Source organism: Streptomyces sp. ISL-99, assembly GCF_018614005.1.
GTDB classification, from domain to species: Bacteria; Actinomycetota; Actinomycetes; order Streptomycetales; family Streptomycetaceae; genus Streptomyces; species Streptomyces flavidovirens.
The window spans coordinates 114,403-170,929 of the sequence record NZ_JAGGPC010000005.1; the positions used below are offsets into that span (position 1 = coordinate 114,403).

Genomic DNA, 56,527 nt, shown 5'->3' on the forward strand with positions numbered 1-56,527 from the left:
GCCCCTCTCCGCCATGGCCGAGACATCCTCGACCGCGCCGCGCGTACGCAGGGAACGGGGCGTGGCGACCGTGCCGAAGACGCGCTCGTACCCGGTGAGCGGCCGGTCCGGATTGGTCAGCCAGGCGCTGTCGTTGGAGTTCTCGGCGTACGGCGCGTCCTTGAGAGCCGGCATCCTCGACGGTCCGAAGATGCCCGGCTGCACCGCGTCCTTGTCCGAGCCGAGCGCGCAGCCGGTGCGCGACCCGTCCAGCACGGCGAGCCCCGAGGCCGGGTACGTCACCTTCCCGAGCGGCGTCGAGCAGCGCCGCGCCAGATCGTCGGTGATCCGCGGCAGGACCTGCGACTGGCTGAAGAACGAGTGCCCGGCGGAGTCGGCGGCGACGGTGTTGACCCAGGGCAGGCCCTGGACGCGGCGCAGGGTCTCCTGGATGCCCTGCGTGGAGTGCGACTTGGCGAAGCCGAGTGCGGTGTCGGACCCCCGCAGGTTGGCGGCGTTCGGGTCGTTGAGGGCGTACGCCGTCGTCGTCGACCAGGGCAGCGGCAGCGAGGCGCCGAGCCCGGTGACGACCGGCCCGTAGCGGGTCCACCACTGGGTGCGGGTCACCGGAGACCCGCCCCTGACCGGCACGGACACGGTCCGCTTCGTCATACGCTGCGGCTTGCCGTCGACGAGGTACGCCGTCGGGTCGGCCGGATCCAGCGTCAGCTGGTGGAGGTTGAGCGTGACGCCCGTCGCGACCGTGTGACTCCAGGCCACCTTGTCGTTGAAGCCGATGCTGACGGTGGTCGTGCCGAGCAACGAGGCGCCGGAGACGTTCAGTTCCCCCGGAATGGTCTGCTGCGACTGCCAGAAACGCCGACCGCCCTGCCAGGGATAGTGCGGATTGCCCAGCAGCAGACCGCGCCCGTTCGCCGTGGTCTTCCCGCTGAACGCCACGGCGTTGGAGCCCATGTCGGCGTTCTGTGGGTGCTTTGCGTGCTCCGACGCGAACATCTCGCGCGCCGCACCCGCCGCCCGGCCGGGGTCGGCCTCGCCGACGGGCGCGGCGGCGGGGGGCGTCGCGGCGGTGATCCCGTCGATGCCCCGGCCCTGGCCGCCGAGGACGGAGATCGCGAAGCCGCGCCTGGCGACGTCCAGGGCCGTCACCGGGCGCACCCAGTCGGCGCCCTTGCACGCAGGGTCGGTGATGCGGTTCTGCTTGAGCCACGCGTTGTATCCGGCGGCCCAGCCCCGCATCGAGTCCTTGATCTGGCGGCTCGGACCGGCGGGGGCGGGAGTGGCCAGCAGCTTCTCGACCGTGCCGGCGTTCCGTACCCCGGTGAAGTACAGGTCGCTGGAGAGGTTCTTGGAGGCGGACGACAGCGAGCGGTCGGGCGCCGCGTCCGGGCCGAAGTGGCGCGAACGCTCGCCGCGCACCGTCACGAATCCGTCGGCGAGCGTGCAGACCTGGTCGGCGGCCTGGGCCCAGCCGGTGCCGAAGCCGAGGTTCGCGTAGTCCTTGGCCACAATGTGCGGAACGCCGTGCTCCGTGTAGCGGATGAGAGCGGACAGCTTGCCGGCCGACGGATGCCGGTCGCGCGAACCGGCGTCGTCCGCCCCGGCGGCGGCCGGTGGCAGCGCGGCCGCGGCCGTGACCAGGGCTATTGAGGTGAGTGCGAGATGCCTCAGGCGGGTGCGGAGGTGCAACGTGCCTCCCAAAGGGACCGTGGCGAACGGGTGTTGGCGAAGTGATTGGTCCATGCACCCAGCCGGGCGCGCTCATGTCAACATCCTGTTCGGTATCCAGCCGCGCCGAGGCGGCGTTCAGGCCCGTTCGGCCCCTTGACCTCCGGTCGCACCGCGCCCCACGATCACGCCATGACGACAGACGTACGCAGCAGCACCGTCGACGGGATCGTGCGCCGCAGCGCGCGCCGGTCCCCGGACCGCATCGCCCTGCGGTACGCGGACCGGTCCTGGACCTACGCCGCGCTGGACACCGCGGTTTCCACCGCTGCCGCCGAACTCGTCGCGCTTGGCCTTGAGGACGGCGACCGGGTGGCGACGTACGGCCACAACTCGGACGCGTACCTCATCGCCTTCCTCGCCTGCGCGCGGGCGGGACTTGTCCATGTGCCGGTCAACCAGCACCTGACCGGTGACGACCTGGCGTACATCCTCGAGGACTCGGGCAGCGCACTGGTCCTCGCCGATCCCGGCCTGGCGGACCGGCTCCCGGCAGGTTCCGCCGTACGCCCGCTGCGTGACGCCGAGGGCTCACTGCTCGACGCGCTGAGCACGCCGCGCCCGTACGACCCGGACCGGGACGCCCGTGACGTCGTGCAGTTCCTCTACACCTCCGGCACGACCGCGCTCCCCAAGGGGGCGATGATGACGCACCGGGCCCTCGTCCACGAGTACGTCAGCGCCATCACCGCACTGGACCTCAAGGAGGGCGACCGGCCGGTGCACTCGCTGCCGCTCTACCACTCCGCGCAGATGCACGTGTTCCTGATGCCGTATCTCGCGGTCGGTGCGGAGAACACCATCATCGACGGTCCGGACCCGGCGAAGATCTTCGACCTGGTGGAGGCGGGCCGGGCGGACAGCCTCTTCGCGCCGCCCACGGTCTGGATCGGCCTCTCCCAGCACCCCGGCTTCGCCACCCGCGACCTGAGCGGTCTGCGCAAGGCGTACTACGGCGCGTCCATCATGCCCGTACCGGTACTGGAGCGGCTGCGCGAGCGACTGCCGGATCTCGCCTTCTACAACTGCTTCGGGCAGAGCGAGATCGGTCCGCTCGCGACGGTCCTCGGGCCGGACGAGCACGAGGGGCGGATGGACTCGTGCGGCAGGTCCGTGCTGTTCGTCGAGGCGAAGGTCGTCGACGAGAACGGCGCCGAGGTACCGGACGGGACGCCCGGCGAAATCGTCTACCGCTCACCGCAGTTGTGCGAGGGGTACTGGCACAAGGCGGCCGAGACCAAGGAGGCGTTCCGCGACGGATGGTTCCGCTCGGGGGACCTCGCGACGCGCGACAGCGAGGGGTACTTCACGATCGTCGACCGCGTGAAGGACGTCATCAACTCCGGTGGCGTACTGGTCGCGTCCCGGCAGGTCGAGGACGCGCTCTACACCCACCCCGGCGTCGCGGAGGCGGCGGTCGTCGGCCTTCCCGACGCGCGGTGGATCGAGGCCGTCACCGCCGTCGTCGTGCCGCGCGGCGAGGTGACCGAGGCCGAGCTTCTCGCGTACGCCCGCGAGAAGCTCGCACACTTCAAGGCCCCGAAGCGGGTGCTCTTCGTGGACGAGCTGCCGCGCAACGCCAGCGGGAAGATCCTCAAGCGCGAGCTGCGGGACCGGTTGGGTTCGCTCACTTCGCCCGCAGATCCTCGATCCGCCTGAGCTTTCCCACCGACCGTTCCAGCGTCCCGGGGTCGACGATCTCGACCCCGGCCGAGACGCCGACACCGTCCTTCACGGCGGCGGCGATCGACGCCGCCGCGGCCGCCCGCTGCTCCCCGGTGGCTTCCGCCCGCGCCTCCGCCCGTACGGTCAGCCGGTCCATCCGGCCCTCGCGGGTCAGCCGGAGCTGGAAGTGCGGAGCGATTCCCGGCGTACGCAGCACGATTTCCTCGATCTGGGTGGGGAAGAGGTTCACACCGCGCACGATGACCATGTCGTCGCTGCGGCCCGTGACCTTCTCCATCCGCCGGAAGCCCGGCCGCGCCGTTCCCGGGAGCAGCCGTGTCAGGTCGCGGGTGCGGTAACGGACGACCGGCATGGCCTCCTTGGTGAGCGAGGTGAAGACCAGTTCGCCCTGCTCGCCGTCCGCCAGCACCTCGCCCGTGACGGGGTCGACGACCTCCGGGTAGAAGTGGTCCTCCCAGATGTGCAGGCCGTCCTTGGTCTCCACGCATTCCTGGGCCACGCCGGGGCCGATGACCTCCGACAGCCCGTATATGTCGACGGCGTCGATCGCGAACCGCTCCTCGATCTCGCGCCGCATCTCCTCGGTCCACGGCTCGGCGCCGAAGATGCCGACCTTGAGGGAGGTGGTACGGGGATCGACGCCCTGGCGCTCGAACTCGTCGAGCAGCGTCAGCATGTAGGACGGCGTCACCATGATGACCTCGGGGCGGAAGTTCTGGATGAGCTGCACCTGGCGGGCGGTCATGCCGCCGGACGCGGGGATGACCGTACAGCCGAGGCGCTCGGCGCCGTAGTGCGCGCCGAGCCCGCCGGTGAACAGGCCGTATCCGTACGCCACATGCACCTTGTGGCCGGGGCGGCCGCCGGCCGCGCGGATCGAGCGCGCGACCACATCCGCCCACATGTCCAGGTCGCGCTCGGTGTAGCCGACGACCGTCGGCCGGCCCGTCGTACCGCTGGAGGCGTGGATGCGGCGGACAGCGGACTGCGGGACGGCGAACATGCCGAAGGGGTAGTTGTCGCGCAGATCGGTCTTGACGGTGAACGGGAAACGGGCGAGGTCGGCGAGCGACCGGCAGTCCTCGGGACGCAGCCCGGCCTTGTCGAACGACTGCCGGTAGAACGGGACGTTCTCGTACGCGCGGCGCAGAGTCGTCCGCAGGCGTTCGAGTTGCAGTGCCCCCAGCTCTTCGCGGCCGAGCTCCTCCGCCGCGTCCAGCAGAACCGTCATAGGTGACTCTCCCGTCCCAACCGGACAACCGATCATTCGGTCGATCTTCTGGGGGTCAGTAATCCAGGAGGCCGGCCGGGCGTCAAGAGAAAAGCATTGCTTTGAAGGGCCGCCAGTTGTGATGATCTTGTACATGAGGGCCATGCGGACATTCAGCGCGCACGACGGGACCACGCTCGCCTACCACCTCGTGGGCGAGGGCGAGCCCCTGATCTGCCTGCCCGGCGGCGCCATGCGCGCCTCCGCCTACCTCGGCGACCTGGGAGGCCTCTCCGCGCACCGGCAGCTCGTCCTCCTCGACCTGCGCGGCACCGGCGACTCCGCGGTCCCGGCCGACCCGGCGACGTACCGCTGCGAGCGGCTAGTCGCCGACGTGGAGGCGCTGCGTGAGCATCTGGGCCTGGAGCGCATGGACGTGCTGGCGCACTCGGCGGCGGGCAGTCTCGGCATGCTGTACGCCGCCGCCCACCCCCACCGCGTCCGCCGCCTGGCGCTCGTCACGCCGACCGCGTGGGCCGCCGGGGTGGCGGTGACGGCCGAGGACCGGCTGTCGGCGGCGCGGCTGCGGAAGGGCGAACCGTGGTTCGAGGAGGCGTACGCCGCCCTCGACGCGCAACTGCGCGGCGTCGACACGACCGGCTCGGCCTATCCGTTCTTCTACGGACGCTGGGACGCGGCCGCACAGGCGCACGCCGCACAGAGCCCGCGGCAGCTGAACCGGGCGGCGGCGCAGGTGTTCGCCACGGAGAGCACCTTCGACCCGCCGGCGACGCGCGCCGCGCTGGCGGCGTTCGAGGCGCCCGTTCTCGTGCTCGCCGGGGAATGCGACGGCGTGCCCACCCCGGAGCGCGCCGCCGAGATCGCCGCGCTCTTCCCCGCCGCCGAGTCGGCCGTACAGCCCGGCGGCGGGCACTTCCCTTGGCTCGACGACCCCGGCTGGTTCGTCCGTACGGTCGGCACCTTCTTCGACGCCGGACTGCGCGGCGTACGGGCGGACGGCATCCATGCGCGGCATGGTCGCTCTGCTGGTGGCGCAGGCGTACCCGGAGCGGACCGGCCGGCTGGTCCTTGAGGACCCGCCCGCACCGTTCTGACGCGATGTCAGCAATGCGGCCCTCCGGCCGGTACCCCGGCGGGTGCTCACCGGCGGTGGGTGCGCGTGGTCCTGCGCCAGCCGAAGGGGCCCGGCAGGTCCATCGAGGTGGTACGGCGGCCCGTGCTGCTGGTGGTGCGCCGGGGGCCGTTCCTGCCGCCGGTGGTGATGGACCAGGAGCGACGGTTGATGTTCAGCCGCACCCCAGGGAGGATCCGGAAGCTCTTGCGGAAGGTGATCGGCATGGTCGACGTCCTTCGGGGGAGAGGGGTGAGAGGCATGCTTCGTACGGGTTACCGCTCCTGCCCGGACCATGCCCCTCCGGCCGCGTCGGCCGCCCGGCCCGGCACGCTGAATCCCGCTGGTGGCGCCGCGATTGACCTGCCTAGTATCCGACCGTGACGACGCCCAGTGACGAACCCGCTTTCCGACGTCTCGTCCGACTGGCGGAGCGACTGGCCTCGGGCCGCACCGCCGACGAGCGGGAGCTGGCCGAACTCGCGGAGCTGCCGCCCGGATCCATGATGGAGCCGGAAGCGGCGCTCGCCCTGGCCGGGCTGTACGAGCGCCTGGGGCCACGGCTCGGCCGATGGCGCCCGCCGTCGTGGCGCACGGCTGAAGGCGCGAACGGGGGGGGGGAAGGGGAGGGCTGTTCAGTCCTCTGCTGCCCGCACCGGCCCCGTCGCGAGGACGGTCGCGATCGTGTCCGCCTCGGTGGCCGGTTTGTCCTCCCGGTAGCGCACCACGCGAGCGAAACGCAGCGTCACGCCCTCCGGATAGCGCGTGGACCGCTGGACCCCGTCGTACGCGATCTCGACGACGAGTTCCGGACGTACGGTCACCACATGGCCGTTGTCGCCGGTCGCCAGCTCCTGAAGCCGCCGCGTCTGCCAGTCCAGCATCGCGTCGGTGAGGCCCTTGAACGTCTTGCCGAGCATGGCGAACGTGCCGTCGGGCCGCCGGGCGCCGAGATGCAGATTGGAGAGTTTGCCGGTACGCCGCCCGTGGCCCCACTCGGCGGCCAGCACCACCAGGTCGAGCGTGTGTACGGGCTTCACCTTGAGCCACGACGTGCCGCGCCGCCCGGCCTGGTACGGCGCGTCCAGAGCCTTGAGCACCACCCCTTCGTGGCCGCGCCCCAGCGTCCGGGCCAGGAACTCCTCGGCCCGCGGCGCTTCGTCGGCGCCGGCCACCTCCGTCCGGCGTACGCGCATCGGCTCGGGCACCAGCCGCGCCAGCCGCTCGTACCTCTCCCGGTAGGGCAGATCCAGGAGGACCTCCCCGTCGAGCGCCAGCACGTCGAAGAAGACCGGGGACAGGGGCAGCGCCTCGCGCGCCGCCGCCACGTCGAGACGGGAGCCGACGCGGCCCGCGATGTCCTGGAAGGGGAGCGGCCTGCCGTCCGGGTCGAAAGCGATGACCTCACCGTCGAGAATGAACCCGTCGCCGGCCAACTCGGCCGCGACGGACGTGAGTTCCGGTACGCGGTCCGTGATGTCGTCCAGGGTGCGCGTAAAGACGCGTACCCGCTCGCCGTCGCGGTGCACCTGCACCCGGATACCGTCCAGCTTCTCCTCCACCGCGCACGGACCGAGTTTGCCGACCGCCGCATCGACGTTCTGCCCGGGATGCGCGAGCATCGGCGGCACGGCGCGGCCCACCTGGAGGCTGAACTCCGCGAGCGCCGCCGGCCCTTCGCTCAGCAGCGCCCGGCCGACCTCGACCAGCGAACCGCCCAGCATCACCGCTCGCCGCACATCGGCGGCAGGCACCGACGCCGCCGCGGCCAGTCCCTCCGCCGCCAGCGCGTCCAGCGCGCCCTGCCGCACCTCGCCCGTGAGCAGCCCGAAGAGGAACTTCTGCTCCTCTACGGTCGCCGCCCCCATCAGCTCCCGCACCAGCCGCGCCCGCTGCGTCTGCGATCCGGCCCCGGCGACCCCCGCGAACGCGGTCAGCACCGCGTCCACCTCGCGCACGGTCAGCGTGGGTGAGTCGGCGGGCGTGACGGGCTCCCGCAGCAGGCTCCAGCCGATACCGATGCGGCCCTGGGGGAGGCGGCCCGCCAGGTACGGAATCACAATCGGTACGTCGTCGGGCCCGGCGCTGCGGAAGAGCTCCGCAAGCAGCGCGGTCTTGCGCGAGCGCGCGGACGTCGAGGCGATCTCCAGCGAGACCCGGGCGAGTGTGGCCAGCAGCATGCCCCCATCCTGCAACGGTGCCTGCTGCCCCGCAGGCCTTTTAAGGTCGGACCGTGGCCCTCTTCCGTATCGAACGCCGAACACCTCTCTCCGCCGACGAGGCATGGCGGCGCCTGACCGTGTGGGAACACCATGCCGCCCAGGCCCCGCTCACCCGTATCACCGTCACCACCCCACCGCCGACGGCCACCGGGACGGTGCTCGTGGCCCGCACAGGCATCGGGCGCGTCGGCTTCGCCGATCCGATGGAGGTCGTGGCCTGGGACCCGCCGGTGGCCGGGGGAGCCGGCCACTGCAGGCTGGAGAAGCGGGGCGGGGTGGTACTGGGATGGGCCGAGATCGGCGTACGTCCGGCTCCTGGTGGGGCCCTGGTCGTCTGGACCGAGGATCTGCGGCTGCGGGGACTCCCCCGGGCGTTCGACAAGGTGATCGAGCGCGCGGGCCGTCTGGTCTTCGGGCGGGCGGTCACGCGCCTGCTCGGTTCCCCGCCCGGCCGGTGAACCGGCTTGCCGGACCGTCATCTGCTCCCTTGCCCGGCAGGAGCGGCGAACGGCCGTGCGATCGGGTGACTCTTGCCGTCGGACGACATGCCGGGGCGGCCGGGAGGTTAATCGTGCGGTCATGAACCTTCAGCCCACTCATGTGTACCGCGCCGTCGTCCCGCAGGCCCGGCGTGTCCGTATTGCCGCCCTCTGCGCTGTAGCCGTCGCCGCGCTCGTCAGCGGCTGCGGGAACAGCGGTGACTCCAAGTCGCCCCGCGCCGCCGCCGGGCAGCCGGAGGTGCGGCAGACCGTCTCGCCGAGCCCCACGGGCTCCCCCCGGCTCACCGAGGACCAGGCCGCGCGCAAGGCCTTGGTCCCGACCGCCAAGGTCACCGCCGCCAAGGTCGCCGCCACGGCCGTGGGTGAGGTGCCGGGCAGCACGCTGCTGTCGATCGAGCTGAAGCGCTCGGCCGGCGGGGCCGCCACCGCGAGCCCCACCGCGAGCCCCGACGGCAGCCCGAGCCCGAGCCCCAGCCCGAGCCCGGGTGCGGGTGGTTCGGTATGGGTGGCTGAGGTCTCCGAGAAGGACGGTACGGAGCACACCGTCCGCATCGACGCCGCGTCCGGCGACGTGATCCGGTCCCGGACGGACCCGGGTCAGGACGCCGACGACAAGCGCGAACGGGCCGAATGGCTCACCAAGGTCAAGCAGACTCCGGAGCAGGTGGCCAAGGCCGCCACCGACCGGAAGAAGGGCACGGTCACCTCCATGGAGCTGGACGACACCGACAGTGGTGACGTCATCTGGTCCGTCGAGGTCGTGACCACCGACGACTGGAACAAGACCACGTTCGACATCGACGCGACGACCGGCGACATCCTGAGCGAGGACGTCGACCGCGACTGACGCGTCGTCGCCACCGGGCGCGGTGGGGGACCGGGCACCGGGACCGCGCCCCGGACCGCTGGGGACCGGCGGCCGGCTAAGGGCCGCCGGTGCCCGCCGCGACCGAACGGGCCCACCGGTAGTCCGCCTTGCCGCTCGGCGAGCGCTGTATCTCCGTGGTGATCACCAGCTGCCGGGGAATCTTGTATCCCGCGAGCCGGGACCGGCAGTGTGCCTGGATCGCGTCGAGGTCCGGCGCTTTCGCGCCCCCGCGCAGCTGCACCACGGCTGCCACCCGGTTGCCCCACTTCTCGTCCGGTACCCCGGCGACCAGCGCGTCGTACACATCCGGATGGGACTTGAGCGCCTGCTCGACCTCCTCCGGGTACACCTTCTCGCCGCCCGTGTTGATGCACTGCGAGCCCCGTCCGAGCACGGTGACGATGCCGGTCTGGTCCACCGTCGCCATGTCGCCCAGCAGCACCCACCGCTCGCCGTCCGCCTCGAAGAAGGTCTCGGCGGTCTTTTCGGGGTCGTTGTAGTAGCCCAGCGGGACATGCCCGCGCTGCGCGATGCGGCCCACCTCGCCGGGCGCGGCCGGTGCGTACGTCGCCGGATCGACCACTGCGGTACGGGAGTTGACCCGCAGCCTGAACCCCTTGCCGGGGCCCGAGTCGTCCGTCGCCGTGCCGTTGAAGCCGGACTCCGACGACCCGAAGTTGTTCAGCAGCATCACATTCGGCACCAGCGCCTGGAACTGCTCGCGCACCGTCTCCGACATGATCGCGCCCGACGAGGAGACGCTGAACAACGACGAGCAGTCGGTGCCCTTCATCGGCCCGTTCAACGCGTCGATCAGCGGCCGCAGCATGGCGTCGCCGACCAGCGACACGCTGGTGACCTTCTCCTTCTCGATCGTACGGAGCACCTCGTGCGGCACGAACTTGCGGTGGACGACGACCCGCTGGCCGAAGAAGAACCCGATGAACGCGGTGAGCGTCGACGTGCCGTGCATCAGCGGGGGAGTGGGGAAGAAGGTGATCCCGTCACCCCCGGCCGCCACCCGCTCCGCCAGCTCCTGCGGGGACTTCACCGGCTCACCGGTCGGCGCCCCGCCGCCGAGGCCGGCGAAGAACAAGTCCTCCTGCCGCCACATCACACCCTTCGGCATGCCGGTCGTACCGCCGGTGTAGATGATGAACTGGTCGTCGGCCGAGCGCGGCCCGAACCCCCGCCCGGCCGCCCCGGACGCCTCGGCCTCCGCGAACGGCACCGGCAGGATCGCGGGCTCCGGCGCGCCGCCGGGCGGCGTACCCACCCGTACGAGATGCCGGAGCTTGTCCGTCCGGGGCAGGGCGGCCGCGACGCGCTCGGTGAACTCGGCGTCGAAGACCAGCGCCACCAGGTCGGCGTCGCGGTAGAGGTGGACCAGCTCCTCCTCCACGTAGCGGTAGTTGACATTGACGGGGACGACGCGCGCCTTGAGGCAGCCCAGCACGGTCTGGAGGTACTCGATGCCGTTGTAGAGGTGCAGCCCCAGGTGCTCGCCCGGCTTCACGCCCGCGTCGACGAGGTGGTGGGCGACGCGGTTGGCCGCCGCGTCCAGCTCGGCGTACGTGAGCCTGCGCTCCACGCCCGTACCGGGATGGTCGACGTACACGAGCGCCTCACGGCCTGGGACCGCGTCGACGACCGACTCGAACAGGTCGGCAAGGTTGTACTCCACCGTTCCTCCTGACCCGGGCTGCGGTTTGCTCGACGGTCACTCGACGGCCATCAGAGCAAAGGCCGTCCCAAGTGGGAAGAGGCCGGACCCAATGAAACTGACTGAGTGTCAGAAAACTATTGAAGTGGGCGCCGCCCTACTGCAACCTGTTCTCGTTCCTGAGACGGGAGGCAGTCAATGCGTGGTACGGAACACCTCACCCTGGAGCGCGAAGGCGCCACGCTGGTACTCACCTTGAACAGGCCGGAGGCGAAGAACGCGCTGTCGCTGCCGATGCTGGTAGGGCTGTACGACGGCTGGCTCGCCGCCGACGCGGACGACGAGATCCGCTCCGTCGTACTGACCGGCGCGGGCGGTGACTTCTGCGCCGGCATGGACCTCAAAGCCCTCGCGGGCGACAACGGAATGGGCGGCGGCGACCAGTACCGCGACCGGATGAAGGCCGACCCCGACCTCCACTGGAAGGCGATGCTCCGCCACCATCGTCCACGCAAGCCGGTCGTCGCCGCCGTCGAGGGGTACTGCGTCGCCGGCGGTACGGAGATGCTCCAGGGCACCGACATCCGTGTCGCGGCCCAGAGCGCGACCTTCGGCCTCTTCGAGGTCAGAAGGGGCCTGTTCCCCATCGGCGGCTCGACCGTACGCCTGCCACGCCAGATCCCGCGTACGCACGCCCTGGAGATGCTGCTCACCGGCCGCCCGTACTCGGCGCCGGAAGCCGAACGCATCGGGCTCGTCGGCCACGTCGTCCCCGACGGCACCGCCCTCGACAAGGCCCTCGCCATCGCCGAGCAGATCAACGCCTGCGGCCCGCTCGCCGTCGAGGCGGTCAAGGCATCGGTGTACGAGACGGCGGAGATGACCGAGACCGAGGGTCTCGCGGCCGAACTTAAGCGCGGCTGGCCCGTTTTCGGCACCGCCGACGCCAAGGAGGGCGCCCGCGCCTTCGCCGAGAAACGCCCGCCCGCCTACCGGCGGGCATGACCGTGCGACCACCGCGCCGGCCAAGCCGCCCGACCTCCACCGGCATCCGCCGGAGACAGCCCCGCGCGCCACGGAGAATGGAGCTTTGCCCATGACTGCCGCCCCCTCCCCGGAGGTGCTGCGTGCCCCGCTCGTTGTCGAATTCCCCTTCACCCGCTCCCTCGGCCCCGTACAGAGCGCCTTCCTCACCGGCCTGCGCGAGCGCACCGTCCTCGGGGTGAAGACCGCCGGCGGCGGAGTACTCGTGCCGCCCGTCGAGTACGACCCGGTCACCGCCGAAGAGATCCGCGACCTCGTCGAGGTCGCCCCGACCGGCACCGTCACCACCTGGGCCTGGAACCCGGCCCCGCGCCGCGACCAGCCGCTGCGCACGCCCTTCGCCTGGGTGCTGGTGAGGCTCGACGGCGCCGACACCGCCCTCCTGCACGTACTGGACGCGCCGGGCCCCGACGCCGTACGCACCGGCATGCGTGTACGTATCCGCTGGGCCGCCGAACCCACGGGCGCCATCACCGACATCGCCTGCTTCGAACCGTACGAGAGCGAAAAGGGCCGCCACACCCCGCACGACGGCCGGTTCGCCGACCCCGTCACCGGCATCACCACCCCCGCCCGCCTCGACTACACGTACAGCCCCGGCCGCGCCCCCACCGACTACATCAACGCGCTCGCCGAGCGGCGCACCGTCGGCGAGCGCTGCCCCTCCTGCCGCAAGGTGTACGTCCCGCCCCGCGGCGCCTGCCCCACCTGCGGCATCGCGACCGCCGAACGCGTCGAGGTCGGCCCCCGAGGCACCGTCACCACGTTCTGCATCGTCAACATCAAGGCGCGCAACCTCGACATCGAAGTCCCGTACGTCTACGCGCACATCGCACTCGACGGCGCCGACCTCGCCCTGCACGGCCGGATCGGCGGCATCCCGTACGACCAGGTGCGCATGGGGCTGCGCGTCGAACCGGTGTGGACCCCGGGCGGCCGCTACCCCGACCACTACCGGCCCACCGGCGAACCGGACGCCGACTACGACGCGTACAAGGAGCTGATCTGATGCGCGAGATCGCGATCGTGGCCTTCGCGCAGACGGATCACCGGCGGCGCAGCGACGAGCTGTCCGAAGTCGAGATGCTGATGCCGGTGCTGCACGACGTCCTCGGGCAGACAGGGCTGAAGACCAGCGACATCGGCTTCACCTGCTCCGGTTCGAGCGACTACCTCGCGGGCCGCGCCTTCTCCTTCACCATGGCCCTCGACGGCGTCGGCGCCTGGCCCCCGATCTCCGAGTCCCATGTGGAGATGGACGGTGCCTGGGCGCTCTACGAGGCCTGGGTCAAGCTCCTGACCGGCGAGGCCGACACCGCGCTCGTCTACGCGTACGGCAAGACCTCACCCGGCGAGATCCGCGACGTCCTCACCCGCCAGCTCGACCCGTACTACGTCGCCCCCCTCTGGCCGGACTCCGTGTCCCTGGCCGCGCTCCAGGCGCAGGCCCTGATCGACGCGGGCGACACCGACGAGCCCGCCCTCGCGGCGGTCGCGGCCCGCAGCCGCGCCGCCGCCGCGGCCAATCCGCACGCCCCGCTCAGCGGGCCCGTCCCCGCCGGCGACTACCTCGTACAGCCGCTGCGTACGGGCGACTGCCCGCCCATCTCGGACGGCGCGGCAGCGGTGATCCTGGCGGCCGGCGACACCGCGCGCGGGCTGTGCGAGCGACCCGCCTGGATCCGCGGCATGGACCACCGCATCGAGGCGCACAGCCTGGGCGTACGCGACCTCACCGACTCCCCGTCGGCCCGGCAGGCAGCCGAGCGGGCCGGGGCCTTCGAAATCCCCCATGGCCTGAAGGGCATGGGAGGTGCCCCCTTCGTGGACACCGCCGAGCTGCACGCGCCCTTCACCTCGCAGGAGGTCGTCCTGCGCAAGGCGCTGCGCCTCGGTGACGACGTGAACGTCAACCCGTCCGGCGGGGCGCTCGCCGCCAACCCCGTCATGGCGGCCGGGCTCATCAGGATCGGCGAGGCGGCGGCCCGTATCCACCGGGGCGCGTCCGACCGCGCGCTCGCGCACGCCACCTCGGGGCCCTGCCTGCAGCAGAACCTCGTCGCCGTCCTGGAAGGGGAGTCATGAGCGGGACAGTCACGGGCAAGGAGCCCGTAGCGGTCGTGGGCATCGGCCAGACCAAGCACGTGGCCGCCCGCAGGGACGTCTCGATCGCCGGGCTCGTGCGCGAAGCGGCCCAGCGCGCCCTCGACGACGCCCAGCTGACCTGGGCCGGCATCGACGCCGTCGTCATCGGCAAGGCCCCCGACTTCTTCGAGGGCGTGATGATGCCGGAGCTCTACCTGGCCGACGCGCTGGGAGCCGTCGGCAAACCCATGCTCCGCGTCCACACGGCGGGCTCCGTCGGCGGATCCACCGCCCTCGTCGCCGCGAACCTGATCGCCGCCCGCGTCCACGGCACGGTCCTCACCCTCGCCTTCGAAAAGCAGTCCGAGTCGAACGCGATGTGGGGCCTGTCCCTGCCCGTCCCGTTCCAGCAGCCCCTGCTCGCCGGGGCCGGCGGATTCTTCGCGCCGCACATACGGGCGTACATGCGCCGCAGCGGCGCACCCGACACCGTGGGCTCCGTCGTCGCGTACAAGGACCGCCGCAACGCACTCAAGAACCCGTACGCCCACCTCCACGAGCACGACATCACCCTGGAGAAGGTCCAGGCGTCGCCCATGCTCTGGGACCCCGTCCGCTACTCCGAGACCTGCCCCTCCTCCGACGGGGCCTGCGCGATGATCCTCACGGGCCGTACGGGCGCCGCCCGCGCGCCGCACCCGCCCGCCTGGGTGCACGGCGGCGCCATGCGAAGCGAACCCACCCTCTTCGCCGGCAAGGACTTCGTCTCCCCGCAGGCGGGCAGGGACTGCGCCGCCGACGTCTACCGGCAGGCGGGCATCACCGATCCGCGCCGGGAGATCGACGCCGTCGAGATGTACGTGCCGTTCTCCTGGTACGAGCCGATGTGGCTGGAGAACCTGGGATTCGCCGCCGAGGGAGAGGGCTGGAAGCTCACCGAGTCCGGCGTCACCGAGCTCGACGGCGACCTGCCCGTCAACCCGTCCGGCGGCGTCCTGTCCACCAACCCCATCGGCGCCTCCGGCATGATCCGCTTCGCCGAGGCCGCCCTCCAGGTGCGCGGCCAGGCCGGGGAGCACCAGGTCGACGGCGCCCGCAGGGCCCTGGGCCATGCCTATGGCGGCGGCGCCCAGTTCTTCTCCATGTGGCTGGTCGGCGCCGAACCGCCGGCTTCCTGAGGGGCCCGGCCCGGCGGACGGGCCACGGCAGTGCTGACGTGGCCTGTCCACTCCCGGAGTCGATGGCTAGGCTGACCGGCGGACGACGAACCGGGAGGAGCAGGGACGTGGCCGAGAGCATCACTGCGCAGCGGGTTACGGGCTGGGACAAGCCGGAGCAGCTGGACCTGAGCAAAGCGGACTGGCAGTCGGGCAGTCAGGGGGCGGGCGACGTTCAGATCGCGTTCGTCGAGGGCTTCATCGCCATGCGCAACGCCACCGCACCCGGCAGCCCACTGATCTTCAACCCGGCCGAGTGGCGCGCCTTCGTCGTGAACGCGCGAAACGGCGCCTTCGACCTGACCTAGAGGCTGACCCAGAGGCGGACTGGGCTTTTCGCCCCGGCGCCCCGACCGTCGTACGGGCTGGAACCGAGCCGTACGGCGACCGGGGACCGGGGCCGGGAGCGGCCCCGCGCACGGGGCCGCCCCTGACGCCGGAAGGCCGCCCGGGCCACGTACCATGGCGGCATGTCCTTCCTCCGCCGCCGCCCCTCCGCCACGCCCGCGGGCCCGGAATTCGATGTCCTGGCCATGGACCCGGGCGACTGGCCGGGCAACCTCGGAGCGGGCCTGCTGCCCGCGCCCGACGGCAGCTGCCAGGGTGTCTTCCTGCGCTATGACCTGTTCGGCGGCCGCGGCCCCGCGATGATCATCGGCAACCTGCCGGAGGGCTCGCCCGCGAGGGAGCTGGAGGAGGGCCAGGTGCCCTTCGAGGTGGCGCAGCTGCTCCTGGCGCTCGAGAACGACGAGCCCGTCACGGTGACCGGCAGCGAGGACATGCCGGTCATGCAGGGCGACAACCTCCTGATCGTGCGCCGTATCAAACTCTCCGAAAGCCGCATCTCCTGCGTACAGTTCGACCGCAGCGACAATGTGCTCGTCACCATCGCCAGCTGGGACCGGCCGATCACCGACGACCTGTACGCGCTGCTGAAGCCCCTGCCCGCGGAGCTGTTCCAGCAGGGCTGAGCAGTCCCTGTGAGGCGAGGAGTGGTTGTGGGAGATGTGGCAGTCGGGGAACCGGAAACGCAGTATCCGAAGGTGAGGAAGCAGCGCCCCTTCTGGCAGGAGCTCCCGCTCCTCGTGTTGATCGCGCTGCTGCTGGCGCTGCTGGTGAAGACGTTCCTGCTGCAGGCGTTCTCCATCCCCTCGGACTCCATGCAGAACACCCTCCAGAAGGGCGACCGGGTCCTCGTCGACAAGCTGACCCCGTGGTTCGGCTCCGAGCCGGAGCGCGGCGAGGTCGTCGTCTTCCACGACCCGGGCGAGTGGCTGAAGAACGAGCCGATCCCGCGGACCAACGCCGTCCAGAAGGCGCTCAGCTTCATCGGACTGATGCCGTCCGCCGAGGAGAAGGACCTGATCAAGCGGGTCGTCGGAGTCGGCGGCGACACCGTGGAGTGCAACGGCGCCGGCCCGCTCAAGGTCAACGGCAAGGCACTCGACGAGCCGTACGTCTTCCCCGGCAACACGGCATGCAGCACGGACCCGGGCGGACAGTTCAAGGTCACGGTGCCCAGCGGTCACCTCTGGGTGATGGGCGACCACCGGCAGGCATCCGGCGACTCCCGCTACCACCAGCACGAGCCCGGCGCGGGCATGGTGCCCGTGGACGAGGTGGTGGGGCGCGCCGTGGTGGTCGCCTGGCCGGTCGGCCGGCTCGACAACCTGCCGGTGCCCGCCACCTTCGGCCAGGCGGGCATCGACGAGCGGCGCTGACCACGTCCCCCGCCGGTGAACAGGCCGTACGCGTCGGCCTGTTCACCCGCGCCGCACAGTGCTACGCGTGCGCCGTGGCCGGCCGGCCCAGCAGGGTGACGACCCGGGCAGCCGAAGTGCCCAGTCCCGTGGGGCCACTCAGGTGCCACGGGGCGCCGCCGGTGCCGCCCCGCAGGTCCTCGTCGCGGTAACGGACGCATTCGCGGTGCCAGTTCAGGATCCCGGCCAGCCAGTTCTGGAGCTCACGCACATAGCCGTCGAGGATCTCCCGCGCCTCGGCGTCCAGCGCGAAGTCCTCGTAGAGGACGGGCAGTTCGGCCTCGATGACATGCTGGAACTGCTCCATCCGCCCCTTCATCAGCTCGTGCACCATGTCGACGCCCGTCGGATAGTCCACCCCGAAGAAGTTCTGCACCACCAGGACGAGATTGTGCACCTCGCCCTCGTACTCGATCTCCTTCTGGTACGAGAAGAGGTCGTTGATCAGCGTGGCGTAATCGACCGCGGAGTTCTCCAGCGAGCGGATCGGCCCGCTCCGGTAGACGTCGTCGGGCACCCGGTCCCCGTGCGAGAGCCGGCACAGCCGCATCGTCATGTCCGCGCCGAAGGTGAACCGCCGCATCTCGATGTAGTCGACCGGGTCGGGCACGCGGTGCTGCGCCTGGTTCGCCAGCTCCCACTCCCAGCTCGCGATCATGTCCTCGACCGACTTGCGGAACGTACGCCGCGAAGCGTCGTCCATCGGCCCGGCCGTCCGTTCCCACAGGTCGGCGAGCCCCCGCTCCATCGCGTCGGACGGCTCCGGCGTGGGCTCACCGTCCAGCGGCATGAACAGCCGCAGCCGCTCGTTCGCCGCGTGCGCCCCGGCCAGGTCGCGGGTGCGCCCGTAGATCACGGGGTAGAGGTCGTCGCCGTACGTCCCCCAGGTCAGCCAGTTCGACGACAGGTCCAGCTCCTGCGGCGTCGCTTCCGGATGCAGGCCCGCCGAGCAGAGCGGCAGGTCGATGTTGCGCGCCCGCCGCTCGTCCCAGACGCCCGACCCCGGCCGCCCCAGCTGCGGCTCCAGCATCCCCATCCGCCGCGCCCACTCGATGTTCCGGTCCCGCGCGCCCGCCAGGTGTGGACTGAGCGTGAGCCCGTACGGCAAGTCCAGGTCGGGCACGATGGACGGACCGACGTGCTGGTACGGCACATGGCTGTGCTTGCGCAGGCGCGCCGCCTCGGCCCGCGGGGTGAAGCGCAGTGTCGCCGCCGTCATCCCCCAGCCGCTCCCGGCGGGCCCGGCCGCCGCCCCGCCCCCGTTCATGTACCGGCTCGATCGCATGTGCCACTCGTGCCCGCCCGACTGCCAGTCCTGGAGACCCTTCGTGTACGCCAGTACGGCGGCGGTCTCGGCGGGGCTCAGCCCCTTCTCGGCGCACAGCGGCCCGACTTCGGTGAGCGCGGTGTTCTCGAACTGCTGGAGCCGCGAAGTCAGCAGATCGTTGACGGCCTCGGCCGCATCCTGCGTCGTACACCCCAGGAAGTGCTCCAGGACCAGTACACCGTTGCTGTTCTCCTGCTCGTCCTCGACCTCGCGCTGGTACGAGAAGAGGTCGTTGCGCAGATGCACCGCGTCCGAGAACGCATCGCGCAGCACGCCGAGCGGGCGGGAGTGGGCCACCGACGCCGGGACCTCCGCGTTCGCGGCGAACTCGACGATCCCCGCCGACCAGGGCGCCCCGCCGACCTTCCGGCGCATCTCGATGTACTCGACGGGGTTGGCGATCCGCCCCTTGTCCATGTTGGAGAGTTCCCACAGGGATTCGCTGAGCAGATTCCTGGTCGACTCGGCGAACCGTTCCCGCCACGCGCCGGTCATGCTCGGCACGGTCCGCGCCCACAGGTCCGCGAGCCCCGCCTCGACCGGATTCTCCGGCTCCGGCGTACCGTCCGCCAGATCCATCGGCATGAACGCCGGCAGCCGGTCGAGGTAGCGCTTCCCGCCCTCCCGGTCCAGCGTCCGCTTGAAGGTCTCCAGGAAGTGGTCGTCGAAGAAGAAGACCCACACGTACCAGTCGGTGACCAGCGCCAGCACTTCGGACGAGCAGTCGGGATGGGTGTACGCGCAGAGCAGTGCGTAGTCATGGGCTTCGAGGTCGCGCTCCTCCCAGATGCCTGAGCCTTCCAGCATCTGCATCCGGCGCGCCCACTCCCTCGTGTGCCGACGCGCCTCGTCGACGTGAGGATTGAGCCGCGCCGGATACGGAACGTAGAAATCCGGCAAGGTGAAGGGCTGCTGTGCCATGTACGTCCGGCCTTTCCAGGACGTCCGCACCCCCACCACGGCGCGGACCGGTCAATTCCGGCCCAGCCCTACCCGTCGCCCGTACGGCCCACGCCACGCGCCGGTCAGTCACACAAAAGGGCGCCATCGCCGGTCGTGGCCGATGGCGCCCCGTTTCCTCCCCTGTCCTTCCTACGAGGTGAGTACGCGCACGTCAGAGGCCTTCACATAGGCCACCCGGTGCCCGAACTGGATCTCGTAGTACGCCTCCTTGCCGCGAATCACCCGATGCCCCGAGGTCTCGAACGTCGGCGCGAAGAAGTACTCCCCCGGTGCGCGGTCGCCCACCACATAGCGCTGTCCGGCGAGCAGCTTGTACGGCAGCGGCGAGAGAGCCTGCACCGGTACGGACGTCCCGGCGTACGCCGCCGCCTCCGGGTACGCCCGCCCGTACACCGGCACGTCGGCGGCGCCGTCCTCCGGCGTCAGCAGCAGCCCCCGGGCGTTCACCGCCGTCGGCTGCGTGCGCGGATTGTGGAACCAGGCCTTCTGCCCGAGATACCAGATCGCGGTCCAGTCGCCGCTGCGCTCGGCGACGGCGTACTGCTGCCCCGTCGAGGCGCGGGCGCCGGTGTCGTTGACGCCGGTCGTCGAGTCCTGGCCGCCGGGGCGCAGCCCGATGTCCTTCACCAGCGGAGCGTCGGCGTCCGGCCCGGTGTGCAGCCGGACCGCGCCCGAGCCGTGCGGGGCGCACGGCTGACCGGCCTTCACGCAGCCCGTGTAGAGCGGCTGGTGCCTGGCGTACTCGGGCCGGATCGTCACCACACCGCTGTCCGGGCCGGCCGTCGGAGTGAAGGGCCGGCCGAGCAGCTTGAAGTAGTGCGCCCAGTCCCAGTACGGGCCCGGGTCGGTGTGCATCCCGCGGATGTTCGCGGTGACCGGGCCGGGGACGTTGTCGTGGCCCAGGATGTGCTGCCGGTCGAGCGGGATGCCGTACCGCTTCGCCAGGTACTTCACCAGCCGCGCCGACGTGCGGTACATCGCCTCGGTGTACCAGGCGTCCGGCGAGGTCAGGAAACCCTCGTGTTCCAGTCCCACGGACTTGGAGTTGATGTACCAGTTGCCCGCGTGCCAGGCCACGTCCTTGAGGGGTACGTGCTGCGCGATGTGCCCGTCCGTGGAACGCAGCGAGTACTGCCAGGACACGTACTCCGGATTCTGGACCAGCTTCAGCGTCGTGTCCCAGGTGGCCTCGGTGTCGTGGACGACGATGTAGTCGATCCCCTGGCTCATGGGCCGGTCGCCCTTGTCGTGGTTGCCATAGTCGCCGTCCCCGAACTCCTCGTACGGGGCGGGAATCCACTCGCACGCCACCGTCCTCGGACACTCGGTCGGCCCGGTGTCGGCGGTGCGCAGGCCCAGGTCCGCGACCTGTGTCCGGTCGGGCACGAGCTCCGGGGCGCCGGGCAGGGTGACCTGCTGGCCGCTGTCGGTGGTACGCCGCTCACCCGCCCGGATCACGTCGTACACATCGTTCGCGTACGTCGTCGCGGTCGCCGTGTCGTCGGCTCCGGAGAAGAGGGCGACCGCGCCGTACCAGTCGGCCGGGTCCGTGCTCAGCGGTCGTCCGAGCTGCTTCTGCGCGGCGGCCAGGAGCGCCGCCCCGCCCCGGACGTTCGCCGAGGGGCTGTGCCGCAACTGCTCGTCCGGCAGCCGGGTGAGGGCGGCGGCCCGCTCCAGGGTCTTCAGCCGGGCGGGGAGTTCGGACGCCTTCGGCAGCTCTGCCTCACCACCGGTCCGCGCGGGCCGGGAGTCGTCACCGCGCGGGTCTTCTCCGGAGTCCGAGTGATGCGGCGCCTCTTCGAGGGCCGTCTCGACGTCGGTGAGGTGCATCGGGCCGTAGCCGCCGGTCACGCTCGGCGCGCCGCCGTGTGCGTCCCAGCGGGACTGCAGATACGACACACCGAGCAGCACACTCTGCGGCACCCGGTACTGTGCGGCGGCCGCCGCGAAATCGCGCTGCAAGCTGCCGGACCCGGGCCGCGCGGGCCGCTCGGCGGTGGCGGAAGGGCCGGCTGACAGCAGCGGCAGCACCAGCGCCGCTGACGCCACGAGACCTCCCGCCTGCCATACGCGTCTGCGCGCGTCGCTCGTGGACGGTGACGTGACGGATCCTCGCACTGCGGCCTCCAGAGACGGGCGGTACGCGAGCGAGTACAGGGGTACCGGGTCCCGGACGATCCGTCAATGAGGCGCGTACCGCCCGGATTCAGCACGTCAGGGCGGGTGGCGGGGAGTTTCGCGGCGGATGGCGAACGGGCCTGCGGAGCGTCAGTGGTGTGAACCAATGACCGCACCCAGAGAACAGAGTCGCCGTCAGGTCACATCGCGGTCCGCGCGCAGCGACCTCAGGGCGAGCACCAGTACGCCGATGTCGTCGAGGTATACCGGGTCCGGTACAAGATCCGTCGGCAGCACGAGGTAGGCGACAGCGGCCCAGAAGACCCAGGGGCGCCCTTCCGGCAGTCCCGCCGCTCGCAGACCCCGGCGGGCGCGCACCAGCCGTACGAGAACGAACACCGCCACGGCGAGCGTCGCCACCACCAGGACGACGGCGACGACGAGCAGCGTCCATGCTTCGGCGCTCATGAGGCCTCCTGGTGGTTCGCGTTCACACACTCTCTCCTCGTCTGCCCCAGCACGCGCCGGTTCAGGCACCGGTTCAGGCACCGGACGGTGACTCGCCCGTACGAGCCCACGCCAGGAGGTCGTCCATGGCCCAGGTGTTCACGACCCGCTCGGGCGGCACCCCGCACTCCTCGGCCCTGGCACACCCGTAGATCTGCCAGTCGAGCTGACCGGGCGCGTGCGCGTCGGTGTCGACCGAGAACAGCACGCCCGCGTCGACGGCCCGGCGCAGCAGCCTCCGGGGCGGATCGAGACGCTCGGGCCGGCAGTTGATCTCCACGGCCGTGCCCGAGGCCGCGCAGGCGGCGAAGACCTCGTCGGCGTCGAACTGCGACTCGGGCCGCCCGCGCCCGGTGAGCAGCCGGCCCGTGCAGTGCCCGAGGATGTCCGCGTGCGGATTGCTCACGGCGGCGACCATGCGGCGGGTCATCGCGGCGGCGTCCATGCGCAGCTTGGAGTGCACGGACACCACCACGATGTCGAGCCGGTCCAGCAGCTCGGGTTCCTGATCCAGCGAACCGTCGAGGAGGATGTCGCACTCGATGCCCGTGAGAAGGCGGAACGGGGCCCAGCGCTCATTGAGTTCGGCCACCACCTCCAGCTGCTCGCGCAGCCGTTCGGGAGACAGTCCGCTGGCGACGGTCAGGTGGGGGGAGTGGTCGGTGAGAACCGCCCACTCGTGGCCCAGGGCGGCCGCCGTACGCCCCATCGCCTCGATGGGGCTTCCGCCGTCCGACCAGTCCGAGTGCAGATGGCAGTCGCCGCGCAGCAGCGCACGCAGGTGCTCACCGCCTTCGGTCCGCGGCCCCGCGCTCTCCTCCTCCAGCCGCTTCAGATAGGCGGGCATCCCGCCCCCCAGCGCCTCGCGCACCACCTGCGCCGTCTTCGGCCCGACGCCCTTGAGCGTCTCCAGCGAGCCGGCGGCCGCGCGGCTCTCCGTCTCCCCCTCGGGGAGCGCGGCAACGGCGGCGGCGGCCGTGCGGAACGCGCGTACGCGATAGGTGGGGGCCTGGGCCCGTTCCAGCAGGAACGCGATCCGTTCCAGCGCCTCGACGGGATCCATCGGCACCTCTCGTACGCACCGGGTCAGCAGGGGCGTCCAGCTTCCCTCGCAGCTGCCGGAGGCGCATGTCCGAGTACGGCAAGTGCGTTTCTTTCCCCACCCCGCCCCTTCCCGGCCGTGACATTTGCGGCTCCGCCGCGGGGGGCAAGCCCCCAGACCCCCGGGCGGGCTGGATATGCCGCGCAGCGGCAACCATTCAGCCCGTCCGGCGTTTGAGGACCGGGGTCTGGGGCGGAGCCCCAGTTCGGGAAGGGGCGGGGTGGGGAAAAGCTCCGCGGGAACCGGCTACGGCCGGCCCGCCGCCGGGACCCGCTCGGCCGCCGGCACCGGCCCCGGCGGCGTACCGTCACCGAACGGACGCCCGCCCAGCTCCTCCCGGTGATGCGGAGCCAGCCACCCGGGCAGATCCGGCCCCAGCGGCACGATCCCGGTCGGATTGATGCCGGTGTGCACCTGGTAGTAATGGCGCTTGATGTGGTCGAAATCGACGGTGTCCCCGAAACCGGGCGTCTGGTAAAGGTCCCGCGCGTACGCCCACAGCACAGGGTCCTCGGTCAGCTTCCACTGGTTGCACTTGAAATGTCCGTGGTAGACCGCGTCGAACCGCACGAGCGTCGTGAACAGCCGGATGTCCGCCTCCGTGATGGTGTCCCCGACGAGATAGCGGCGGTCCGCGAGCCGCTGCGACAGCAGGCCGAGCCGCCGGAACACGTCCCGGCAGGCGCCCTCGTACTCGCCCTGGTCCGTCGCGAAGCCCGCCCGGTACACGCCGTTGTTGACGTCGCGGTAGACGCCCTCCATGACCTCGTCGATCTCCCCGCGCAGCGGCTTCGGGTAGAGATCGGGCGCACCCGGCCGGTGCAGAGCCGTCCACTCGGTGGCGAAGTCCAGCGTGATCCGCTGGTAGTCGTTGGTGACCAGTTTGCCGCTCGGTACGTCCACGAGCGCCGGGACGCTCACCCCTCCGGGGTAGCCCTTCTCCCGCGCGTCGTAGGCCGCGCTGAGGTACCGGATGCCCAGTACGGGGTCGCGGCCCCCGGGATCGAGGGTGAACCGCCAGCTGCGGTCGTCCTGGACCGGATCCGCGACGGCGAGGGAAAGGGCGTCCTCCAGACCGAGCAGCCGGCGCGAGACCACCGCCCGGCTCGCCCAGGGGCAGGCGCGGCTCACCACGAGCCGGTAGCGGCCCGCCTCGACGGGCCAGCCGTCCCTGCCGTCGGCCGTGACGCGGTCCGCGAAGTGGCTCTTCGACCGCTTGAAGGTCTTCTTCCCGTACGCGGTGTTGCCGTCCGTGCTCATCATGACTTCCTTCCCGGCCGGGTACTGCGAGCCTCCGTCGCCGGCGCCCGGTGCCGCGCGCTTCGGCACGCGGGCGGGTGACACCGCCCATTGTGCCGTCGCCCACCCGCCACCGGCCTCAGGACGCCGCCCGCGCCGGCGCCCGGTCCACCTCCGCCGGCGACAGCGCGTGCTCGATCGCGAGGATCCCGGCGCCGGCCGCCGCCGCGTTCTCGCCCGTACGGCTCGGCTCGATCCGCAGCACATGCGTCGCCAGCGGATGCGACCGCCGGTACACCGCCTCCCGTACACCCGCCGGCAGCTGGTCGTGCACGGCGGCCAGCGCCCCGCCCAGCACCACCGTGTCCGGGTTGAAGAAGTTGACCAGGCCCGCCAGCACCTCGCCGACCGCGCGGCCGGCCTCGCGGACCATCCGCACGGCGTCCCGGTTGCCGGACTGCACCAGCCGTACGACGTCGCGCGCCGGCAGCCACGACGCGGACGGCGACAACCTGACCTACGCCTGGGACTTCGACGGCGACGGAACCTACGACTCCACCGCAGCCGACCCCGCCCACACGTACACGGCCAAGGGGCGACTTCAACGCCCAGCTGAAGGTCACCGACTCCACCGGCAAGTCCGGCAACGCCAACATCCCCGTCACCGCCGGCAATACGGCGCCCAAGGTCACCGCCTACCCGGCCCTCGGGCGCAGAGCCCCTGGCCCATGCCATTGGCCCACCCGGTTGACGATCACCGGGTGGGCCAGTGCGTTCCCCTCTTCTGTCCTCTTCGTCAGCGGGTGCCGACAGCCGCACGAACCGCCCGCCGGGCCATCGCGCAGTCGTCGTGCAGCCGCCGGAGCAGCAGCCGCTGCTCCTCACCGGTCGACACGCCACCCGCCGGCACCTGCCCCGTCGCCCCGCCCACGGGTGCGGCCTCGCGCATGGTGCGCTGGACAGCGGTCTCGTACGTACGGATCTCCCGCGTCAGTACGAGCATCAGGTTCACCAGGAACGCGTCCCGCGAGGCCGTGCCCGGCGCCTGCGCCAGCTGACTGATCTGCCGCCGCGCCGCCGGAGCGTCACCCAGCACCGCCCACAGTGTCGCCAGGTCGTACCCCGGCAAGTACCAGCCGGCGTGCTCCCAGTCAACCAGTACGGGACCGGCCGGCGACATGAGGATGTTGGAGAGCAGCGCGTCACCGTGACAGAACTGGCCCATGCTCTGGCGGCCGCCGGCCGCGTGCGCGACCCCGTGGAGGAGCTTCTGCAGGTCCCCCATGTCCCGGTCGGTGAGCAGGCCCAGCGCGTGGTACCGGGAGATCCGCGAGGCGTAGTCGAGCGGCGCCTCGAAGATGCCGGGCGGCGGCCGCCACGCGTTGACCCGCGTGATGGCGCCGAGCACGGCCCGCAGATCGGCGCGCGGCGGAGCCTCCGCCGGATGCCGGGTGAGCGCCGCGGCCCGGCCGGGCATCCGCTCGATGACCAGGGTGCAGTTGTCGGGGTCCGCGGCGATCAGCCGTGGCACGCGCACGGGTGGGCGGTGCCGGACGAAGGCGCGGTAGGCAGCTATTTCGTGCTGGAACCTCTCCGCCCACGCGGGGGAGTGATCCAGTAAGCACTTCGCGACCGCGGTCGCGCGGCCTGTGGTGCCGACGAGCAGTACGGAACGTCCACTGCGGCGCAGAACCTGTACCGGATTGAACTCCGGGCAGATCCGGTGCACCGAGGCAATGGCCTTCCTCAGCTGCGCGCCCTGGGGGCCGGACAAGTCGAGTCTCCCGCTGAGCGGTTGGGAACCCGGCCCTGCCGCCGCGCGCCGGGCCCGGCCCGTGCCGAGTGACGCTCCGCCGGCGTGGTTGGGGTCGAGGTACGGTCCGCTGCCCGTCGCCACTGGACGGTACGGCCGAGGCGGGGCGGACACGGAGGACGATGCTGTGTACATGGGACAGATCCCTTCGCGCGCCGACGAGTTACGTAGTACGTGTCACGTGCGCCACCCGCCCCGGCAACCGGTCAACACCCTGGGGAATGCCGGCCGGTCGCCGGAACGGGGTGGCGCTTTCTTACCTGACACCCGTCTGCGGGTGGCACACCATCTGGCGGACCCTGGCGAACCCTGGCGAATATCCCCGACGCATCTGACACGGGGTTACTGTCGAAATCAGCCGAGAACCTGGGGGCTTGAAGTGACCGGAGAACCCAACACCCGCCTGGCAGACCTGTTCGGCCTCGCCGGCTGGTCCAAGGGCGAACTCGCGAGGCTGGTGAACCGGCAGGCGGCGGCCATGGGCCATCCGCAGCTGGCCACCGACACCTCGCGCGTACGACGCTGGATCGACATGGGGGAAGCCCCACGCGATCCCGTGCCCAAGGTGCTGGCAGCTCTGTTCACCGAGCGACTCGGCCGTGTCGTGACCATCGAGGACCTCGGGTTCGACCGGCACGGGCGCACGGGGAAACGGCGAGACGTCAGGAACGTGAAGAATCCCGACGGTCTTCCGTGGGCGCCCGAACGGACGGCAGCGGTCCTCACCGAATTCACGGGAATGGACCTCATGCTCAACCGACGCGGCCTGGTGGGCGCGGGCGCCGCGCTCGCCGCAGGCTCCGCACTCAGCAGCGCCATGCACGACTGGCTGCACACCGACCCCGCTCTGACGGCCGACGCTCCACGCACCGACGATCCCCTGCACGCCGACCCCGCTGGGTACGACCGCTACGAGGCCGCCCCCATCGGGTCGCAGGAGATCGAAGAGCTCGAGCGATCCGTCGAAGTCTTCCGCGCCTGGGACGCCGCCCGCGGTGGCGGCCTCCAGCGCAAGGCCGTAGTGGGCCAGCTCAACGAGGTGGGCGGCATGCTCGCCTACCACCACCCCGACCACCTCCAGCGACGGCTGTGGGGCGTAGCCGCCAACCTGGCGGTTCTCGCAGGCTGGATGTCGCACGACGTCGGCCTCGAACCCACCGCCCAGAAGTACTTCGTCATCGCCGCCCACGCGGCCCGCGAAGGCGGCGACCGCCCCCGGGCGGGTGAGGCCCTCTCCCGGGCCGCCCGCCAGATGGTGCACCTCGGAAAGCCCGACGACGCCCTCGACCTGATGAAGCTCGCCAAGTCCGGATCCGGCGACGAGATGCTCCCCCGCACCCGCGCCATGCTGCACACCATCGAGGCCTGGGCGCAGGCCGCCATGGGCCGCGGCCAGGCGATGCGGCGCACGCTGGGGGAGGCGGAGGAACTGTTCGTATCGGACAAGGGCGATGTGCCGCCGCCGAGTTGGATGCAGATGTTCGACGAGGCGGACATGCACGGTATGCAGGCCCTCGCCTTCCGGACGCTCGCGGAGCACGACCCCTCGGCGGCGATCACCGCACAGCGGCACGCCAAGCAGGCGCTCGATCTCCGGGCGGGCGGCAGGCAGCGGTCGAAGATCTTCGACTACCTCTCGCTGGCCTCCGCGTGCTTCATCGCGGACGACCCGGAACAGGCCGACCGGTACGCACGCCTCGCACTGGTGTCGATGGGGGAGACGTCGTCGCACCGCACATGGGACCGGCTGCGCCAGATGTACCGGCTCACCGGTGAGTACGCCGGCTACCCGAAGATCGAGGACCTGCGCGAGGAGATCAAGCTCGCGCTGCCCGCCAAGAAGACGAACAGGAGCGCCGGCATCTAGACCCGCTGCCTCACAACCACAGCCACGACTACAAGACCACCACGACGACTACCACTACTGCGCCTACCGCTACGCGGCGACCCGGGCGATCAGCACGCACGCGTCGTTCTCACGCTCCGCCTCGCCGAACTCTTTCACGGTCAGCCGCACGCACTCCTGCGCGCTGCGTGCCCCGGCGAAGCGCGGCGCGAGGTCCAGCAGCCTGGAAGGGCCGGCACCGTCGGTGGGGCTGCGGCGCGAGATCCCGTCGGTGTGCAGGACCAGCAGGTCGCCGGGGCGCAGCCGCACCTCGGCCTGCTCGTACGACGCACCGGATGTCGCCCCGAGCAGTACGCCCTCGGGCGGCGTCAGCGGGAGCCCCGTCCCGTCGCGGAACAGCAGCGGGGCGGGGTGCCCCGCCTGCGCCCAGGTGAGGAGCCGGGTGGCCGGGTCGTAGCGGCAGCACATCGCGCTGCCGAGCGCCGGCTGGGTCGAGGCCTGCAGGAGCTGGTTGAGATGCCCCATCAGAGCTCCGGGCGCGATGCCGGCTACGGCCATCCCGCGCAGCGCACCGAGCAGCATGGCCATCCCGGAGGTGGCGGCGACCCCGTGGCCGGTCAGGCCGCCGACGGTCAGCAGGGTCTGCCCGTCGGGCAGCTCCAGCGCGTCGTACCAGTCCCCGCCGATCATCGCGCTCGACGCGGACGGCAGATAGTGGGCGGCGAGGTCGAGTGCGGCGGGGCCGCCGTGCGGGAGCCGCAGGGAACCGCGCCACGGCGGCAGTACGGATTCCTGCAGCTCGACCGCGATCCGGTGCTCGGTCCGCGCGATGTGCTGCTGGCGCTGGAGCGAGTCACGGGTCTCGCGCACCGCCCGCTGGCTGCGGCGCAGCTCGCTGACGTCCCGCAGCACCGCCCACATCGAGGCGGTGCAGCCGTCCGAGTCGAGTACCGGCTCGCCCATCATGTGAAGGGTCCGTACGGCGCCGTCGGTGCGCACGATGCGGAACTCGCCGTCGATCGGCTTCCCGTCGACCAGGCAGTCGGTGACCATCGCGGCAAGGAAGCTCTGGTCCTCGGCGAACAGCATGGACGGCAGCTCGTCGAGGGTCAGTGGCCCGCTCTCGGGCGTACGGCCGAAGATCTCGTACAGCTCGTCGGACCAGCTCGCCTCGTCGGTCAGGAGGTTCCACTCGGCGCTGCCGACCCGGCTGAGTAACGACGTGCCCATGGCGGCCGGGGGCCGGCCGGCCGGTGCTTCCTCGGCCTGAGCGGGCAGCCCGGCTTTGAGCTGCCCCAAGTGGGCGCCCAGATCGTCGAGTTGATGGACCGCCAGGTCGCACAGAGCCCGCTGCCAGCGCCCCTGCGGGTCTTCGTCGTCCACCGCGACCGCGTCCCGGCGCACCGCGTCCACGTCGACACGCAGCCGACGGGTCTGCGAGATCAGTGCGTCGACGGAGCCCCGCTCAGGTGGCTGGGGCGCCGGACGGTCCGCGAACAGATGGGACGGCATGTCGTACTCCGATACAGGCGCGGCCAGGCCAGGTCTGGATGGATGGATGGACCAGTATGGATGGACCAGTTACGACTGTGGCACAGCGGGGAAAGGCCCGTAAGGCATTTGGCAACACTCGATACGGTGGTGCTTCTGGCATATGCCATCGGCCTCGCTGGAGGACTCCCGAAACGCTCCACGGGATGCCGGATGCACGGGATGCCGTCCGGGATGTCAGGATAGAACCATGACGATCAAGGCTTACTTCGACATCACCATCAACGACGAGCCCGCCGGGCGGATCACCTTCAACCTGTTCGACGACGTGGTCCCCCAGACGGTGGAGAACTTCCGCGCGCTGGCCACCGGCGAGAAGGGCTTCGGCTACGCCGGTTCCTCCTTCCACCGGATCATCCCCGCGTTCATGCTGCAGGGTGGCGACTTCACGCGGGGCGACGGCACCGGCGGCAAGAGCATCTACGGCGAGAAGTTCGCCGACGAGAACTTCAAGCTCACGCACAACAAGCCGGGCCTGCTGTCGATGGCCAACGCCGGCCGGAACACCAACGGCTCGCAGTTCTTCATCACCACCGTGGTCACGCCGTGGCTGGACGGCAAGCACGTCGTGTTCGGCGAGGTGGCCGACGAGGCGAGCATGGAGCTCGTGAAGAAGATCGAGAGCTACGGCACGTCCAGCGGCAAGCCGAAGGCGAAGGTCACCATCTCCGAGTCCGGCGTCGTCTGATCTCCTCCGCCCTGTGAGCGCGCCGGCCGACGTCACTCGTCGGCCGGCGCTCCCACATTTGGCCCTGTTCGGATGTGTTGCCTCCGTTTTGCGTGGGAACGCGCAATGCGTAAGTACGTCTCGATCAGAGAGCAGGGATCGGAATGCCGAATCCGCAGCAGCCTGAACAGCGGCGCAGCGACAAGGGAGGCGCCACCCCGCAGGACAGCGCCGAACTCAAGGCCGCCCAGTCCGGTCAGTCCGGGAAGCGCGGCAGCAAGCAGGCCCACGGGACCGACAAGGGGAACAAGGGCGGCGGAGAAGGCGGCGGGACGCCGCCCGACCAGCAGCCCGACCACCCGTGACCCGCCCGGCCCCGTGGCCTACCCACGGGTCCTGCTCACACACTCGGTGACGACACCTCGCAGACCACCGCTGCGGCTCAGCAGATCACGCTGGACGCGCGCCCCGTTTCCCCCCTTGAGCAGCGCGGCGAGACCCTCCTGGGCGGAAATCACGTCACCGCTGTCCTCCAGAGCGTCCCGGACGTGATCGAACAGTGCCCGCACCACCACTTCGGCCGGCGCGGGACGCATCGTGACCGGATGGATCAGCTCCCCCTCCAGCCCTGACCGTCCGGCTCGCCAGGCGGCCAGTCGCAGCACCCCGACGCCGTGCGGTGCGGGCGGCTCGCCGGCCCGCCACTGGCGGGCCGCCGTCTCCACCAGACCCCGGACCAGCGTGGCCAGGAGCACCGTGGTGGAGGGATCCAGACACACGTCGGCGACCCGTACCTCCACGGTGGGGTAGTGGTGCGAGAGCCGGGCGTCGAAGTAGATCATCCCCTTGTCCCGCAGCGCCCCCGTGCCCAGCATGTCGTCCACCTGCTCGTGGTAACGGTCGGCGCTGCCGAAGATCTCCACCGGCCCGGACGACGGCCACCGGCCCCACACCCGGCTGCGATAGCTGCTGTACCGGCTGTCCTTGCCCTGCCAGAACGGGGAGTTCGCGCTCATCGCCAGCAACACGGACAGCCACGGCCGGATCCGGTCCAGGACGGCGACGCCCTCTTCGTCGGAGTCCACCGACACATGGACATGGCAGCCGCACGTCAGCTGCTCCTGTGTGGTGAGTCCGAACTGCTCCTCCAGCCACTGGTAGCGCTCGCCGCTTCCGATGGACGGGCTGACGGGGAGCGGAGACGTGGCCAGGGCGACAACCGCGGCGCCGAGGTCTTCCGCATGACGCGCGGCCTCCGCCCGCCAGCGGACGATCTCCTCCGCGAGGTCGCCCATTCCGGTCTGCGGCCGGGTACCGAACTCCAGCATCTGCCGGTGCAGCTCGGCCTCGAAGACCTCCGGCTCACCGCCGCTCTCCCTGGACACGGCGGCCAGTACCGCCGTGGACAGCGCCTGCGGCTCACCGGTCCGCGCATCCACCAGGAGGAGCTCCTCCTCCACTCCGACACTACGCACGACGACTGCCTTTCCGCGGCGCGGCCGGCCGGACGGGCCCGGGCGCATGCTCTAGATCCTTTCGTGGACCGCACCACGCCCTGCACACGGCTCACGGGACCGGATCAGGCAGGCCGCGACGCGGTTTCCTTCCCTCTGCCCTGCGCCGCGGTCTTAATGCCCGCGATCTCACGGGCGCGCCGTGATCCACGGCCGGAAGAACGTCTAGGAGGCCTCGGCCTTGCGCCGTCCTCGCTTGCCGCTGAGCGCCTTGATGAGCTCTTCGCGTGTCATGGAGGAACGGCCGGGAATTCCGGCGTCCGTGGCGCGCTGGTAGAGCTCTGCCTTGGTCAGGGAATCGAACGACGACGCCTTGGCCCGCTTCGTCTGCTTCGGCTTCGTCCCCTGCTCCGGCTTCGCCGCGCGGCCGGCCCGGCGCTTGTCGGCGGCGTCCTTGATCCGGGCGACGGGGGCGTCGGCGGCGGCTGTCTTCCCCTTGCCGCGGCTCTTGGGGCTCTTGGCGTGATCGACGCTGGCCCGCAGCGCCTCCATCAGGTCGACGACGTTCGTGGCCTCCGCGGGGGGCTCCGCCTTCTCGACCGACTCACCGGTGCGCTTGGCCTCGATGAGCTTCGTCACCTGCTCCTGGAAGGTGTCGTGGAACTCCTCGGGTTTCCAGTCCATGCTGAGCGTCTCGATGAGCTGCTCGGCCATCTTCAGCTCGCGGCTCGTGACGTCGGTGCTGTCGGGCAGCGTGCCGATCTCCCGGCGCGGATCGCGGATCTCGTCGGCCCAGTGCAAGGTGTGGAGCGTCAGGAGCCCGCCCTCGGCCTTCACGGCGACCAGGTACTGACGGTTGCGCATGACGAACGTGGCGATCCCCGCCTTGCCCGCTTCGGCCAGTGCCTTCTCCAGCAGCGCGTAGATCTTGGCGTACTCCTTGCCTTTCGGACCCAGGTAGTACGTCTTGTCGAAGAAGATGGGCTCGACCTGCTCAAGGTCCACGAACCTGGTGATCTCCACTGCCTGGGAGCGGCCCGGAGCGATGTCCTCCAGCTCGCCGGGCTCGATGAGCACGTACGCGTCCCCCGCGTCGTAACCCTTGACGATCTCGTCGAGCGGGACCTCTTCGCCCGTGCGCTAGTTCACCCGCTTGTTGCGGACCCGGTCCGACGTGCCGCGCTGCAACTGGTGGAAGTGGACGGTGTGACTGTCCGTCGCGGTGAACATCTGTACGGGCAGGGATACCAGGCCGAAGGTCAGAGCCCCACTCCACACCGGACGCGCCATGGCCACTGCCACCTCCTCGCGGTCCCAGGCTAGAGCGGGGGAACGGCCCGTGCGAGTCGGGATGCGACGGCGAGCGAACCTGAGGCCGCGGCACTTCCTCAACCGTGGCCTGAGCCGCGGTGCCATGAGCGTCGTCATCCCCGTCAGCGCGGTCACCGGGGTGGCGCTGTCCGTACTGTGCGGCGTGTTCTTCCTGGGGGACAGGCCCACGCCACCGGCCTGGCTGGGCATCTGCGTCACCGTGCCCGCCCTGTGGCCCGTGGCGGCCGGCCGGCTCGCCGCGGTGGTGCTCCTGTTGCCGACCGCCCTGCGGTACGTTCCCGAATTCCGGCAGCCCCGGAAGCGGCTGGGGCAGGCCGCCGTGATCGGGGCGGGAGCGGCCCTCGGTCTCATCCTGTACCTCTGGGCGGCCCAGCAGCAGATGCTCGCCGTCGCCGTCGTCCTGGCCTCCCTGTACCCGGCCATCCCGACGGTCCTCGGGCTCGCGTTGCTGCGCGAGAAGGTGCCCCCGGCACAAGTGACCGGCCTCCTGAGCGCAGGCGCCGCGGTCATCCTGCTGAACCTGGGGTGAATGGCCCCGCCCGCGCGGCCGGTTGACTGTGCTGAGCCGTCGGCGGGGACGTCACTGGAGCGCGCGGACGGCCGCCGTGAAGACCGACGGCACCCTGGCCGCCGCCGGTACGATCAGCCGGGCCACCGCCGCGTGGCCGCTCAACCGTACGAGACCTTCCGTCAGCAGGCGGTGGCGCAGGGACAGCCGCCGCCAGCACCGCTCGTACTCCTGCGGTCGTCCGGCCCGCAGACACCGCACAGCCGCCTCGGCCGACGCCATCGCGAGCGCCACGCCCTCGCCGGTGAGCGCGTCGGTGTAGCCTGCCGCGTCGCCCACCAGCACCACCCGGCCGGCCGTACGACGGCGGGCCCGCTGGCACAGCGGACCCGCGCCCCGCACCGGGCCGGCGTGGGGCCGCCCGTCCAGGAGCCGCAGCAGGTGCGGGAAGTGGGCCAGATGCGCGTCGAATCCGCGCCGCCCCGTACTCAGCACGGCCACGGAGACCAGACCGTCACCGACCGGCGTCACATACGCCTCACCGAACACGGACCAGTGCACCTCGACGAAATCGGTCCACGGCTCCAGCCGGTAGTGCCGCCGCAGGCCGAAGCGCCGTGGCCGGCGGCTCGGCACATCCAGGCCGAGAGAGTGGCGCAGCGGCGAGTGCAGGCCGTCCGCGGCCGCCAGCCAGCGCGCCCGCAGCCCCCCTGCCGTCACCGCGTCCGCACTCTGCCGCACCTCCGCGACTTTGCCGGTGACGACCTCGACCCCCACTTCGGCAGCCCGCCGGGCCAGCGCCGCGTGCAGTTCCGTACGGCGCACCCCGAGGCCCGGACCGTCGGCGAAGGAGGCCTGGGCGCGGTGGCGTCCGTCGACGTAACGGATACCGCGCAGTGCGCGGCCGCCGACCCGTACGCCCAGTGCTTCCAGAGCCAGCACGCCGCCGGGCATGATCCCCTCGCCGCACGCCTTGTCCACGGGTGCGGCGCGCGGTTCGATCACGACCGCTTCCATACCGGCCGACGCCGCGTGGATGGCCGTGGCAAGCCCGGCCGGTCCGCCGCCCGCCACGAGCAGGTCGATCACAGTCCGGCACCCGCCCTGCTCCCGGCGGCACGCTCCACAGCGAGCCCGAGCGCTTCGTTCTCGCAGCGGATCCGTACGGTGAGCAGCGCCGCGTTCAGGCCGGTGAAGAGCGCGGCGGTCAGCCAGGCACCGTGCACGAGGGGCAGGGCCAGCCCTTCCGTCACCACCGCCACGTAGTTGGGGTGGCTCAGCCACCGGTACGGTCCGCCCGTCACCAGGGGCAGGCCCGGCACGACCAGCACGCGGGTGTTCCACCGCGGCCCCAGCGTCCGGATGCACCACCAGCGCAGTGCCTGCGCGGCCACCACGACGGCGGCCATGAACCAGCCCACCACCGGATCGAACGGCCGCCCGCCCCACCCGACTTCGGCCAGGCAGCCGACGAGCAGCCCGGTGTGCAGGACCACCATCGCCGGATAGTGCCGTCGTCCCGCCTCGACGGCGCCGCGCGCCAGGCTCCAGCGGGCGTTGCGGCGGGCCACGACGAGTTCGGCGACGCGTTCCAGACCGACCGCCAGGACGAGCACGGTGTACCAGAGCATGTGTTCCTCTCCCTACCAGCGGAGCAGGACGAGTTCGGAGCAGAAACCCGGCCCCATGGCGAGCATCAGCCCGGCGGTGCCGACGGGTGGACGGCGTTCGGCCAGGGTGTCGCGCAGGACGTGGAGCACCGAGGCGGACGACAGATTGCCCACGGCCGCCAGCGAACTCCACGTGACGTCGAGTGCGCCCGCGGGCAGTTCGAGCGTTTCCTCGACGGCCTCGAGCACCTTCGGTCCGCCGGGGTGACACACCCAGGCGGTGATGTCCTCGCGGCGCAGCCCGTGGTCCGCGAGGAATGCGTCGACGTCCGCGGCGAGGTTCTTGCGTACGACGTCAGGGACACTGGCGTCGAGTACGACGCGGAATCCGGAGCCGGTGATGTCCCACCCCATCACGTGCTCGCTGTCCGGGTAGAGGTGACTGCGCGTGTCGACCACGGCAGGCCGGGCGGCGGCAGACGGGCGCCGGGCACCGCACGCGACCACGGCCGCGGCGCCGTCCCCGAAGAGGGCGCTGGCGACGAGATTGGCCGGTGAGGCGTCGCCGCGCTGGAAGGTGAGAGAGCACAGCTCCACCGACAGGAGTACCGCCACGTCGTCGGGGCGCCCCAGCAGGTAGTCGTGCAGGCGCGCGATGCCGGCCGCCCCCGCGACACAGCCCAGGCCGAAGACGGGGACGCGCTTGACGTCCGGACGCAGCCCGAGCGGCCCCACGAGACGCGCGTCGACCGAGGGCGTGGCGATGCCGGTCACCGAGGTGAACATCAGGAGGTCGACGTCGCGCGGGGAGAGGCCCGCCGCGTCGAGCGCCGCCCCGACGGCCTCGGCGCCGAGGCTCACCGCCCCGGCGATGAAAGCGTCGTTGACGGCGCCGAAGTCGTCCAGTCCCGCGTACGCGTCGAGGGGCAGCGCCGTATGGCGGGTGCTCACCTTCGCGCTGTCGTGGAGCCGGTCCAGCACCCGCCGGTCGGTCCCCTCGGTCAGACACACCCGGGCCACCATGTCCGTGATCTCTCGTTGGGTGTGCCGGTGGGGAGCGAGAGCTCCGTGGACAGCTGCGATCCGGGTCATCTGGGATCCGAGGCCGGGGACGGGGGACCTTGCAATGAGTGCCCCCCTTCACGATCGCCACACGCGATGTCGCTCGTCCGGCGGCTGTGCGCACCTGCCCGCAAGCGGTAACCGGTGGCGGCGGGCCGCACTCCGTCGACGGCCCGGCCGCCTAGCATGGGCGCGTGGACGTCGAGGTGCGGGTGGACGCGGGCGGGGAAGCCGCACGCCGGTCACCGCGGAGTAGCCGCGTGAGGCGTCTGCTGCGGTCGGCGGGCGGGCTTCTGAGGGCGTGTCACCCGGGACCGGCCGTGGCGGTCGGCGTCCTGACGACCGCGCTGGCGGCGGCCTGCGGACAGGACGCGGCAAGGTGCCTGCTGGTGGCGGCCGCGGTGCTGACGGGGCAGCTGTCCGTCGGCTGGAGCAACGACGCCGTCGACGCCGCCCGCGACACCGCGGTCGGGCGGCGTACCAAACCCGTGGTCGCCGGTTCGGTCGGCGTCACCGCCGTACGCGGTGCGGCGCTCACCGCTCTCGCCCTGTGCGTACCGCTGTCCCTCGCGTACGGCCGGCTGGCGGGTACGGTCCACCTCGTCGGGGTCGCCGCGGCCTGGGCGTACAACTTCGGGCTGAAGGCGACCGTGCTTTCCTGGCTGCCGTACGCGGTCGGGTTCGCGGCGCTTCCCGTCTTCGTCTCGCTCGGTCCGCAGGGGCGGCCCTGGCCCCCCTGGTGGATCGTCGTCTCCGCGGCGCTGCTCGGCGTCGGCGCACACCTGGCGAACGTCCTCCCCGACATCGGCGACGATCTGGCCACCGGTGTACGCGGCTGGCCCCAGCGGCTGGGGCCTGTCCGGGGGCGGCTCCTGCTGCCGCTGCCCCTCGTGACGGCCACCGCGCTGCTGGCGTTGGCCCGTCCCGGACCGGTCGGCACCGCCGGGCCGGCCGCCCTGTCGGTGGCTCTCGTCGTGGCGGCCGGCGGCGCACTGCTGGGCCGCCGGCGCCCGAGGCTGCCGTTCCTCGCGGCGATCCTCGTCGCGGCAGTGGGTGCCGCGCTGTTGCTCCGCCAGGGCGCGGCTGTCACCTGACCCGGCGCCCGCGTGCGCCATACGGGCGACGAACGGCACCGTCAGCGCAACAAGAGGTGCTGGAAGGGCTATGGGGCGGCGATCCTGAGGCACTCCCCCGAGGAAAGGTTCAGCGATGCTGGAGCGCAGCCGACGTAAGAAGCACACCGAGATCACCTTCGTCATCCCGGCAGGCCAGGCCTGCGGGCAGGTCAGCGTAGTCGGCGACTTCAACGACTGGCAGCCGGGAGCCCACCCCTTCACCGAACGGGAAGACGGCACCCGCTCCGTCACCGTCACCCTCCCCAAGGAACAGCGTTACGGCTTCCGCTACCTGGCACACGGCGACTACTGGTTCAACGACGGCCACGCCGACGACCAGGACGGTCACAACAGCATCGTCCACACCTGACCACTCGCCGCTTGGGCGAGCGGGTCGCATGAGGGCCTGAAATCGCCTGGTGGAGCGGGCTGCCTATCCGTGAGAGTACGGGGTACATAGTGCCTAGTACTGGGATCGATCGGGCGGCCCGACGGGCTGTCCCCGGGAGAAAGAAGTGCGGTCATGAGTGCTCAGCACCGTACGGCGCCGATCGCCCGGACCCCTGACCTCGTACCCCTCAACACGGCCGACAACTGGTCGCACTTCGCTCCGGGCCCGGCCGTGATCGCTCTCGGCGTCCTGCTCACCCGCCGCCCGCGCACCGGCGCGGACCGCTAACCGGGGCCGGCGTGATCACTGTGGGAGTCGAGGAGGAGTACCTCCTTCTCGATCCGGACACTGGCCTGCCGGTGCCGCTGGCCGAAGAGGTACGGGGATCGTCCGGTCTTGAGCCGGTCGTGGACCGGCGGGAGGTACAGGCCGAGCTGCTGCAGGCACAGGTGGAGGTCGCCACTCCGGTGTGCACCGACCTCAAGGAGGTCGGCGGTCATCTGCTGCGCCTGCGGCACGCGCTCGGCGCGGCGGCCGAAGAGTTCGGCTGCCGGCTCGCCACCTGCGCGACAGCGCCGTTCAGAGAGGTGGCGCCGCCCCTGGTCACCCGACAGCCGCGCTATCTCGCCATCCAGTCCCAGGCCCCGCAACTGGTCGCGGAGCAGCTGGTCAACGGTATGCACGTACACGCGGCCGTGTCCGATCCGGAGATGGGCATCGCCGTCCTGAACCGGATCCGGGTGTGGCTGCCCGTGCTGGTGGCCATGTCGGCGAACTCACCGCTGTGGGACGGCCACGACACCGGGTTCTCCAGCTGGCGCACCGTGATCTACGGCCGCTGGCCGGTCAGCGGGCCCCCGCCACATTTCGCCGACCTGGCCGACAACGAGCGGCGGGTCCGGGCACTGCTGACGGCCGGGATCATCAGCGACCCGGGACAGCTCTACTGGCAGGCCCGGCTCTCCGACCGGTACCCCACAGTCGAGGTGCGGTGCATGGACGTGCAGCTGAGGGCCGACGACGCCGTCATGTTCGCGGGCATCGTGCGCGCCTTGGTCGCGACGGCCGTCAGTGACGAAAAGGCCGGCGTGCCGCCTGTCCAGTGCGCACCGGAACTGCTGCACGGCGCGAACTGGTACGCCGCGCGGGACGGCATCAGCGGTTCACTGGTCGCCCCCGACGGGAAGCTCCGCAGCGCGGGCGATGTGCTGTGTCAGCTGATGGACCACCTCGCACCCGCCCTGGAGGAGTCCGGAGACGCGCGGGAGGTGACCTCGCTGGTCCACCGGCTCTTGCAACAGGGCACGCCCGCCGACCTGCAGCGACGCGCGCTGGCCGAGGGCGGCATGCGGGCGCTGATAGACCTGGTCACCATGCAGGGCACACGTCAGTAGCCGGCGCGGTAGCGCGGCCGCGAAGCGCCGATGCGTGCCTGCCTCACGGCCGGCGAGACGTGCACCAGGGGTTCGCGCGAGGGCGCGGGCAGGCCGACTGCCGTGGTCAGCGACTGCGCCAGGCCCTCGACCGTACCGGTGTGGAGGTTCCACGGTTCGTGCTCGACCGGGGTGTCCCAGATCAGGCCGGCCCGGCGCGTGAAGGCGTGCCACCGGGTGGTGAGCCACACATCGCGCTCCGACGGCGCCGGGAGCGGTTCACCGCGTCGCACCGTCAGGCGGTACGAGGCTCCGCCGCCGCGGCGCATGCCGGAGTAGAAGCACACGCCGTCGTCGCGTCGCAGCGTCAGCGATCCCGAGTGGTACGGCAGCCCCACGGCTCTCGCGGCGAGCATGGCCGCGCAGCTCACCTCGATCGTGAGAAACCACAACGCCCGGCACCCGTCGGGGCCGCGTACGTACGTCCGCAGATTCGTCTCCAGGAAACGGCCGACCGCGGGGGCGGGGGAGGCGAGCCCAGCGGCACGTACCTCAGCCATCACGAACGGCGTGAGGGTGACCCACGCGGTGTCGTCGTACGTGTCCACGGTCAGCCGGGCGGGAAGCAGCGCCTGGACGTCGGCAGGCCGGTACGGCCAGTGCACGAACGCCTGGTCCAGCCAGTCCGCGCGCATCACGAGCAGCCGAAGGTGCCGCTCCGCTTCACGGGAGACCACTCGCTCACCCATGTCTCCACCCTCACCCCGGACCGCGACCGCCACACCGCGCGTTCCTGACCTGCGACTGAGCCACCCCTTCGCCCCGCCCGTGAGCGGGGCGAAGGGGCCCCACGCCGGGGATGCGATCACTGCTCTGTTGGGGTGCTATGAGGGAAGCGGGCTGCAACCTGCCTGCTTCACAGGGCTTCGAGGCGTTTTCCCAGCCCTCTTCCTGGCTGACCGAGGAGGTGGTTGGTGATGCGAGTAGCGGTCGTCGGACAGGGTTACGTCGGACTGACGGGTGCGGTCGCGCTGGCCCTGCAGGGGCACAGCGTCACCGGCGTCGAGCAGGACCCCGGCCGGCTGCGCATATTGAACGCCGGCGAGGCGCCGGTCTTCGAACCGGGCCTGCCCCAGCAGCTGACTGCCGCGCTGGCCACCGGAAGGCTGCGATTCGTCGGCGGGCTGGCGGAGTGCCACCGGCGGACCCCCTTCGACATCGTGCTGATCACCGTGGGAACGCCGCCGGGACCCGACGGGGCCGCCGATCTGTCCCAGGTGACCTCGGTGCTCGAGCAGATCGGGAATCTGCTGCCCGTCCCGCGGGTGGTGCTCAAGTCCACCGTGCCGCCCGGCACCAGCAGCAGACTCGCCGACGCCCATCCCTGGCTGCGCGAGCGTTACGCGTACAACCCCGAGTTCCTGAATCAGGGAAGCGCCCTGGAGGACTGGGCCGCCCCCGCCCGGATCGTCGCCGGCACCTGGAGTCGCGACAGCGAACGGGCCCTGCGTGAGCTGTACGCCGGTGTGGCGAGTCCCTGGGTGGCCACGACTCCCACCAGCGCCGAGATGATCAAGTACGCGAGCAACGCCTTCCTCGCCATGAAGATCAGTTTCTCGAACGAGATCGCCCGGATGTGCTGCGGCCCCGACGTCGATGTCGACCGCGTCCTGCAGGGCGTCGGCTACGACCCGCGCATCGGTCACGCCTTCCTCCAGCCGGGCCTGGGTTACGGCGACTCCTGTCTGCCGAAGGACACGGCCGCGCTGGCCCACTGGGCGGGCAGCGTCGGCATACCGGCTCCGCTGCTGCGGGCGACGATCGCCGTCAACGACGCGCAGGCCGGACTGGCACTGCAGATGCTGCGCACCGAACTCGGCGCTGCCCTGCGGGACGCCACGATCGCCGTGCTCGGCGTGCGCTACGAACCCTGGAGCGACGATCTGCGTGCCGCCCCCAGCCGTACCGTCGTCCCCGCGATTCTCGGTGAAGCGGCACGTGTACGCGTGTGGGATCCGGCCACCGACCCGGCGGCCGTCGCCGCACTCTTCCCGGCCGCGAACCCGGCCCCCGACCTGTTTGGTGCGGTCAGTGGCGCCCACGCCGTCGTCCTGCTGACCGAATGGCCGCAGGCCATCGAGGCGGACTGGCCGCTGCTGGCCTCACGGCTCGCCGAGCCGCGCCTGCTCATCGACGGCAAGAACTGCCTGCCCCCGGAGCGGATGGCCGGTCTTCCCGTCCGTTACCGGAGCATCGGTACCAGGGTCCCCGTCCCCGCCACGACCGCCACTGCCGAGCCCCAGCTGGAAGCGACCGACGGCGCGGGCCCCACCGCACCGGCTTGAGCGGATTAGGGCCATAACATCCCTTATCGAGTAGGGCGTGGACAGCTCCATGACTACGGCGATGAGGAGAGCGTTCAGGTGAAGCAGTCGCCTGCCCAGGACTGGGGCCCCGAGCCCTCGGCGTGGGCGCCCATGCGCCGCCCGGTGTTCCGGGCGCTGTGGATCGCCCAGTTGGCGGCCAACATGGGCACCTGGATGCAGACCGTCGGAGCCCAGTGGCTCATGGGCGACCTCGGGGGCGGCGCGTTCGAGGTCGCCCTGGTGCAGACGGCGACCACCCTGCCGGTCTTCGCGCTGGTGGTTCCCGCCGGGGCGTTGGGGGACATCCTCGACCAACGGCGGCTGCTGCTCGGCGGGCAGCTTCTGATGTTCCTCGGCGCGGCGGGGCTGGCGGGCGTCACGGCGGCCGGCGCGGCGACCCAGGGCCTGCTCCTCGGACTGACCGCGCTGATGGGGGTGGGTGAGGCGTTCTGCATCTCCTCGTTCCAGGCCATCCAGCCCGAGCTGGTCAGCCGTGAGGAGATCCCGCAGGCCGCCCTGCTCAACAGTGCGAACGGCAATGTGGCGCGGGCCGCGGGGCCCGCTCTCGGCGGCGCGATGATCGCCGCCACCGGCCCCGAGGCCACATTCGCGCTCAACGCGCTGTCCTTCCTCGGCGTCCTGATCGTGCTGTACGCGTGGAAGCGTCCGGTGACCCACCGGCCCCTCGGCTCCGAGCACATCCGTGACGCCATCAGGGCAGGCGCCCGCTACGTCCGCAGCGCGCCCCTGTTCGGGGCGGTCATCGGCCGCTCGGGCCTCTTCATGATCTTCGCCGGAGGTCTGTGGGCGCTGCTCCCGACGGTCGCCAGGGGGCCGCTCGGTCTCTCCGCCGGCGGCTACGGTCTGCTGCTCGCCAGCGTGGGGCTCGGCGCTGTCCTGGGGGCGGTTCTGCTGCCGTCGGTCCGCTCGCACCTGAAGACGAATGTGCTGGTGACGGGCGCCATGGTGGTCTACGCGGCGACGATGGCGGTGATCGGCCTGGTGCCGTCCGCGCTCGCGGTCGCCGCCGCCTTGATCGTGTCCGGTCTGGCGTGGGTGGCGGTCCTGTCCACGCTCTCCGCCTCGGCGCAGGTGCTGCTGCCCGCCTGGGCCCGGACCCGCGGTCTCGCCTACTACCAGCTGGTCTTCATGGGCGGGCAGGCGCTCGGCGGGGTGGGGTGGGGCATGGCCGCCGACCGGCTGGGCGTGGGCACCGCGTTCGTGGTGTCGGGCATCGGCCTGCTGGTGACCACGGTGGTGGGCACGCGGGTGCTTCCCATGCCGTCCGGCCCGGTCGACGTACGCCCGGCCCAGATCTGGGCGGATGTGCCCGATGTGGCGGTGCCGGGACGGGACGCCGGGCCGGTGCTGGTCACCGTCGAGTGGCGGGTGGACCGGGGGAACGCCGAGGCTTTCATCGAGGCGATGCGGCCGGTGGGCATGTCCCGCCGGCGTACGGGCGCGTCGTTGTGGGGCCTGTTCGAGGACATGGCGGATCCGACACTCTTCCTGGAGACGTTCACCGTGGGCTCCGAGCGGGAGCATCTGCGCCTGATCATGGAACGCGGGACCAAGGTGGACCAGGAGCTGGAGGCCCGGGCCCTGGCCCTGACGCGGCCGGGCTCGAAGCCGTTCGTACGCCACATGATCTGGGCGTACGCCTCGGGCCGGGACGAGGAGCTGTCCTCGTTGCCGTGACGGACGCCGGAACAGCTCACGCCCGGCCACCTGAATATCTGTCGTGGTGACGGTAGACATCTGGGTTCTCGGTGATTAGAGTTTCTGGCGTAGCGAAGGAAGTCAGCACAGCGCGGCAAAGACGACCGGCGCGCGGTGCGACGGCACCGCATGGAGCAAGGAAATTGGAATTGATCAGCAAGGGAGGAGCAGACGCCATCAGGATCGCCTGAGTGAGGTTCGAGTTCGCTCAGGTACCGCAGACCCCGGATTGAGAGGTGGTCCCCGGTCAGGCATCCCAAGTCACCGCATCTCCGGCCTCCCCGGCGGACATGCGGAATACAGGAGTCGGTGCCAAGCGCCGACAGATGGTGTTGAACCCCTATGGCCCCGGTGCCGGACGCACCGGGGCCCCTCCATGTCCCGGCGGACATCTCGGGTCAGCGTGCGACGTACACGACCCACATCTGGCCGGAAGCGAACATCATGCGCTTGCCGTCCGGGGCCGTGAACGTGGTCCGGGACTCGGCGTCGTCCCTCGACCATCGCGTGTCGTACGCCTTGCCGTCGCGCAGGACGGTCGCGGAACCGGAGCCCACGGTCTCGGTGAACGGTGTCCTGTTGCCCGAGCGGTCACCGAAGTCCGACGGGCGCACGGTCACTTCCTGCATGACGACGGTGGCCGCGGCCAGCCGGTCCCCTTCGGTCGTACGGGCAGGGGCACCGTCCATCTCCACCAGCCAGCGCCTCTGGTCGGCGGACCACGTGAAGGCGAAGCTCGCCGACGGATAGCGCACCGTCCGCTCGTTGGCGGTCGTGCCGCCGGCCGGCGCCGGGCCGAAGCGGAGCCCGATGTCCTCGGCGGCGTTCGTGCCGGAGTCGGGGTGGGGTATGTTCCCCGGCCGCAGATACAGGTTGTGCGGCGCCGGCCGGTCGCTGCCGCGGAAGTACGCGTTCGGTGCCTCCGAGGGCGACAGCGCGTTCAGTGGCGCCGCCTCGATGAGCGGCGTCAGCCTGCTCTGCGCGCCGGAGTAGGCGAGCGTGGGCCGGTCGAACTGCCGAAGCAGCTCCAGGTCCGACTCGCGGGCGCTGCGTACCGGGCCGATGACGGGCGGCACATCGGACGAGTAGACGGCGAGTATGCGGCTGAGACCGGCTTCCACCTGCTCCAGGTAGACGATGTCCGCCTGCTCCAGGCCGGTCGGCGGCCGCGCCGCCCCGACATTGTCGATCTTCACCGCGAGGACCCGCGCACTGGACGAAACACGGTTGTCCGGCGCCGGAGTGGTCTCCTGCGCGCCGCCGCCCCCGCCTCCGCACGCCGCCACGATCAGCAGCGCCAGCGTGGCGAGTGAGGCTGCGGCCGGTCTCTTCGCGCGGGCTGTACGCATGGCTGTCACCTTCCGATTCGGACCGGGAGGCGCACCGCTCCTTGACCGGAGCGACGACGGCTCCCACATCAATCATCACGCTGTTCGAAGGGTTGCCGGTTGCGCTTCACGGCGGCAGGCACCACACACCGGAAGGCACCGCACAGGGGATGCGGGCGCACCCTGGGTAGAGAGACGATGGGAGCCAACGGTGGCGGGCGGAAGGAGCCCGGGATGCGCGCAACCGAACCCGTCCCTGCCCACCCTGATCAGCCGGGGGGCGCTCCGTCCGGATCGGGGGGTTTGCTGGACCTGCTGAGCGTCGCGGCCGTGGTGCTGGACGCGCGCGGGCGGATCGTGCTGTGGAGCCCGCAGGCCGAGGAGTTGTTCGGTTACTCCGCCGACGAGGCGCTCGGCCGGTACGCGGCCCGGCTGCTGGTCCAGGAGAAGCACCTGGAGCTGGTGGACGGCCTGTTCGAGCAGGTCATGGCAGGAGGGGCGGGCTGGGCGGGCGTCTTTCCCATACGCCACAGAGACGGCAGCACGCGGCTGGTGGAGTTCCGCAACATGCGGCTGGAGGACGACCGCAAGGACCTCTACGCCCTGGGCCTGGCCACCGACCAGGCGACGCTGCGAAGGGTGGAGCGCGATCTCGCCCTGTCCACCCGGCTGGTCGCCCAGTCACCGATCGGCCTGGCGGTCGTGGACACCGATCTGCGGTACGTCACGGTCAACCCGGCACTCGAACGCATCAACGGTCTGTCCGCCGCCGAGCATGTCGGCCGCAACATCCACGAGGCTCTGCCTTTCCTGGACGCAGAGTCCATCGAGGCGGCGATGCGTGAGGTCCTGGCCACGGGTGTCCCGATCGTCGACCGGGAGTCCATCGGGCGTACCGCGGCCGACCCGGAGCACGAGAAAGCCTGGTCGGTGTCCTTCTACCGGCTGGAGGCGTCCAACGGGAAAGTGCTCGGGGTGGCCACCTCGGTCGTGGACGTCACCGAGCGGCGGCGCGCCACGATCGAGGCCGCCCAGGCGCGCCAGCGCCTCGCCCTCGTCGCCGACGCCTCCATCCGCATCGGTACCACGCTCGACCTCGACGAGACCGCCCGCGAGCTGGCGGAGGTGTCGGTGCCGGAGCTGGCCGACGTAGCCGCCGTGGACGTCCTCGACAGTGTCCTGAACGGCCGTTCGGCCGTGACCGCACAGACAGGGCCCGCGGTGTTCCGGGCCCTCGCCGTCGCCAGTGCGTACCCCAGCGAGGCGGTAGGTGCGGCCGACCCGCCGGGTGAGGTGGCCCGGTACGAGGCCGACCGGCTGGTCACCCGGTGCGTCAACACCGGCCGCCCCGTCCGCGTGCCCCGCGTGAGCAGCGACGACCTGCGGTACATCGCCCGCAGCCCCGAGGCCGCCGGGCTCCTGGCCACCGCGGGACTGCACTCCTACCTGGCCGTGCCGCTGATCGCACGCGGCAAAGTACTCGGAGCCCTCGACCTCAAACGCACCAGCAACCCGGAACCCTTCAGCGCCGACGACGAAGTACTCGCCGGTGAACTCGCCGCGCGGGCAGCCGTGTGCATCGACAACGCGCGCTGGTACCGCCAGGCCCGCAACACCGCACTCACCCTCCAGCGCAGCCTCCTGCCCGAGCAGCCGCCGCACCAGCCCGGCCTGGAGATCGCCAGCCGCTACCAGCCCGCGCAGGCGGCCGACGAAGTGGGCGGAGACTGGTTCGACGTCATCCCGCTGACCGGCGACAAGAGCGCACTGGTCGTCGGTGACGTCATGGGCAGCGGCATCAGCGCCGCAGCCATGATGGGCCAACTGCGCACCGCCACCCGCACCCTGGCCGAACTCGACCTCGACCCGGCCCAGGTGCTGCATCATCTCGACCGCATCACCGACCGCATGGGGCAGACCATCACGACCTGCATCTACGCCGTCTACGATCCGCATCAGGCGCAGTGCCTCATCTCCAACGCCGGCCACCTGGCGCCCGTTCTGATACGTCCCGGCCGTGCGCCCGAACTGCTCGACCTGCCCACCGGCGCTCCCCTCGGCGTCGGTCACGTCACCTTCCACACCACGACGCTGGCCCTGCGTCCCGGCGACCGGCTGGTCCTCTACACCGATGGCCTGGTCGAGACTCGTGACCAGGCCATCGACGAACGGCTGGGCGTTCTCCTCGGCCACCTCAGCGCCCCTGACGGCTCTCTGGAAGAAACCTGCGACCTGCTCCTGCACGCCCTGCGGCACCCGGGAGACCACGACGACGTAGCGCTGCTCATCGCCCGGGCCACGGTCATGGCCGGCTGACCCGGGCGTCGCCGGAGACGGGCGCCCGTCCCCGGCGACGCTGACAGTCACTCACGGCAGCACCCACTTCTGGTTGGGTCCGGTGTGGCAGCTCCACAAGTGGACGCGGGTGCCGTCATTCCAGGTGGCACCCTCGGCGTCGAGGCACTTGCCGGACTGCGGGTTGCGTACGGTCCCGTCGGCCTGGGACGCCCACTGCTGCGCGCCGGTGCCGTTGCACGTCCACAGCTGGGTCTTCGTCCCGTCGGCGGTCCCGCCGCCGCTGACGTCCAGGCACTTGCCCATCGCACGGAAGGTGCCGTCGCCGGGCAGCGTCCACTGCTGGGCGCCGCCGCCGTTGCACGTCCACAGCTGGACCCGGGTGCCGTCGCCGGTCGCGCCGCCGGCGACGTCCAGGCACTTGCCGTTGACGCCCCTGACCTCCCCCGTGCGAGGACCCGGCTGCGTACCGCCGGACGTCTTGACGCGGACGTTGCGGAAGGACACCTGGTCGCCGTCGCCGTGGTTCTGGATTCCGATGTGCCCCTGGCGCAGGCTGCGGGCGGGATCGGTGTTGGTGAAGTCGTTGACCTTACGGCCGTTCAGGAAGACCTCCAGCCGTTCGCCCGTTACGCGGATCTCGTACGTGTTCCATTCGCCGGGCGGGTTGAGCGCGGCGTCGCGCGCGGCGACGTCGGCGGACTTGAACCCGTACACGGATCAGGTCGTCCGGTCGGCGCTGTCCGTGGCGTCGATCTGGATCTCGTACCCGTTGCTGACCGCCGACCAGGGATCGTCGGACGCCGGGAAGCCCACCAGGACCCCGGAGTTGTCGTCGCCGTCCATCCGCCAGTCGAGCTTGAGGGAGTAGTCGCCGGTGAACTCCTTGGCGGAGTACCACAGCATCCCGAGCCCGCCCTGGGAGGTGAGTGTGCCGTTGGCCAGCGTGAACGAACCGGGGCCGGCCTGCTTCCAGCCGGTCGTGCCCGTACCGTCGAACAACGGCGTGTACCCGGTCTCCGGACGGCAGTCGGCCTCCGTCATACCGGCCGCCCAGCGGATACCGCCGAGCAGGTGCCTGCGGAAGGCCGGTTCGGTGAACGACTCGTCGGTGTGACCGCCACCCGTATAGAAGGCCCGGCCGCCCTCGTACCCCTTGCACCAGGAGATCGGGTGGTCGCCGGACATGTTGCCGCCCGAGTAGCTGGACTCGTCGAGCGAGGCCAGGACGCGGGCCGTCGTACGCGGGTTGGTGCGGTAGTTGTACCACTCGTCGAAGCGCTGCCAGGCGGCGCCGAGATGGGCGGTGGCGTCGTGCGCCCGGTCCTCCACCTTGACCGTCGCCGTCTGGTTGTGCGGATGGGAGTGGAACAGGGCTCCGGCGAGTCCGGCGTAGAACGGCCAGTCGTACTCGGTGTCGGCAGCCGCGTGGATCCCGGCGTAGCCGCCCCCCGCCTTGATGTACTGCTCGAACGCCGTCTGCTGCGTGCCGTTCAGCACGTCCCCGGTCGTCGAGAGGAAGACGACGGCCTTGTACTGGGCGAGGTTGGCGGTGGTGAACGCCGCGGAGTTCTCGGTGGCGTCCACGGTGAAGTTGTTCGCGCCGCCGAGCTCGCGCAGAGCGGCGAGACCGTCGTCGATGGAACCGTGGCGGAATCCCGCCGTCTTGGAGAACGCGAGGATCTTGTACGCCGGATCGGCCGCGGCCGGGGCCGCGGTGCGAGCGGGTGCGTCCGGTGCCTGGGTGCCGGTGGCCACGGCGGGCACGGCGGCCACGCACAGCAACGCTCCCGCGAGCAAACAGCCGGCCTTGGTGAGGGTAGTACGCATATCGGTTACGCCTCCTCTCCTGCTACGGCAGGGTCCACTTCTGGTTGGGGCCGGTGTGGCAGGTCCACAGGTGTGTGCGCGTGCCGTCGTTCCAGGTGCCGCCCTCGGCGTCGAGGCACTTCCCCGACTGCGGGTTGCGTACGGTCCCGTCGGCCTGGGACGCCCACTGCTGCGCGCCGGTGCCGTTGCACGTCCACAGCTGGATCTTCGTACCGTCGGCGCTCCCGCCGCCGCTGATGTCCAGGCACTTGTCCATCGCCCGCAGCGTCCCGTCGCCGGGCAGTGTCCACCGCTGCGCGGCGCTGCCGTTGCAGGTCCACAGCTGGGTCTGCGTGCCGTCGGCCGGCGACCCGCCCGCGACGTCCAGGCACTTGCCGTTCACACCCTTCACCTCACCCGTGCGGGTAGTGGCGCCCGAGGTGGTGAACCGGAAGTCGTCGACGTCGAAGAGCGCGCCGAAGCCGCCCTTGAAGACGAGGTACAGCGTGCTCGTACCGGCGGGCCGGTTCGTCAGCGCGGTGCTGACATCCCGGTACGCTTCCCAGCCGCCCGTCAGGGGCACGGTCGCCGTGCCCAGCACCGTGCCGGTGGCGGAGCCGGCCCGTACCTCGATCGTGCCGCCGACTCCGCCGGACGCCACCCGCGCGGTGAACCGGGTCGCGTCGTCGAGGGCGTACGGCTTGAAGGAGATCCAGTCGCCGTTGTCGATGTGGCCGACCGTCCTGCCGCCGTGGGCCGGTGTGTGGCTGACGACCTGGACGCCCGACGAGTCGCCGTAGTGCTCGCCCTGCCGCCGGCTGGGCTGGCTGATGTGCTGGGCGTGGGTGGTCAGGGCGGGCTGGCCGTTCGCTCCCTTGTCGGTGTACTCCGCGTCCCAGACGCCGAAGATGTTCGCGTTCGGGTCGTGCTCGCCGTCCGCGATGGTCTGTACGGTGCCGGAGCAGCCGGTCGCGGAGGTCTGCGGGTGCCCGTGGCTGTCGTGCCCGACGATGAAGGTGATCTTCACCTTGGAGCAGTCGACGGAGGTGTCCTCGGGGTCGGTGACGGTCACCTTGTACGGCACGGCGGCGCCCGGGTCGATGATCCGCCCGTCCACCGGAAGCTCCAGCTTCACGGTCGGCGCGGTGTTGCCGACGGTGATCCGCACCGACGCGGTGGCGCTCTTGCCGGTGCCGTCGGAGACGGTGAGCTCGGCGGTGTACTGGCCGTTGGCCATGTACGTGTGTGACGGGTTAGCGGCGGTCGACGTGCCTCCGTCGCCGAACTTCCACGCGTAGCCGAGCGGGTCGCCGTCCGGGTCGGAACTGCCCGCCGAGGAGAACGCCACCCCGAGCGGCGCCTTGCCGGAGGTGCGGTCGGCCTTGGCCTGGGCGACGGGGGAGTGGCCGTTGGTGATGTGCTCGATGCGGTACAGCGCGGAGTTCGCGTCACCGTTGAAATAACCGGTGCCGTAGTCCAGGACGTACAGGGCTCCGTCGGGGCCGAAGGCCATGTCCATCACCTGGGTGCCGCTCCAGGGAAAGGCGTTGATGGACTGGACGGTTCCGTCGGTGCCCTGCGCTATCCGCTTGATCCACTTGCGGCCGAACTCCCCGGCGAAGAAGTTCCCGTCGTAGCTCTGCGGGAACTTCACGTCCGACGTCGAGGCTGCGTCGTAACGGTAGACCGGTCCGCCCATGGGGGACTCGGAGCCGCTGCCGAACTCGGGTACCGAGCCGCCGTCGTACGGAATCCAGGCGGGCTGGGCCGGGGGCAGGTCGGTGAGGCCGGTGTTACGGGGCGAGGTGTTCTTGGGGGCGGCGCAGTCGAACTTCGCGCCTGAGGTGCCGGTGGCGAAGTTGTAGTCGGTGTACGCGTCGTTCTTGCCGGTGCAGTACGGCCAGCCGTAGTTGCCGGCCTTGGTGATGCGGTTGAACTCGACCTGACCGGCGGGCCCCCGGCTCGCGTTCGCCGTCCCCGCGTCGGGCCCGTAGTCGCCGAGGTAGACGGTGCCGGTGGCCTTGTCGACGCTCATCCGGAACGGGTTGCGAAAGCCCATGGCGTAGATCTCGGGGCGGGTCTTCGCGGTGCCGGGCGCGAAGAGGTTGCCCGAGGGGGTGGAGTACGAGCCGTCCGCGTTCACCTTGATGCGCAGCACCTTGCCGCGCAGGTCATTGGTGTTGCCCGAGGACCGCTGGGCGTCGTACGCGGGGTTGCGGGACGGGCGTTCGTCGATCGGGGTGTAGCCGTCGGAGGCGAAGGGGTTCGAGTCGTCGCCGGTGGTGAGGTACAGGTTGCCCTGCGCGTCGAAGTCGATGTCACCGCCCACATGGCAGCAGATACCGCGCGAAGCCGGTACGTCGAGGATCTTCTTCTCGCCGGCGACGTCCAGGGTCCCGTCGGCGGCGAGAGAGAAGCGGGAGAGCCGGTTCACGCCGTCGAAGGGGGCGAAGTCGGCGGCGGTGCCGTCGCCCGGCGCGTCGCCGCCGGGGGTGCTCAGCTTCGGGGCGTAGTAGAGGTAGACGAGGCGGTTGGAGGAGAAGCCGGGATCCACACCGACGCCTTGGAGCCCTTCCTCGTCATGGCTGTAGACGTCGAGCTTGCCCGCGACCTTTGTCGTGCCCGCCGCGTCCGTGAGCCGCAGCGTGCCGTCGCGCGAGGTGTGCAGCACCGAGCGGTCGGGGAGTACCGCCATCGTCATGGGCTCGCCGGTCTCCCCGACGCCCTTGGCCAGGGTGACCTGCTGGAACTCCTCGGCCGCGGCCGCCTTCGCTGTCCCGCGGTCCGCGTCCCGGAGTGCGGCGGAGGCGGATCCTGCGGGCGTCAGGGAACCGGCGGTGAGTAACGCGGTGAGCAGGAACGCCGGGAAGAGACGGGGTCTGAACGGTTTTTTGCGCACAGAAGTCTCCCAGAGGGGGGTGGGGTGCCCGGTGGACCAGGAGGTGAGTCCTGCCGGGAGGGAGCCAGGCGCGCGCCGTCGCGCCGGAAGGTCACCGGATCCGCATGCATGTCCGGTTCGTTTCAAGGAAGTTAGCGGGCCTGGTCCCCTCGCGTAACCCCTTTCGCATCCGCTTTCCCAACTTCTTCCGCGGGGAGGACAAAGGAGTCGCGGACGCAGGACCGGAGCCGGTGTCCGAGCCGGTGACGGGCGGGTCGTACCATCCGGCCATGACGAGCATCGTGCTGACTCCGTGGTGGCGACACCGGCGACCCGCGTCCGCCCGCGCCGGCGAGGCCCCCGGATCCGCGGTCCCGACCGCGATACTCGACTGGCGCCACGAGCGCGTCCAGGAGCTGCTGGCAGATGCCCGGTGCGCCGCCTCCGGGACCGGCGAACGCCCGCTGCTGCTGGCCGCGCACCGCCTGATCAGCGACCGGGTTCACGCGGTCTACGCCGTCGACGACGCGCAGTCCGCCTCCCGGACGCTGGCCCGGCGCCGCGGGTCGTGCAGTCAGCGCCTCGCGGTTCTGGAAGCGGTCGCCCGCGCGGCAGGAATCCCCACCCGCGTACGGGGCCTTCTGGTCGACGGGTCGTTCTGGTATCCGCGCTTTCCCCGGCTGCGCCGCCTGGTGCCCGACACCGTGGTCCTGGCATGGCCGGAGTTCCGGCTCGGACAGGAGTGGGTGGGCGTCTCCGAGCTGTACGCGCCCCTCGGCTCCCTCGGCGAGGCGAACCCGGCCGGCTTCACGAACACCGGGTCTCAGACGCTCTTCGAGGCTCTGGCCTCCACCGCAGTGGACTGGGACGGCTCGACCTGCGGAGCGGACGGCTGCTCGTCGTTCGACCTGTCGGCAGTGGTACGGCGCGACCTCGGACGTTTCTCCTCACGGGACGAACTCTTCGCCGCCCACGGCCAGACCTTGTGCAGGCCCGCCAGGATCGCCGGAGGCGCGTTGCTGGGCCGCCGCTCCGCGGCCTGACCGGAGCCCCTCACCGGGAGGCGGCGGTCCTTCGCGTTCTTGTCTTTGCCGCCCCGGCTGGTTTCCCCCGACCAGCCGGGGCGTCTCGTCCGGGGGAGCGGACGGTCAGAAGGCGAACAGCGCGCTCTCGGCCAGGCCGCCCTCCATCAGGCACGTGTTGCCGAAGGTGGCGGACCAGGAGACCTGCTTGCCCTGCCACACGCCGTGGGCGGTGATCACGACCGGGTCCCACTCGCGCGTACAGATCCGCCGGGGCGAGGTGTCGATCAGACCCGAGAACTCGCCACCCGCTGCCCGCAGTTCACTGCAGGCGGCCGCGGGTGACGGGTGGGTTCCGCCGGGCCTGGGCTCGCAGCTCAGCGTCACGGCGCGCTCGACGGTCACCGGACCGGCTTCCTCGCCGCTGCCCACGGTGAGTACCAGGGCGGACGGAGCGTACAGGCTGGTCGTCCCGGTCGGCTGCGCGTGCGCGGGGCTCGCGGCGGCGGCGCCGGTCAGCGCGAGGACGGTGGCCGCGCCGACGGCGCCGAGCTTGTTCCGGATGGGACGCATGAGTGAATCTCCTCTGATTGCGGATGAGTTGCGAAGGTGTTGCGGTGAGGAGTGTTGCTGATGCGGACAGTGAGTGCACACTGATCAGCTCATTCCGGCCGTACACGATCGGAACGGGTGACCGAATGGTCGTTCGGGCAGCTCGGGGGTGGTGTGCATGTCACCTGGGGAGGTGTCCATCATGTGGACAGGGTGGAGTGGTACAACGCGAAACAACGCTCTGACCTGCTCCTCAGCCGAATTGGTTCAGGCCTCACCTAAGCCGCTTCGACCGGAAAGCATCGCTTGCGGCCATGACTCGCGGCAACGACAACGTGCGCGCACCACACCCGGCGTGGCCGGTGACGGTGGCGCCGCCCCGTCCTGCACGGCCTGCCGGCGGCTCTACAGTCCGACTCCCCGGACCGGACGGTAAGACCCTCGAAGGAGCCGCCATGCGCACAGCCCCGCCCCGTACGCAGAAGAGCCCGCCTCATGCGAAGAAGAGACTGCCCGCCGTCGCCGTACTGCTGGCACTGCTCGCCACGCTGCTCGGCACCCACTGGACCGCTTTCGCGCCCGCCGCGCGGGCCGCCTCGCTCACCGAGGTCACGGACTTCGGCACGAACCCCGGCAATCTGCGGATGTTCCGGTACGTTCCGGACGGCCTGCCGGCCGGTCGCCCCCTCGTGGTGGCGATGCACGGCTGCACGCAGTCGGCCGCAGCCTTCGACGCCGAGACCGGCTGGACGGCCATGGCCGACCGCTGGGGCTTCGCGCTTCTGCTGCCGCAGCAGCAGTCGGGCAACAACCCCAACGCGTGCTTCAACTGGTTCGAGCCGGCGGACATCAAGCGCGGTTCCGGCGAGGCCTTGTCGGTCAAGCAGATGACGGACCGGATGAAGTCCGACCTGGGCAGCGACCCCGCCCGCGTCCACGCCACCGGGCTGTCCGCCGGCGCGGCCATGACCAACGTCATGCTGGCCGCGTACCCCGACGTCTTCACTTCCGGAGCGCCGGTGGCCGGCCTGCCGTACGCCTGCGCGACGTCCGTCGCGGCCGCCTTCACCTGCATGAGCCCCGGAACCAACCTCTCGCCCTCGGCCTGGGGCGACAAGGTCCGCGCCGCCTATCCGGGTTACGCGGGCCCGTGGCCGACGGTTTCCGTCTGGCACGGCACGAACGACACGACCGTCGTGCCCGCCAACATGAGGGAGACCGTCGAGCAGTGGACCGACGTCCACGGCACGGACACCGCGGCCGACACCACGGACACCATTGCGGGCTACCCGCACGCCGTGTACCGCGACAGCGCCGGACGGCCGGTCGTGGAGACGTACTCGATCACCGGCATGGGCCACGGCCAGCCGGTCGACCCCGGTACCGGAGCCGAGCAGTGCGGCACCGCCGGCGCGTACATACTCGACGTCAATCTGTGCGCGGCGTACCGCATCGGACAGTTCTGGGGACTCGGCGACAGCGGAACACCACCCCCCGGAGGTGACCCCAAAACGGTGGTCCTGCCGAGCAGGGCAGCGGACGACGGGTACGTGAAGGCGTCGTCGACCGGCGCCGGACCGGCCGTCGGAACGCTGGAGGGAACGTACGGAGTGGCGGTGGGCAGGGGTTCGGACGGGCAGCACAACCGCGCGCTGCTCTCCTTCGACACGTCGTCCGTCCCCGACGGGGCGACCGTGAAGCGCGCCTACGTGACTGTGGCGTACGCCAGCGGCAGCGGTGACCCCTGGGCGGCCGGAAACCGTATGGTCCTGGACGTCAGGTCGGGCTGCTTCGGCGCGGGATGCGCCACCGGCACCGACGACTGGAGCGCTGCCGCGTCGGCGTCCGACGTGGCGGAAATCGGCCGGTTCACGTCCGGCGCGCAGACATCGGCCGACTTCACGACGGTGAACTCCACAGGGACGACCCAGGTGCGCCTGCGCCTGGCATCCGCGCCCGCCACCACGGCGTACGTCTTCGTGAAATCGGGCGCGTCGGCCACGCTGACAGTGGAGTGGGAATGACGGGGCGGGGCCCGGCAGGGAACCTCAGGTCGTGGACACCACGTTCGTACGCGCCGGTCTCCCACGCCCCGCCCTCCTCCTGGCTCCTCCTCAGGTACAGGAAGTCGGGGGGCGTGGGGCCGGTGAGGGGGGACTGTTTACAGCCAGTCCCGCGGCAGCGTCTCGTTCCAGGTACGGGAGAAGACCCGCCGCTCCCCTTCGTAACCGTCGAGGGTCGCGTCGACGAAGAACTCCGTCTCGCTGCACCGCAGTTCGGTACGGGTCTCCACCCGTACGTCCCAGTCGTCCCGCCGGAATCGCATGGTCCAGGCGGCTTCGCCGCCGACGGAGGTGAAGTCGTCAGCGGTGGCGGTGTAGCGCTCGTACGCGCGGCAGCCGACATCGAGCCCGATGTCGTCGATGCGCACGGTGCCCCGGTCCTTCACGATCTCCAGCGCCCAGTCGTACCCGATCAGATCGCGCTTGACCTCCCAGCGCTGTTCGGGAGCGGACAGCCGGGTGGTCGTGATCGGCGGTGCGCCCTCGGGCTCGCCGAAGGGGCGCTGGGGCAGCTCGTCCGGTTCCTCCGCCGGACGCACCGGCAGCGTCAGTGTGCTGGACCGCTGGTGAACGCTCAGCAGCACGGGCCTGGGCGGCGGCCAGGCGAGGGGCCAGTACGACGTGGACAGGGAGAGCCGGATGCGGTGGCCGCGCGGGAAGACCTGCGCCACACCGTTGAGCTGGACGGTGGCGCGATAACGCCGTCCGGGCTCCAGCGGTTCGGGCTCGCCCGTACCGTCGCGGTGCGTCAGGTTGAGCACGCCGTACGTGACGCGCGTGGCACGCCCGTCGGGTGCGACGTCGGAGAGCCGGGCGGCGACGGTGGCCACCGGTTCGCTGACGGACAGGTCGAGTTCGACGGTCGGTGAACCGAGGATCTCGACCGGCTCGTCCAGCGGCCCGGTGTCGAACACCAGGGAGCCGCCGTCCTCCTCACGCTGGTCGTACGGCAGATCCGGCGGGGCGTTGTACGAGGCCCACTTGCCCGCGAACTGGCCGACGGACAGGGGCGACTGGACGGTCATCGCGTCACCGTCGCTGCTGCCGTCGCTGCCGTCCCCCTCCCCGAACGTCGACTCTCCCGGCGTGACAATGCGGTGCCGCAGCAGCGGATGCGCGACGGGTTCGATGTGCGGCGAGGGCCAGTGGGGCTCCCCGACCCAGCGGCCGGGCCGCTCCTCGTACGACGTCGAGGGCGGCACACTGTCCTGCATCCACGTCTGGAGCATCGGGCCGTCCATCACACCGTTGTCGACACCCTTCAGCCAGTGGTCCCACCAGCGCACGACCTCCTGGAGGTAGCCGATGGCGGGGCCGGGCTCACCCAGATGCGGGAACTTGTGGGACCAGGGCCCGATCAGCCCCTTGCGCGGTACGTCGAGGTTCCCCAGCAGCCGTGTCA

At 71.0% G+C, this 56,527-nt stretch carries 48 protein-coding genes and 2 pseudogenes (2 of these 50 running past the window's edge); 25 read left to right on the plus strand and 25 right to left on the minus strand.

All coding sequences use genetic code 11. The features are described 5' to 3' along the window. On the minus strand, positions 1–1,689 hold the 5' portion of the coding sequence (locus tag J7E91_RS03170) for a penicillin acylase family protein (RefSeq protein ID WP_214898921.1). It extends 726 nt beyond the left edge of the window; the window shows 1,689 of its 2,415 coding nt (coding positions 1–1,689); the start codon lies at positions 1,687–1,689; its stop codon lies off the left edge, out of view. A 171-nt stretch (positions 1,690–1,860) separates the two neighbouring features. Here J7E91_RS03170 and J7E91_RS03175 point away from each other — a divergent pair, with 171 nt between their 5' ends. Further along, positions 1,861–3,387, plus strand: a complete 1,527-nt coding sequence (locus J7E91_RS03175; RefSeq protein ID WP_214898922.1) for an acyl-CoA synthetase — start codon at positions 1,861–1,863, stop codon at positions 3,385–3,387. Here the strand turns inward: J7E91_RS03175 and paaK are convergent. Continuing rightward, on the minus strand, positions 3,356–4,645 hold the full coding sequence (paaK, locus tag J7E91_RS03180) for a phenylacetate--CoA ligase PaaK (protein WP_214898924.1): 1,290 nt from the start codon (positions 4,643–4,645) through the stop codon (positions 3,356–3,358). The two genes, J7E91_RS03175 and paaK, sit on opposite strands and share 32 nt — an antisense overlap. A 142-nt stretch (positions 4,646–4,787) precedes the next feature. Here paaK and J7E91_RS03185 point away from each other — a divergent pair, with 142 nt between their 5' ends. Continuing rightward, on the plus strand, positions 4,788–5,717 hold the full coding sequence (locus tag J7E91_RS03185) for an alpha/beta fold hydrolase (RefSeq protein ID WP_214898925.1): 930 nt from the start codon (positions 4,788–4,790) through the stop codon (positions 5,715–5,717). Positions 5,718–5,785: 68 nt separating this feature from the next. On the opposite strand, the gene J7E91_RS03190 is transcribed toward J7E91_RS03185, so the two are convergent. Beyond that, positions 5,786–5,983: a DUF4236 domain-containing protein gene (locus J7E91_RS03190; protein WP_214898926.1), complete on the minus strand. Its 198-nt coding sequence runs from the start codon at positions 5,981–5,983 to the stop codon at positions 5,786–5,788. 408 nt (positions 5,984–6,391) lie between these two features. Further along, on the minus strand, positions 6,392–7,936 hold the full coding sequence (locus J7E91_RS03195; RefSeq protein ID WP_214898927.1) for an ATP-dependent DNA ligase: 1,545 nt from the start codon (positions 7,934–7,936) through the stop codon (positions 6,392–6,394). 53 nt (positions 7,937–7,989) lie between these two features. Between J7E91_RS03195 and J7E91_RS03200 the strand changes: the two genes are divergently transcribed. Both J7E91_RS03200 and J7E91_RS03205 read left to right on the plus strand, forming a co-directional pair. Then, entirely contained in the window at positions 7,990–8,436 is a 447-nt protein-coding gene (locus J7E91_RS03200; RefSeq protein ID WP_214898928.1) for an SRPBCC family protein, read from the plus strand. 121 nt (positions 8,437–8,557) lie between these two features. After that, complete coding sequence (locus J7E91_RS03205) at positions 8,558–9,325, plus strand: PepSY domain-containing protein (RefSeq protein WP_214898930.1); 768 nt, start codon at positions 8,558–8,560, stop codon at positions 9,323–9,325. Positions 9,326–9,401: 76 nt separating this feature from the next. Here the strand turns inward: J7E91_RS03205 and J7E91_RS03210 are convergent, their stop codons facing one another. Further along, positions 9,402–11,030, minus strand: coding sequence for an acyl-CoA synthetase (locus tag J7E91_RS03210; RefSeq protein WP_214898932.1), 1,629 nt, complete (start codon positions 11,028–11,030; stop codon positions 9,402–9,404). Between the two features lie 177 nt (positions 11,031–11,207). Here J7E91_RS03210 and J7E91_RS03215 point away from each other — a divergent pair, with 177 nt between their 5' ends. The 7 genes from J7E91_RS03215 to lepB all read left to right on the plus strand — a co-directional run bounded on the left by J7E91_RS03215 (position 11,208) and on the right by lepB (position 17,076). After that, positions 11,208–12,014, plus strand: coding sequence for a crotonase/enoyl-CoA hydratase family protein (locus tag J7E91_RS03215; protein WP_214898934.1), 807 nt, complete (start codon positions 11,208–11,210; stop codon positions 12,012–12,014). A 91-nt stretch (positions 12,015–12,105) separates the two neighbouring features. After that, positions 12,106–13,062, plus strand: coding sequence for a Zn-ribbon domain-containing OB-fold protein (locus tag J7E91_RS03220; protein WP_214898935.1), 957 nt, complete (start codon positions 12,106–12,108; stop codon positions 13,060–13,062). Continuing rightward, the gene (locus J7E91_RS03225) at positions 13,062–14,138 is read left to right on the plus strand and encodes a thiolase domain-containing protein (RefSeq protein WP_214898936.1); all 1,077 of its coding nucleotides are present in this window, start codon (positions 13,062–13,064) and stop codon (positions 14,136–14,138) included. Before J7E91_RS03220 ends, J7E91_RS03225 begins: the two co-directional genes overlap by 1 nt. Next, positions 14,135–15,316 carry a thiolase domain-containing protein gene (locus J7E91_RS03230; RefSeq protein ID WP_214898937.1) on the plus strand — a complete coding sequence of 394 codons (1,182 nt, stop codon included), beginning with the start codon at positions 14,135–14,137 and terminating at the stop codon, positions 15,314–15,316. The genes J7E91_RS03225 and J7E91_RS03230 overlap by 4 nt, the downstream gene beginning before the upstream one ends. Positions 15,317–15,423: 107 nt before the next feature. Next, positions 15,424–15,663 (plus strand): DUF397 domain-containing protein, encoded by a 240-nt coding sequence (locus tag J7E91_RS03235; RefSeq protein WP_214898938.1) that lies wholly within the window; start codon positions 15,424–15,426, stop codon positions 15,661–15,663. Between the two features lie 162 nt (positions 15,664–15,825). Continuing rightward, complete coding sequence (locus tag J7E91_RS03240) at positions 15,826–16,326, plus strand: hypothetical protein (RefSeq protein ID WP_214898939.1); 501 nt, start codon at positions 15,826–15,828, stop codon at positions 16,324–16,326. Between the two features lie 72 nt (positions 16,327–16,398). Next, positions 16,399–17,076, plus strand: coding sequence for a signal peptidase I (gene lepB, locus J7E91_RS03245; RefSeq protein ID WP_374224610.1), 678 nt, complete (start codon positions 16,399–16,401; stop codon positions 17,074–17,076). Between the two features lie 61 nt (positions 17,077–17,137). Here lepB and J7E91_RS03250 read toward each other — a convergent pair whose 3' ends face one another. The 6 genes from J7E91_RS03250 to J7E91_RS03275 form a co-directional block, all read right to left on the minus strand. Continuing rightward, positions 17,138–19,363 (minus strand): germacradienol/geosmin synthase, encoded by a 2,226-nt coding sequence (locus J7E91_RS03250; RefSeq protein ID WP_214898941.1) that lies wholly within the window; start codon positions 19,361–19,363, stop codon positions 17,138–17,140. Between the two features lie 171 nt (positions 19,364–19,534). Then, a complete protein-coding gene (locus J7E91_RS03255) occupies positions 19,535–21,523 on the minus strand; it encodes an N-acetylmuramoyl-L-alanine amidase (protein WP_214898943.1) in 1,989 nt (662 codons plus the stop codon). A gap of 195 nt (positions 21,524–21,718) precedes the next feature. Further along, on the minus strand, positions 21,719–21,991 hold the full coding sequence (locus tag J7E91_RS03260) for a DUF1232 domain-containing protein (protein WP_214898945.1): 273 nt from the start codon (positions 21,989–21,991) through the stop codon (positions 21,719–21,721). Between the two features lie 73 nt (positions 21,992–22,064). Next, complete coding sequence (locus J7E91_RS03265; protein WP_214898947.1) at positions 22,065–23,093, minus strand: PHP domain-containing protein; 1,029 nt, start codon at positions 23,091–23,093, stop codon at positions 22,065–22,067. A gap of 285 nt (positions 23,094–23,378) precedes the next feature. Beyond that, positions 23,379–24,395 (minus strand): glutathione S-transferase family protein, encoded by a 1,017-nt coding sequence (locus J7E91_RS03270; RefSeq protein WP_374224611.1) that lies wholly within the window; start codon positions 24,393–24,395, stop codon positions 23,379–23,381. 115 nt (positions 24,396–24,510) lie between these two features. Continuing rightward, entirely contained in the window at positions 24,511–24,804 is a 294-nt protein-coding gene (locus J7E91_RS03275; protein WP_251015126.1) for an ROK family protein, read from the minus strand. Between J7E91_RS03275 and J7E91_RS37215 the strand changes: the two are divergent. Then, positions 24,734–24,910 (plus strand): annotated as a pseudogene (locus J7E91_RS37215) (hypothetical protein); the annotation flags it as partial. The gene J7E91_RS03275 and the pseudogene J7E91_RS37215 sit on opposite strands and share 71 nt — an antisense overlap. 257 nt (positions 24,911–25,167) lie before the next feature. Here the strand turns inward: J7E91_RS37215 and J7E91_RS03280 are convergent. Further along, positions 25,168–26,319, minus strand: a complete 1,152-nt coding sequence (locus J7E91_RS03280) for an aminoglycoside phosphotransferase family protein (RefSeq protein WP_214898950.1) — start codon at positions 26,317–26,319, stop codon at positions 25,168–25,170. 244 nt (positions 26,320–26,563) lie between these two features. On the opposite strand from J7E91_RS03280, the gene J7E91_RS03285 reads away from it, so the two are divergent. Beyond that, positions 26,564–28,051, plus strand: a complete 1,488-nt coding sequence (locus J7E91_RS03285) for a hypothetical protein (RefSeq protein ID WP_214898952.1) — start codon at positions 26,564–26,566, stop codon at positions 28,049–28,051. A 69-nt stretch (positions 28,052–28,120) separates the two neighbouring features. Here J7E91_RS03285 and J7E91_RS03290 read toward each other — a convergent pair whose 3' ends face one another. Continuing rightward, entirely contained in the window at positions 28,121–29,542 is a 1,422-nt protein-coding gene (locus tag J7E91_RS03290) for a PP2C family protein-serine/threonine phosphatase (protein WP_214898954.1), read from the minus strand. 229 nt (positions 29,543–29,771) lie between these two features. Here J7E91_RS03290 and J7E91_RS03295 point away from each other — a divergent pair, with 229 nt between their 5' ends. Together J7E91_RS03295 and J7E91_RS03300 are read left to right on the plus strand one after the other, a co-directional pair. Then, entirely contained in the window at positions 29,772–30,269 is a 498-nt protein-coding gene (locus tag J7E91_RS03295; RefSeq protein ID WP_214898956.1) for a peptidylprolyl isomerase, read from the plus strand. Positions 30,270–30,412: 143 nt separating this feature from the next. Next, complete coding sequence (locus J7E91_RS03300) at positions 30,413–30,613, plus strand: hypothetical protein (RefSeq protein ID WP_214898958.1); 201 nt, start codon at positions 30,413–30,415, stop codon at positions 30,611–30,613. An 18-nt stretch (positions 30,614–30,631) separates the two neighbouring features. On the opposite strand, the gene J7E91_RS03305 is transcribed toward J7E91_RS03300, so the two are convergent. The 3 genes from J7E91_RS03305 to J7E91_RS36665 form a co-directional block, all read right to left on the minus strand. Further along, on the minus strand, positions 30,632–31,723 hold the full coding sequence (locus J7E91_RS03305) for a glutamate--cysteine ligase (RefSeq protein WP_214898960.1): 1,092 nt from the start codon (positions 31,721–31,723) through the stop codon (positions 30,632–30,634). 204 nt (positions 31,724–31,927) lie between these two features. Continuing rightward, positions 31,928–32,812, minus strand: coding sequence for a Ku protein (locus tag J7E91_RS03310; RefSeq protein ID WP_374224614.1), 885 nt, complete (start codon positions 32,810–32,812; stop codon positions 31,928–31,930). Between the two features lie 30 nt (positions 32,813–32,842). After that, entirely contained in the window at positions 32,843–32,998 is a 156-nt protein-coding gene (locus J7E91_RS36665; protein WP_285439026.1) for a Ku protein, read from the minus strand. 118 nt (positions 32,999–33,116) lie between these two features. Here J7E91_RS36665 and J7E91_RS03315 point away from each other — a divergent pair, with 118 nt between their 5' ends. Beyond that, on the plus strand, positions 33,117–33,563 hold the full coding sequence (locus J7E91_RS03315) for an EamA family transporter (protein WP_251015099.1): 447 nt from the start codon (positions 33,117–33,119) through the stop codon (positions 33,561–33,563). Between the two features lie 51 nt (positions 33,564–33,614). Here J7E91_RS03315 and J7E91_RS03320 read toward each other — a convergent pair whose 3' ends face one another. Genes J7E91_RS03320 through J7E91_RS03330 form a run of 3 tightly spaced genes read right to left on the minus strand, consistent with a single transcriptional unit; the run spans position 33,615 to position 36,244 of the window. After that, positions 33,615–34,631 carry an NAD(P)/FAD-dependent oxidoreductase gene (locus J7E91_RS03320; RefSeq protein WP_214898964.1) on the minus strand — a complete coding sequence of 339 codons (1,017 nt, stop codon included), beginning with the start codon at positions 34,629–34,631 and terminating at the stop codon, positions 33,615–33,617. Then, complete coding sequence (locus tag J7E91_RS03325; protein WP_214898966.1) at positions 34,628–35,173, minus strand: isoprenylcysteine carboxyl methyltransferase family protein; 546 nt, start codon at positions 35,171–35,173, stop codon at positions 34,628–34,630. Before J7E91_RS03325 ends, J7E91_RS03320 begins: the two co-directional genes overlap by 4 nt. A gap of 12 nt (positions 35,174–35,185) precedes the next feature. Next, complete coding sequence (locus tag J7E91_RS03330; protein ID WP_214898969.1) at positions 35,186–36,244, minus strand: type III polyketide synthase; 1,059 nt, start codon at positions 36,242–36,244, stop codon at positions 35,186–35,188. 164 nt (positions 36,245–36,408) lie between these two features. Here J7E91_RS03330 and J7E91_RS03335 point away from each other — a divergent pair, with 164 nt between their 5' ends. The 4 genes from J7E91_RS03335 (at position 36,409) to J7E91_RS03350 (ending at position 39,114) form a co-directional block, all read left to right on the plus strand. Then, positions 36,409–37,308, plus strand: a complete 900-nt coding sequence (locus J7E91_RS03335; protein ID WP_308375993.1) for a UbiA family prenyltransferase — start codon at positions 36,409–36,411, stop codon at positions 37,306–37,308. 115 nt (positions 37,309–37,423) lie between these two features. Further along, entirely contained in the window at positions 37,424–37,699 is a 276-nt protein-coding gene (locus tag J7E91_RS03340; protein WP_028813368.1) for an isoamylase early set domain-containing protein, read from the plus strand. 153 nt (positions 37,700–37,852) lie between these two features. Next, positions 37,853–38,008, plus strand: coding sequence for a DUF4383 domain-containing protein (locus J7E91_RS03345; protein WP_214898971.1), 156 nt, complete (start codon positions 37,853–37,855; stop codon positions 38,006–38,008). A gap of 11 nt (positions 38,009–38,019) precedes the next feature. Beyond that, positions 38,020–39,114, plus strand: coding sequence for a glutamate--cysteine ligase (locus J7E91_RS03350; protein WP_214898972.1), 1,095 nt, complete (start codon positions 38,020–38,022; stop codon positions 39,112–39,114). On the opposite strand, the gene J7E91_RS03355 is transcribed toward J7E91_RS03350, so the two are convergent. Continuing rightward, positions 39,108–39,842, minus strand: a complete 735-nt coding sequence (locus tag J7E91_RS03355) for a YqjF family protein (RefSeq protein WP_214898973.1) — start codon at positions 39,840–39,842, stop codon at positions 39,108–39,110. The genes J7E91_RS03350 and J7E91_RS03355 overlap by 7 nt on opposite strands. Before the next feature lie 228 nt (positions 39,843–40,070). Between J7E91_RS03355 and J7E91_RS03360 the strand changes: the two genes are divergently transcribed. Both J7E91_RS03360 and J7E91_RS03365 read left to right on the plus strand, forming a co-directional pair. Further along, a complete protein-coding gene (locus J7E91_RS03360; protein WP_214899019.1) occupies positions 40,071–41,438 on the plus strand; it encodes a UDP-glucose/GDP-mannose dehydrogenase family protein in 1,368 nt (455 codons plus the stop codon). A gap of 78 nt (positions 41,439–41,516) precedes the next feature. Further along, positions 41,517–43,157 (plus strand): MFS transporter, encoded by a 1,641-nt coding sequence (locus J7E91_RS03365; protein WP_308375994.1) that lies wholly within the window; start codon positions 41,517–41,519, stop codon positions 43,155–43,157. 419 nt (positions 43,158–43,576) lie between these two features. Here the strand turns inward: J7E91_RS03365 and J7E91_RS03370 are convergent, their stop codons facing one another. Then, positions 43,577–44,527 carry a DUF3048 domain-containing protein gene (locus tag J7E91_RS03370; RefSeq protein ID WP_214898974.1) on the minus strand — a complete coding sequence of 317 codons (951 nt, stop codon included), beginning with the start codon at positions 44,525–44,527 and terminating at the stop codon, positions 43,577–43,579. A gap of 213 nt (positions 44,528–44,740) precedes the next feature. On the opposite strand from J7E91_RS03370, the gene J7E91_RS03375 reads away from it, so the two are divergent. Continuing rightward, positions 44,741–46,822: a SpoIIE family protein phosphatase gene (locus J7E91_RS03375; protein ID WP_214898975.1), complete on the plus strand. Its 2,082-nt coding sequence runs from the start codon at positions 44,741–44,743 to the stop codon at positions 46,820–46,822. 51 nt (positions 46,823–46,873) lie between these two features. Here J7E91_RS03375 and J7E91_RS03380 read toward each other — a convergent pair. Together J7E91_RS03380 and J7E91_RS03385 are read right to left on the minus strand one after the other, a co-directional pair. Then, a pseudogene (locus J7E91_RS03380) lies at positions 46,874–48,631 on the minus strand (ThuA domain-containing protein). 22 nt (positions 48,632–48,653) lie between these two features. Next, positions 48,654–51,509 carry a PQQ-dependent sugar dehydrogenase gene (locus J7E91_RS03385; protein ID WP_214898976.1) on the minus strand — a complete coding sequence of 952 codons (2,856 nt, stop codon included), beginning with the start codon at positions 51,507–51,509 and terminating at the stop codon, positions 48,654–48,656. Between the two features lie 269 nt (positions 51,510–51,778). Between J7E91_RS03385 and J7E91_RS03390 the strand changes: the two genes are divergently transcribed. Continuing rightward, positions 51,779–52,531 carry a transglutaminase family protein gene (locus tag J7E91_RS03390; RefSeq protein ID WP_214898978.1) on the plus strand — a complete coding sequence of 251 codons (753 nt, stop codon included), beginning with the start codon at positions 51,779–51,781 and terminating at the stop codon, positions 52,529–52,531. A 105-nt stretch (positions 52,532–52,636) separates the two neighbouring features. On the opposite strand, the gene J7E91_RS03395 is transcribed toward J7E91_RS03390, so the two are convergent. Further along, a complete protein-coding gene (locus J7E91_RS03395) occupies positions 52,637–53,083 on the minus strand; it encodes a subtilase-type protease inhibitor (protein WP_214898980.1) in 447 nt (148 codons plus the stop codon). Between the two features lie 434 nt (positions 53,084–53,517). On the opposite strand from J7E91_RS03395, the gene J7E91_RS03400 reads away from it, so the two are divergent. Next, positions 53,518–55,086, plus strand: a complete 1,569-nt coding sequence (locus J7E91_RS03400) for a PHB depolymerase family esterase (protein WP_214898982.1) — start codon at positions 53,518–53,520, stop codon at positions 55,084–55,086. A gap of 137 nt (positions 55,087–55,223) precedes the next feature. Here J7E91_RS03400 and J7E91_RS03405 read toward each other — a convergent pair whose 3' ends face one another. Then, positions 55,224–56,527: the 3' portion of a CocE/NonD family hydrolase gene (locus tag J7E91_RS03405; RefSeq protein WP_214898984.1), read on the minus strand. Its footprint extends 754 nt past the window's final position; only the last 1,304 of its 2,058 coding nucleotides appear in the window; its start codon lies beyond the right edge, outside the window; the stop codon is at positions 55,224–55,226.

What these genes read in the sequence shown, in the direction of transcription:
- J7E91_RS03175 (WP_214898922.1), top strand. Translation starts at nt 1,861, where the DNA reads ATGACGACAGACGTACGCAGCAGCACCGTCGACGGGATCGTGCGCCGC.
- paaK (WP_214898924.1), bottom strand. Translation starts at nt 4,645, where the DNA reads ATGACGGTTCTGCTGGACGCGGCGGAGGAGCTCGGCCGCGAAGAGCTG.
- J7E91_RS03185 (WP_214898925.1), top strand. Translation starts at nt 4,788, where the DNA reads ATGCGGACATTCAGCGCGCACGACGGGACCACGCTCGCCTACCACCTC.
- J7E91_RS03190 (WP_214898926.1), bottom strand. Translation starts at nt 5,983, where the DNA reads ATGCCGATCACCTTCCGCAAGAGCTTCCGGATCCTCCCTGGGGTGCGG.
- J7E91_RS03195 (WP_214898927.1), bottom strand. Translation starts at nt 7,936, where the DNA reads ATGCTGCTGGCCACACTCGCCCGGGTCTCGCTGGAGATCGCCTCGACG.
- J7E91_RS03205 (WP_214898930.1), top strand. Translation starts at nt 8,558, where the DNA reads ATGAACCTTCAGCCCACTCATGTGTACCGCGCCGTCGTCCCGCAGGCC.
- J7E91_RS03215 (WP_214898934.1), top strand. Translation starts at nt 11,208, where the DNA reads ATGCGTGGTACGGAACACCTCACCCTGGAGCGCGAAGGCGCCACGCTG.
- J7E91_RS03220 (WP_214898935.1), top strand. Translation starts at nt 12,106, where the DNA reads ATGACTGCCGCCCCCTCCCCGGAGGTGCTGCGTGCCCCGCTCGTTGTC.
- J7E91_RS03225 (WP_214898936.1), top strand. Translation starts at nt 13,062, where the DNA reads ATGCGCGAGATCGCGATCGTGGCCTTCGCGCAGACGGATCACCGGCGG.
- J7E91_RS03230 (WP_214898937.1), top strand. Translation starts at nt 14,135, where the DNA reads ATGAGCGGGACAGTCACGGGCAAGGAGCCCGTAGCGGTCGTGGGCATC.
- J7E91_RS03240 (WP_214898939.1), top strand. Translation starts at nt 15,826, where the DNA reads ATGTCCTTCCTCCGCCGCCGCCCCTCCGCCACGCCCGCGGGCCCGGAA.
- J7E91_RS03250 (WP_214898941.1), bottom strand. Translation starts at nt 19,363, where the DNA reads ATGGCACAGCAGCCCTTCACCTTGCCGGATTTCTACGTTCCGTATCCG.
- J7E91_RS03260 (WP_214898945.1), bottom strand. Translation starts at nt 21,991, where the DNA reads ATGAGCGCCGAAGCATGGACGCTGCTCGTCGTCGCCGTCGTCCTGGTG.
- J7E91_RS03265 (WP_214898947.1), bottom strand. Translation starts at nt 23,093, where the DNA reads ATGGATCCCGTCGAGGCGCTGGAACGGATCGCGTTCCTGCTGGAACGG.
- J7E91_RS03270 (WP_374224611.1), bottom strand. Translation starts at nt 24,395, where the DNA reads ATGATGAGCACGGACGGCAACACCGCGTACGGGAAGAAGACCTTCAAG.
- J7E91_RS03275 (WP_251015126.1), bottom strand. Translation starts at nt 24,804, where the DNA reads ATGGTCCGCGAGGCCGGCCGCGCGGTCGGCGAGGTGCTGGCGGGCCTG.
- J7E91_RS03280 (WP_214898950.1), bottom strand. Translation starts at nt 26,319, where the DNA reads ATGTACACAGCATCGTCCTCCGTGTCCGCCCCGCCTCGGCCGTACCGT.
- J7E91_RS03290 (WP_214898954.1), bottom strand. Translation starts at nt 29,542, where the DNA reads ATGCCGTCCCATCTGTTCGCGGACCGTCCGGCGCCCCAGCCACCTGAG.
- J7E91_RS03295 (WP_214898956.1), top strand. Translation starts at nt 29,772, where the DNA reads ATGACGATCAAGGCTTACTTCGACATCACCATCAACGACGAGCCCGCC.
- J7E91_RS03300 (WP_214898958.1), top strand. Translation starts at nt 30,413, where the DNA reads ATGCCGAATCCGCAGCAGCCTGAACAGCGGCGCAGCGACAAGGGAGGC.
- J7E91_RS03315 (WP_251015099.1), top strand. Translation starts at nt 33,117, where the DNA reads ATGAGCGTCGTCATCCCCGTCAGCGCGGTCACCGGGGTGGCGCTGTCC.
- J7E91_RS03325 (WP_214898966.1), bottom strand. Translation starts at nt 35,173, where the DNA reads ATGCTCTGGTACACCGTGCTCGTCCTGGCGGTCGGTCTGGAACGCGTC.
- J7E91_RS03330 (WP_214898969.1), bottom strand. Translation starts at nt 36,244, where the DNA reads ATGACCCGGATCGCAGCTGTCCACGGAGCTCTCGCTCCCCACCGGCAC.
- J7E91_RS03340 (WP_028813368.1), top strand. Translation starts at nt 37,424, where the DNA reads ATGCTGGAGCGCAGCCGACGTAAGAAGCACACCGAGATCACCTTCGTC.
- J7E91_RS03345 (WP_214898971.1), top strand. Translation starts at nt 37,853, where the DNA reads ATGAGTGCTCAGCACCGTACGGCGCCGATCGCCCGGACCCCTGACCTC.
- J7E91_RS03355 (WP_214898973.1), bottom strand. Translation starts at nt 39,842, where the DNA reads ATGGGTGAGCGAGTGGTCTCCCGTGAAGCGGAGCGGCACCTTCGGCTG.
- J7E91_RS03360 (WP_214899019.1), top strand. Translation starts at nt 40,071, where the DNA reads ATGCGAGTAGCGGTCGTCGGACAGGGTTACGTCGGACTGACGGGTGCG.
- J7E91_RS03370 (WP_214898974.1), bottom strand. Translation starts at nt 44,527, where the DNA reads ATGCGTACAGCCCGCGCGAAGAGACCGGCCGCAGCCTCACTCGCCACG.
- J7E91_RS03375 (WP_214898975.1), top strand. Translation starts at nt 44,741, where the DNA reads ATGCGCGCAACCGAACCCGTCCCTGCCCACCCTGATCAGCCGGGGGGC.
- J7E91_RS03390 (WP_214898978.1), top strand. Translation starts at nt 51,779, where the DNA reads ATGACGAGCATCGTGCTGACTCCGTGGTGGCGACACCGGCGACCCGCG.
- J7E91_RS03395 (WP_214898980.1), bottom strand. Translation starts at nt 53,083, where the DNA reads ATGCGTCCCATCCGGAACAAGCTCGGCGCCGTCGGCGCGGCCACCGTC.
- J7E91_RS03400 (WP_214898982.1), top strand. Translation starts at nt 53,518, where the DNA reads ATGCGCACAGCCCCGCCCCGTACGCAGAAGAGCCCGCCTCATGCGAAG.